This window comes from Kitasatospora sp. NPDC050463, assembly GCF_040655255.1.
GTDB lineage: Bacteria > Actinomycetota > Actinomycetes > Streptomycetales > Streptomycetaceae > Kitasatospora.
The window spans coordinates 171,129-228,799 of sequence record NZ_JBFAJO010000003.1 but is presented as its reverse complement, the minus strand read 5'-3'; the positions used below and the strand labels follow the sequence as shown (position 1 = coordinate 228,799).

Genomic DNA, 57,671 nt, shown 5'->3' with positions numbered 1-57,671 from the left:
ATCCGGAGCCGCTGCTGCTGATCGCCGGCGACGGCCCCGAGGCCGCCGGGCTGCGTGAGCGGGTGGCCGCCGAGAAGGCGGCGGTGCGGCTGCTCGGCTACCGCACCGATGTGCCGGACCTGCTGGCCGCCGCCGACGTGTTGGTGGTCTCCAGCCGCTGGGAGGCCCGTTCGCTGGTGGTCCAGGAGGCGATGCGGGCCGGCGTGCCGGTGGTGGCCACCGCCGTCGGCGGCATCCCCGAGCTGGTCGGTGACGCCGCCGTGCTGGTCCCGCCCGGTGACGCGGCCGCGCTCGGCCGGGCGGTGCGCGAGCTGCTGGGCGACCCGGACCGGCGTCGGCGGCTGGTGGCCGCGGGTCGGCAGCAGGCCGAGACCTGGCCGGACGAGGCCGCGACCGTGGCGCAGGTGCTCAGCACCTACGACGAGCTGGTGCAGCGCACCCCGTAGCCGTCCGGGCCGTGTCGGAGGGTCGGCCCGGACGGCACGGCACCGCACCGCCGCCGACCGGACCTGCCCGGGCCGTGGGCCGCCCGGGCAGGCGCCGCTCAGACGGTGGCCTGCTCGGCCCGGTCGGCGGCCAGGCCGTCCGGCTGGGCGGAGAGGTAGGCGCCGCCGCAGGCGGTCAGCCGCAGCGCGGTGTCGATCAGCGGGACGTGGCTGAAGGCCTGCGGGAAGTTGCCGACCTGGCGCTTCTCCCGGGGGTCCCACTCCTCGGCGAGCAGGCCGATGTCGTTGCGCAGTGACAGCAGCTTGTCGAACAGCTCACGGGCCTCCTGCACCCGGCCGATCATGGCGAGGTCGTCGGCCAGCCAGAAGGAGCAGGCCAGGAAGGCGCCCTCGTGGCCGGAGAGGCCGTCCACGTTGTTGCCGCTCTCGTCGTGCGTGGGGTAGCGCAGCACGAAGCCGTCCTCGGTGGAGAGCTCGCGCTGGATCGCCTCGATGGTGCCGATCACCCGCTTGTCGTCCGGCGGGAGGAACCCGACCTGCGGGATCAGCAGCAGCGAGGCGTCCAGCTCCTTGCCGCCGTAGTACTGGGTGAAGGTGTTGCGCTCCGGGTCGTAGCCCTTCTCGCAGACGTCGCGGTGGATGGTCGCCCGCAGCTCGCGCCAGCGCTCCAGGTGGCTGTCGGAGGGCGCGTCCTCGGGGTTCTGCTCCAGCAGCTTGATCGTCCGGTCGACCGCCACCCAGGCCATCACCTTGGAGTGGACGAAGTGGCGGCGCGGGCCGCGGACCTCCCAGATGCCCTCGTCCGGCTCCTGCCAGTGCTCCTCCAGGTACTCGATGAGGCGCAGCTGGAGGTGGTGGGCGTGGTCGTTGCGGACCAGGCCGGTCATGTGGGCCAGGTGCAGGGCCTCGACGACCTCGCCGTAGACGTCCAGCTGCAGCTGGCCGGCCGCGCCGTTGCCGACCCGCACCGGCTGCGAGCCCTCGTAGCCGGGCAGCCAGTCCAGCGAGGACTCGGTGAGCTCGCGCTCGCCGGCGATGCCGTACATGATCTGCAGGTTCTCCGGGTCCCCGGCGACGGCGCGCAGCAGCCACTCGCGCCAGGCGCGGGCCTCGTCGCGGTAGCCGGTGCGCAGCAGCGAGGAGAGGGTGATGGCGGCGTCGCGCAGCCAGGTGTAGCGGTAGTCCCAGTTCCGCTCGCCGCCGATGTCCTCGGGCAGGGAGGTGGTGGGGGCCGCGACGATGCCGCCGGTGGGGGCGTAGGTGAGGCCCTTGAGGGTGATCAGCGAGCGGATCACGGCCTCCCGGTAGGGGCCCTGGTAGGTGCACTGGCCGGCCCAGTCGTGCCAGAAGTCCGCGGTGGCGTCGAGCATCTCCTCGGCGTCCGGGGCCTTGGGAGCCTCCAGGTGGGAGGCCTGCCAGGTGAGTGCGAAGGCGATCCGCTCGCCGGCCGCGACGGCGAAGTCCGCGTAGGTGGTGAGGTTGCGCCCGTAGGTCTCGGCCTCGCCGTCCAGCCAGACCGAGTCGGGGCCGGCCACGGCCACGGTCCGGTGGCCGCCGTCGGCCTGCTCGACCCGGTGCACCCAGGGCACGACCCGCCCGTAGCTGAACCGCATCCGCACCGCCGAGCGCATCCGGACCGTGCCGGACAGGCCCTCGACGATCCGGATCATCTGCGGGACGGAGTCCCGTCCGGCCAGCGGGCGCGGGGGCATGAAGTCGATCACCCGGACGCTGCCGCCCTGGCAGTCCCACTCCTGCTCCAGGATCAGCGAGTCGCCCCGGTAACGGCGCCGGTCGGCGGGGACGGCCGGTGCGGCGGCGGTGGGCGGGGGGACCCGGAGGTCGCCGGTGTCGGTGAAGCGGGCGCGGGGGGTGTCCGGGGCGGGGGCCGGGGTGGCCGGCGGCTCGGCGGCCATCACCTCGGCCGGGCCGATCCGCCAGAAGCCGTGTTCATCGGTGCCGAGCAGGCCGGCGAACACGGCCGGCGAGTCGAAGCGGGGCAGACACAGCCAGTCGACCGCCCCGTCCCTGCTGACCAGGGCAGCGGTCTGCATGTCCCCGATGAGTGCGTAGTCCTCGATACGGCCGGCCACGTGGATCTCCAGTTCGCAATGTGGTCACGACGCATCGGCGATCCGGGGAGAGCCAGCGGGTCTGCGGGGCCGGGGCCACCCCGGGACGTCCGGCCTGCCGGGGGTGGTGGCAGGCCTTGCTGGAGTGTCCGCACGAGGCTCGGTCGAGCCCCAGGGTGGGTGGGGAGGAGCTTGATGACGGGGAGGTCCGGTCGCGCATCGGGGACCGAGAGGTGTTCTGACCCTCCCACGCCCTCCGCGTGCTCGTGCTGTCGGCGATGCGTCCGTGCAGCTTACGACGGACGAAAGGGGCGAAGCACGCGGACGCTGCCCTGTGTGCCGCCACAATTCGGCGGAAATGCCGTGCATCGTGGGGGAGCCGTGCAGGATGGCTCGGAAGGATCACCTCCGGATGGTCCGTCGGGAGGGGCACTCATGACCCGCCCGAGCGCTGCGGAGTGGCCCGGTCGGGCCGGTGGTGCGACCGGTGTGACTCGTGCGCCGGATGATGCGCCGGTGGTGCGCCGGGGGCGAGCGTCCGGAGCGCCGCGAGCGGGCCGGAACGCGTCCCGGCCGGGTCACTGATACCCTGGTATCCCGTGGACCGGTGGGATCAAACGCCCCGGACCAGCCGAACCGACGACCCTTCGAGTGCCGTGCACCGCATCGCACTCCCGTCGCGCGAGGCGAGCCGAGAGCTTCCCGCCCACGTCACCTTCGACACGCGACCCACGGGAGCCCCCTCTTGGCACAGCCCCATTCCGGCAAGGCATCGAACGGCCGCGCCGTGACGACCAAGCACCTCTTCGTCACCGGGGGTGTCGCCTCTTCGCTCGGCAAGGGCCTCACCGCCTCCAGCCTGGGCGCCCTGCTCAAGGCCCGCGGACTGCGCGTGACGATGCAGAAGCTCGACCCGTACCTCAACGTGGACCCGGGCACCATGAACCCGTTCCAGCACGGCGAGGTCTTCGTCACCGACGACGGTGCCGAGACCGACCTCGACGTCGGCCACTACGAGCGGTTCCTCGACACCAACCTGCACGGCTCGGCGAACGTCACCACCGGCCAGGTGTACTCGACGGTCATCGCCAAGGAGCGCCGCGGCGAGTACCTGGGCGACACCGTCCAGGTCATCCCGCACATCACCAACGAGATCAAGGCCCGGATCCGCCGGATGGCGACCGAGGACGTCGACGTGGTGATCACCGAGGTCGGCGGCACCGTCGGCGACATCGAGTCGCTGCCCTTCCTGGAGGCCGTCCGCCAGGTCCGCCACGAGGTCGGCCGGGACAACGTGTTCTTCGTGCACGTCTCCCTGCTCCCGTACATCGGCCCCTCGGGCGAGCTGAAGACCAAGCCCACCCAGCACTCGGTGGCCGCGCTGCGCAACATCGGCATCCAGCCGGACGCCATCGTGCTGCGCGCCGACCGCGAGGTCCCGCAGGCCATCAAGCGCAAGATCTCGCTGATGTGCGACGTGGACGAGGAGGCCGTGGTCGCGGCCATCGACGCCAAGTCGATCTACGACATCCCCAAGGTCCTGCACAGCGAGGGCCTGGACGCGTACGTCGTGCGCCGCCTGGACCTCCCGTTCCGTGACGTGGACTGGACCACCTGGGATGACCTGCTGCGCCGCGTCCACGAGCCCCAGCACATCGTCAAGGTCGCGCTGGTCGGCAAGTACATCGACCTGCCGGACGCCTACCTGTCGGTGACCGAGGCGCTGCGCGCCGGCGGCTTCGCCAACAACGCCCGGGTCGAGATCAAGTGGGTCACCTCCGACGACTGCGCCACGCCCGAGGGCGCCCAGGAGCACCTCGGCGACGTGGACGCGATCTGCATCCCCGGCGGCTTCGGCGACCGCGGTGTGGACGGCAAGGTCGCGGCGATCACCTACGCCCGCGAGAACCGGATCCCGTTGTTGGGCCTGTGCCTGGGTCTGCAGTGCGTGGTCATCGAGGCCGCCCGCAACCTGGCCGGCCTGCCCGAGGCCAACTCCACCGAGTTCGACGCGGCCGCCAAGTACCCGGTCATCTCCACCATGGCCGAGCAGCTGGCCATCGTCGACGGCAAGGGCGACCTGGGTGGCACCATGCGCCTGGGCCTCTACCCGGCCAAGCTCGCCGAGGGCTCCATCGTCCGTGAGGTCTACGGCGGCGAGCAGTACGTCGAGGAGCGCCACCGCCACCGCTACGAGGTCAACAACGCGTACCGCGCCGACCTGGAGAAGACCGGCCTGCAGTTCTCCGGCCTCTCCCCGAAGGGCGACCTGGTCGAGTACGTCGAGTACCCGCGCGAGGTGCACCCCTACCTGGTGGCCACCCAGGCCCACCCGGAGCTGAAGTCCCGCCCGACCCGCCCGCACCCGCTGTTCGCGGGCCTCGTCAAGGCGGCCATCGAGATCAAGACGGCCGGCCGGTAGTCAGGACCGACCACCAGTCGTCGACACGTCACCGGACGGCGGCCCCGCGATTCCCGCGGGGCCGCCGTCCGGCGTTAGATTGTGTCGTACTGACGAAAAGGGGAGACCGATGGACGACCAGAGCATCGCCGACGTGGCCGAGGAGTGGGAGGTCCGGGGGACCGGGACGCCGTTCCAGGGCAAGGTCACCGGGGTGCGCTCCGAGGAGGTCCGGATGCCCGACGGCAGCTGGGCCCGCCGCGACTACCAGACCCACCCCGGCTCGGTCGCCGTCCTGGCGCTGGACGACCGGCAGCGGGTCCTCGTCCTGCGCCAGTACCGCCACCCCGTCCGCCAGCGGCTCTGGGAGCTGCCGGCCGGTCTGCTCGACGTCCCCGGCGAGAACCCGCTGCACGCCGCCCAGCGCGAGCTGTACGAGGAGGCGCACTGCAAGGCCGACACCTGGCGGGTGCTGGTCGACTTCTACACCTCGCCCGGCGGCACCGACGAGGCGCTGCGCCTCTTCCTCGCCACCGACCTCACCGAGGCCGACGGCGAGCGCTACGAGGCGCACGGCGAGGAACTGGAGATCGAGACCGCCCGGGTACCGGTCCCCGAGCTGATCCGGCTGATCCACGCGGGCGAACTGCACAACCCCACCCTGATCACCGGCACCCTCGCCCTGCACGCCGCCCTCACCGGCCCCGGCGGGCTGGACGCGCTGCGCCCCGCCGACTCGCCGTGGCCGGCCCGGCCCTTCTCGGCGTGACACCGGACGGGTCGGCGCCCCGCCATTGATCCGCAGGGGTGACTTACCGGTTCGTACGACCGGATGTCACCTCGGCGGAGCCCGACGGTCGAACTACGCTTCGCAGACAGGGCGCCCGTCCCGGGCCGCCTCCGCTGAGCACTGGGTGACGTCGGGAGTGGCACGGGTGGCGAGGAAGACGGCGACGATGGACGCGGGGCCCGGCGTACCCGTCGAGGGCGTTCCCGGGCTGGACCGGCTGCCCGCCGGTCCCACGCTGTTCGTCGGCCGGCGCGCGGAGCTCGCCGCCCTGCGGGCCGCCGCCGCCCGCCCGGCCGAGGGCCGCAGCCGCGTCCTGGTGCTGGCCGGCCGGCCGGGCTCCGGGCGGACGGCGCTGGCCGTCCGGTTCGCCCTCACCGTCGCCGCCGACCACCCCGACGGTGTGCTGTTCGCCCGGCTCTCCGCCCCCGACGGCGGCCGGGTGCCACCTGCCCGGGCCGCCCGCCGGCTGCTGGAGCAGCTCGGCGCGGACACCGCGGGCGTCCCGCTGCCCGGCGCCGTCGAGGACGGCCGGGACGAACCGGTCTGCGTCGCGCTGCGGGAGGCGCTGGCCGGGCGGAAGGTCCTGCTGGTGCTGGACGACGTCCGGGACGCCGGACAGCTCTGGCCGCTGCTCGCGGACGAGCCGGGCTGTCTCGTCCTCGCCACCACCGCCGGGCCGCTCACCGGCATCGAGGACATCGACCCGGTCATCCTCGGCGGGCTCGACCGGCAGGCCTCGGGCGAGCTGCTCGGCGACCTGGTCGGCGGGACCCGGATCAGCTGTGACCCGGTCGGCGGTGCCGATCTCGCGGAGGCCTGCGCCTCCCGGCCGGCCGCGCTGCGGCTGATGGCCGGATGGCTGCGCGGCAACCCGGAACTGGCGGTCACCGATGCCGCGCAGGAGCTGGCGCGGGCGGTACGGGAGGCCGACGCGAGGCCGCCGGGCGGCGGGAAGCCGACCGGCGGTGCGAAGCCCCCGGAGGCGAGTGGGGGGAAGCCGGCGGGGGCGGCGGACGCGCCAGGGGTGAAGGGCGCGCTGAACGGGGGCACGGGGGCCGCCGGAGCGGCCGGGGCGGACGGGCGTGCCCCGCGCGGGGCCGAGGACGTTCCGGGGGCCGGGAAGGGCGGTAAGCCGCCGGCGGGCGCCGGCCGGGGCCCGAAGCGGGGTGAGCGGCGCGGCGGGAACCGGGTCGAGAAGCAGGTTTCGGAGCAGGCACCGGAGCAGGCGCCGGGGCAGGTGCTGGGGCAGGGCCAGGGCGGGGCCGGGGGAGGGAAGCCGGGCGCCGCCGGGACGGCTGTGGGCCCGGCCGCCGGCTCGGCGGGCGCGGCAGCGGCCGTCCTGTCGTCGGCCGCCGTGCCGGTGACCGATCCCGCCGCCTGGGTGAAGCCGGCGCCCGAGCCGGCCGAGCCCGTTCCGGTGCCCGACAACGATCCGCTGATCGGTGCGTTCACCCTGCAGTACGACACGCTGCCGGCCGCCCAGGCGCGGATGCTGCGGGCGCTCACCCTCGCCCCGGGGCAGACCGCCGATCCGCGGACCGCCTCGGCACTGGTCGGCTGCCCGGCGTCGGAGGCCGCCACCACGCTGGCCGCGCTCGCCGAGCGGGAGCTGCTCGGCGAGGAGCCGGCCGCCGCCGACGGTACCCCCCGCTACCGGGTGCCCGGACGGCTCTACCCCCGGCTGGTCCGGCTGCGCGAGCGCGAGGACCGGCCCGCCGAGCTCGAACTGGCCCGGGCCCGGCTGCTGGAGCGGCTGGTCCGGCTCACCGAAGCCGCCCGCGCGCTGCTCGACCCGGCCGGCGGCCCCGGCCCGGACCCGCTGCCGGGACCGCTCCGGCTGCGCTCCGCCGCCGAGGCCCGGCAGTGGCTGCTCGGCGAGCGCGACGTCCTGCTCGGCGCGGTCGCCGACGCGATCGGCCAGGGCGATCTGGACGGCTCGGCCGGCCGGCTGGTCACCGCCCTGCTCCGGGCGCTGCCGCTGACGGGGGCCGCCGCCCCCGCCGACCTCTACCAGCTGCACGAGCAGGTGCTGACCGTGGCCGAGCGGCACGGCAAGCCACGCCGGGCCGCCGCCGCGCTGCTCAATCTGGGCGATCTCCAGGCCGCGGCCGGCCGTTGCGAGCAGGCCGCCGCGCACTACCGGGCGGCCCTGGAGCATGCCCGGTCCGCCGATGACGAGGCACTGTGCGCCCGCGCCCTGGAGGGCGCGGCCGGCTGTTACCGGGCGCTCGGCGAGGCGGTCCGCGCCGCCGACTGGTACGGGCGGGCGCTCGCCCTGCGGCAGTCGATGGGCGACCACGCCGCCGAGGCCCGGCTGCTCGCGCGGGTGGCCGAGGCGCACGCCGCGCAGCGCCGGTTCGAGGAGGCCGAGCGGGAGTACCGGGCGTCCCTGTCGGTGCTGCGGCGCCTGGGTGACGAGCGCGGGCTGGCTGTCGTCGGCGCCGCCCTCGCGGAGCTGCGGGAACGCCTCGACGGCGGGTGGTAGGGGGAGGTTCCGGAGTATTGTCGGAGATGCCTGGTTGGCATTGCTTTGGCGGGAAGATCGCTGGGGAAGCCTACGAACCTGCCAATGTGTCCGGCAGATTTATTCACTTTGGAAGGCTGACACGCCGCCTGGGCTTCATTACACTCGAACTCAGTCGCGCAGCGATCCATGCCCCGGTGTCGTCCGGAGGCTTCCCCACGTGCGCGTCGCCCGCCGGTCTTCTCCGGTAGGGACCCCCATGGCAAGAGGACGTGTTTAGCCGTGAAGGTCGGCATCCCCCGCGAGGTCAAGAACCACGAGTACCGCGTGGCCATCACGCCCGCCGGCGTGCATGAGCTCGTCCGCAACGGACACGAGGTCTACATCGAGGACAACGCCGGTGTCGGCTCCTCGATCCCCAACGAGGAGTACGTGGCCGCCGGCGCCACCATCCTCCCCACCGCCGACGAGGTGTGGGCCACCGCCGACCTGCTGCTGAAGGTCAAGGAGCCCATCGCCCAGGAGTACCACCGTCTGCGCAAGGGCCAGACCCTCTTCACGTACCTGCACCTGGCGGCCGACCGCGCCGGCACCGACGCGCTGGTCGCGTCCGGCACCACCGCGATCGCGTACGAGACCGTGCAGCTCGCCAACGGCGCCCTGCCGCTGCTCGCGCCGATGTCCGAGGTCGCGGGTCGGCTGGCCCCGCAGGTCGGCTCGTACCACCTGATGCGCCCGGCCGGCGGCCGCGGCGTGCTGCCCGGCGGCGTGCCCGGCACCCACCCGGCCAAGGCCGTCGTCATCGGCGGTGGCGTCTCCGGCTGGCACGCGGCCACCATCGCCATCGGCATGGGTTACGAGGTGACCCTGCTCGACCGCGACATCAACAAGCTGCGCGAGGCCGACAAGGTCTTCGGCACCAAGATCAAGGCCATCGCCTCCAACGCCTTCGAGCTGGAGAAGGCCGTCCTGGAGGCCGACCTGGTGATCGGCGCCGTGCTGATCCCGGGCGCCAAGGCCCCGAAGCTCGTCACCAACGAGCTGGTCTCCCGCATGAAGCCGGGCTCCGTGCTCGTCGACATCGCCATCGACCAGGGCGGCTGCTTCGAGGACTCGCACGCGACCACGCACGCCGAGCCGACCTTCCAGGTCCACAACTCGGTCTTCTACTGCGTGGCCAACATGCCGGGCGCCGTCCCGAACACCTCCACCTACGCGCTGACCAACGCCACGCTGCCCTACATCGTGGAGCTGGCCAACCGTGGCTGGAAGGACGCGCTGCGTCGCGACCCGGCGCTCGCCAAGGGCCTGAACGTGCACGAGGGTCAGATCACCTTCGGCGCCGTCGCCGAGGCCTTCGGCCTGGAGTCCGTCTCCCTGGAGAGCGTGCTCGCCTGACCTCGCCCTTTCCGGTCCGGGACGGTCCGCGCCAGGCCGGCGCAGGCCACCCGGACCAGGGGGCTGCCCCCGACGGGACGGCCCGTAGGCCCCCGACCCTCTTTCTCCGCCCGTCGACGGGCGGAGAAAGAGGGTCGGGGGCTTCGCCATGCCCGTGAACGGGCGGTGACATGGGCAGGTCGCTCTGTCGTCAATTTCTGTGGGTCGCGTCACCCGACCGCAGAAACGTTAGGGTCAAGGGCCCCCGCATCCCTTGACAGAGGGTTGCCCGATAGTCGACACATCCTGCCCACTACCGTGGATTGTGTTGCTGCGAACGCCTTGAACGGCCTAGAGTCGCAAACCGTCGGCATGCTGCCACGCTGACGAATCGACATAGAGTCCTGGATGCCCAAGGAGGTAAGACGACTTGTGAATGAGTCGACATTTGCTCCCGGGGGTGGTCAGCCAGGACTGGCGGAGCACACCGCCGTCCAGCCGAGTGAGGAGTCCGGGGCCCGGCAGGCCACCGTCGGCTCGGCCGAGGTCGGCTCGGTCGCACTCCGCACGTTCGAAGCACGCCAGCACACAGCACAGGTGACCACGGTGACCGACTACGACGTCGACCTGCCGGCCCACGGCCTGGCCTACGGCGAGTTCGCCTACGGCGCCTACGACGACCCGGACGCCGAGTACGAGCCGGACCCGGAGTACGCCGCCACGCTGGCTCCCGACGCCGCACGCCAGCGCCGCGAGCGGGTCGGCCCGACCGGCCGTCCGCTGCCGTACTTCCCGATCCCCGCGCCGGTGGCCGAGCACGGCCCCGCGCAGATCATCGCGATGTGCAACCAGAAGGGCGGCGTCGGCAAGACCACGTCGACCATCAACCTGGGCGCGGCCCTGGCCGAGTACGGCCGCCGAGTGCTGCTCGTGGACTTCGACCCGCAGGGCGCGCTCTCGGTGGGCCTCGGGGTCAACCCGATGGAGCTCGACGTCACCGTCTACAACCTGCTCATGGAGCGGGGCCTGACGGCCGATGAGGTGCTGCTGAAGACCGCGGTGCCGGGCATGGACCTGCTGCCCTCCAACATCGACCTCTCCGCCGCCGAGGTGCAGCTGGTCAGCGAGGTGGCCCGGGAGTCCGCGCTGGCGCGCGCCCTGAAGCCGCTGCTGCCCGACTACGACTTCGTCATCATCGACTGCCAGCCCTCGCTGGGCCTGCTGACGGTCAATGCCCTGACGGCGGCTCACAGCGTCATCGTCCCGTTGGAGTGCGAGTTCTTCGCGCTGCGCGGCGTCGCGCTGCTCACCGAGACGATCGAGAAGGTCTGCGAGCGGCTCAACCCCGAGCTGCGCCTGGACGGCATCCTGGCCACCATGTACGACTCGCGCACCGTGCACAGCCGCGAGGTGCTGGCCCGGGTCGTCGAGGCGTTCGGCGAACACGTCTTCCACACCGTCATCGGGCGGACCGTGCGGTTCCCGGAGACCACCGTCGCCGGCGAGCCGATCACGACCTATGCCACCAACTCGGTCGGTGCCGCCGCCTACCGCCAGCTCGCCAGGGAGGTGCTCGACCGGTGCCGCCCCGCCGAGTGAGTCTCCCGGGTGCCGACGAGCTGTTCCGGACCACCGGCGGGATGGCGCTGTCGCCGTCCCTCGCGCCGCGTCCGGCCGCCGAGGCGCCCAGACCGGAGACCGCGCGGACCGTCAACGGCGCCGGCCCCGGAGCGGACGGCGCCGAGGGTGTCGACGACGGCTCGTCGGGCGGCGCGACCGGGGGTGCCGGGACCGCCGGCGAGGCCGGTCGGCCGCGCGAGCACCAGCCGGCGTCCGGCTCGGTGCCCGCCCCCGCGCAGCCGGGTGGGGCCCAGGGCATCGGGCAGAACGGTGCTACGGGCAGTACGGCCGGCGGTGCGGCGGGTGTCGCTCAGGCCGGGAAGGCCGTGCAGGGCGGTCGGAGCGCCGCGCCGGCGCCGCGCCAGCACGCGGGTGCCACCGAGGAGCAGGCGGGTGCCACAGGGCGCCCCAGGCCGCGCGGCCGGGCTCCGCGCCGCCCCACCGGGCGGGAGCGGCACGACGAGAAGATCACCGTGTACGTGTCCGCCGAAGAGCTGATGGACCTCGAACACACCCGACTGGTGCTCCGCGGCGAGCACGGTCTGGCGGTGGACCGCGGCCGGATCGTCCGGGAGGCCATCGCGGTGGTGCTGGCCGATCTGGAGCAACGCGGCGAGGCGAGCATCCTGGTGCGGCGGCTGCGCGGGCGCTGAGGCCGGTGATCGGTCGGCTCTTCGGGGTCGGCTCTCCGGTGGGGGGTTTCGGGCGAGGGCTTTCCGGTGGGCTCTGTCCGGCGGGCTCCGTCCGGTGGGGGCTTTCCGATGGGGGCTTTCCGATGGGGCGGCTGTCCTGGGGGCGCCGGGTGGCGATCCGGGTACGGGCGCCGGTGCCGATACGGGTGGCAGTGCCGGTCCGGGGCGATGCGTGCGGCGTGTCGGCGGCCCCGGCGCGGGGAGGACGGCGGCGCCGGGGCGAAGATGGACCGTCATGCCGAGCACCTCCGAATCGCCCGCCGTCGAGGCCACTGAGGCCGCTGAGACCGCTGGGACTGCCGAGACCACTGGGATCGCTGCGGCTGTTGGGGCTGCTGAACCGGTCGAGGCCGACGATCAGTCGCGTGGCGGCTTCCGGGTACGGCTGGAGAACTTCGAAGGCCCCTTCGACCTGCTGCTGAGCCTGATCGCCAAGCACAAGCTGGACGTCACCGAGGTGGCGCTGGCCACGGTCACCGACGATTTCATGGCGCACATCCGGTCCATGGGCCCGGACTGGGACCTGGACGCCGCCACCGAGTTCCTGGTGGTCGCCGCGACGCTCCTCGATCTCAAGGCCGCCCGGCTGCTGCCGGCCGCCGAGGTGGAGGACGAGGAGGACCTCGCCCTGCTGGAGGCGCGCGACCTGCTCTTCGCCCGGTTGTTGCAGTACCGCGCCTACAAGCGGGCGGCGGCCCTGTTCGGCGACCGCTGGGCCGCCGAACTGCTCCGGCACCCCCGGACGGTCGGCCTGGAGCCCCAGCACGCGCGGCTGCTCCCCGAGGTCGTGATCAGCATCGGCACGGAGCGGTTCGCGCAGCTGGCGGCGAAGGCGATGACACCCAGGCCCGAGCCGGTCGTCTACGTCGACCACATCCACACCCCGCCGGTCAGCGTGCGGGAACAGGCCGGGCTGGTGGTCGGGCTGCTCACCGGGCTGGGCGAGGCGTCCTTCCAGCAACTGGTCGCCGACGCCCCGGACACCTTGGTCGTGGTCGCCCGCTTCCTGGCCCTGCTGGAGCTGTACCGGGAGCGGGTGCTCGCCTTCGAGCAGCCCGAGGCGCTGGGCGAGCTGCTGGTGCGCTGGGTGGCCGAGGAGGACCGCGGCACGGTTGAAGTGACGGACGAATTCGACCGGCCGGCGGGTGAGCAGAAGCCGGCCGGGGAGCAGAGGCCGACCGGTGAGCGGAAGGAGGAGCGATGACCTCTGGGGCGAATACCGGAGAGCGGCCGGTGCGGCGTCCGCTCGGCGTGCCGGGGCAGCCGAGGGCGGAGGAGTGGCTGGAGCCGGCACCCGGGGTGGTGGCGGCGGAGCCGGCGCTCGACGCGGTCGATGTCGCGGTCGATGTTGATCTCGCGGTCGATGTGGATGTCGATGTCGCGGTCGATGTTGATCTCGCGGTCGATGTGGATGTCGATGTCGCGGGCGGTGAGGAGACGGCGCTCGATACGGCGGCCTTCGACGTGGCGGCCGGGGAGGCTGCGACCGGCGAGGTGGCGGTGACCGACTCCGTCCCAGGGGTGTCCGAGATGCTGGTCGTGCGCCAGAAGACGGCTCCGTCGACTTCTGGCGCGGGAGAGAGCGAGCGGGCGGCGGTCGGACCGGCGGCGGACGGGCTCGGGCTGAAGGCCGAGCTGGAGGCGATCCTGATGGTCGTCGACGAACCCGCCCGCGAGGCCCACCTGGCGTCCGTCCTGGCGCGACCGCGGGAGGAGGTGGCGTCGGCGCTGCGTGAGCTGTCCGCCGAGTACACCGTGCAGGGGCGCGGTTTCGACCTGCGACTGGTGGCCGGAGGGTGGCGGTTCTACAGCCGGGCCGAGTGCGCGCCGGCCGTCGACCGCTTCGTCCTGGACGGCCAGCAGGCCCGGCTGACCCAGGCCGCGCTGGAGACTCTGGCGGTCGTCGCCTACCGGCAGCCGGTGTCCAGATCACGGGTCTCGGCCGTCCGTGGTGTGAACTGTGACGGCGTGATGCGTACCCTGGTACAGCGAGGACTGGTGGAAGAGGCCGGATCCGAGCCCGAAACAGGTGCGATCCTGTATCGGACGACGAACTACTTCCTGGAACGGATGGGGCTCCGCGGCCTGGACGAGCTGCCGGAGCTTGCTCCCTTCCTGCCCGAGGTCGACGACGTGGAAGCGGAGTCCCTGGAGGGCACGATGATCGCGGAGGCGGTCGCCGCCGCTGCCGCGCAGGCTGCGAACGGCAGTGGCGAGGCCGATCGGCCTTCGCTCGATCGGTAGGGGGGCGGTGAGGTCGGCCGAAACGACCGCACATCCCAGACGGAACGACGTACGGACACTTTGATGCGTAGCAGTGGCAACGGCAGGAACAGCAGTGGCGGCGGCAGCGGTCGCGGCGGACAGGGCGGGGGCCGGGGCGGCGGCTCCTACGGAGGCGGCGCGGGCCGTAGCGGCTCGGGCGCTTCGAGTGGGGGCTCGTCGAGTGGCGGCTCCTACGGCGGCGGTTCGCGTGGCGGTTCGTCGGGTGGCGGCTCCTACGGTGGCGGCTCGGGTTCTTCGCGGGGCGGGTCCGGCTCGTACGGCTCCGGCTCGCGCGGGGGCTCGTCGGGTGGCGGCTCGTACGGTGGCGGTTCGCGTGGCGGTTCGTCGGGCGGCGGCTCCTACGGTGGCGGCTCGGGTTCTTCGCGGGGCGGGTCCGGCTCGTACGGCTCCGGCTCGCGCGGCGGCTCGTCGGGCGGCGGCTCGTACGGCGGCGGCTCGTACGGCGGCGGCTCCAGTTCGTCGCGGGGCGGCTCCGGCTCGTACGGGCGGGACGACCGGCGGGATGACCGCCGGGACGACCGGCGCGACGACCGCCGGTTCCCCGACCGCCCGCTGCGGCCCGAGGAGCGGCGCTACGACCGCCCCGAGTTCGGCGGCGGTCCCAACGCCACTCCCGCGCGCGGTGGCTTCACCGGGCGCCGGCCCAACCCGGCCCCGCGGCCGCGCCGTGAGGGCCAGGGCGCCCCGGGCGACCCGCGGCGCCAGCCGCAGCGCTCGCGCGAGCTGCAGGCCAAGATCGAGGACGCCGTTCTCGCCCGGCACGACAAGCCGGCCGTGAAGCTGTCGAACACCGGTAGCGAGGAGGGCGAGCGCCTGCAGAAGGTGCTGGCCCGGGCCGGCATCGGCAGCCGTCGGGCCTGCGAGGAGCTGATCGAGCAGGGCCGGGTCGAGGTCAACGGCAAGCGCGTGACCGAGCAGGGCAAGCGGGTCGACCCGGAGAAGGACGAGATCAAGGTGGACGGCCTGACCGTCGCCACCCAGTCCTACCTGTTCTTCGCGCTGAACAAGCCGGCCGGCGTGGTCTCCACGATGGAGGACCCGGACGGCCGCCAGTGCCTCGGCGACTACGTGACCAACCGGGAGACCAGGCTCTTCCACGTCGGTCGCCTGGACACCGAGACCGAGGGCATCATCCTGCTCACCAACCACGGCGAGCTGGCCCACCGCCTCACCCACCCGCGGTACGGCGTGACCAAGACCTACCTGGCCGCGATCCAGGGCCCGATCCCGCGGGACCTGGGCAAGCAGCTGGCCAAGGGCATCGAGCTGGAGGACGGCTTCGCCCGGGCCGACAGCTTCAAGGTCATCTCCAACGTCGGCAAGAACTACATGGTCGAGGTGACCCTGCACGAGGGTCGCAAGCACATCGTCCGCCGGATGCTGTCCGAGGCCGGTTTCCCGGTCGAGAAGCTGGTGCGCACGCACTTCGGTCCGATCGCGCTGGGTGACCAGAAGTCCGGCTGGCTGCGCCGCCTGACCAACCCCGAGGTCGGTCAGCTGATGCGTGAGGTCGGCCTGTAGGAATCTGTGGACCGGTCGGTAGAGAAGCGCTCTGTAGACCGGTCGACATATTCTCGGCGCTTTCTATAGACCGGTCTGCATAATCTGCGCCGGCGCTCCGGCTCCGGGGTCGTCTGTAGACCGGTCTGCATATTCGCAGTGTTCAGGAGGGCCTCACCGCCGATCGGCGGTGAGGCCCTCCTGCCGTTCGGCGGGTCCCTGTTGTGAGCCAGGACGCATCGCCTGGTCATCGCCTTGTCAGCGTCATGATCCGTGGCCGAAGATTGCCACCTGACCACGACCCGCCGGGTGGCGGGACTGCGCCACCCGGGGCGCGGGCGGTAGTCGAGACGGGGAGCGGCGTCGTGTCCGATGCACCACTCAGCGCACTGGGACTGGCCGCGCCGGACGGGCGGGTCTATGCCGCGCTGGTGGCCAACCCGCAGTCCACGGCGGAGGACCTCGCGGTCTGCTGCGGCCTGACGCTCCAGCAGAGCGTTCGCGCACTGGACCGGCTGGCACAGCAGGGCATGGCGACCCGGGCGCCGGTGGACCGGCACCGCTTCCTTCCGGTCGCTCCCGATGTCGCGATAGGCACGTTGATCGGCCATCGCGAGTCCGAGCTGCGGCACGCCAGGGCGGAGATGCACCGCCTGATGGACGCCTTCCGGGAGGCCTCGCGCTACACCGACCCGGCGCACTCGGTCGAGGTGCTGACCGGCGGGGAGGCGATCGCCCAGCGGCTGGAGCACATCACCGAGACCAGCCAGTACCAGGTCCGCGGCTTCGACTGCCCCCCTTACATCCAGGACCCGGTGGCCAACATCCCGCTGCAGCGGCAGCGGATGCGGGAAGGGCTGCGGTTCCGGACCATCTACGACCGGGAGGCGGTCGCCTGGCCGGGGCGGTTGGAGAAGAACATCCTGGTCGGTGTCGCGGACGGCGAGGAGGCGCGGGTTCGGCCGGTGCTGCCGATGAAGATGATCATGTCGGACGACCGGATGGCGATCATCCCGATCAGCGTCGGCGACAGCGTCCTCGACGCGGCCTACGTGATCCACCCGTCGGCGCTGCTCCAGGCCCTGGACACGCTGTTCGAGGCGGAGTGGGAGCGGGCGGTCCAGCTCCAGTCCGCGATCGGCGCCGCCGAGGGCGCGCTGGAGCCGGAGGCCGACCACCGCAAGCTGCTCGGCCTGCTGGCGGCCGGCCTCACCGACGAGTCGATCGCCCGCTCGCTCGGCTGGAGCGCGCGGACCACCCAGCGCCGACTGCAGAGCCTGATGCGGGAGCTGGGCGCCACCACCCGCTTCCAGGCCGGCATGGCGGCCCGGGAACGGGGCTGGCTGTAGCGGGCGGTTGCGGCCTGGCTGCGGGGCGGCCCGGCGGAGGCGGTGGTGCGGCGGAGGCGGTGGTGCGGCCCGGTGGCGGCGGGGCGGGCGGCCGTGGCAAGGGCCGGACCGGCTCAGCTCCAGGGGGTGAGGCTCGCCCAGCGGCCGTCCGGTCCGCGCTCGACCTTCTCCAGGCCGACCACGGCGGACCGGTTCAGCCGCCCGTAGATGTGCGGGAACAGCACACCGGGGGTGGCCCCGGGCGGCGGTGCGCCGTGCGGGGCCTCCCACTTCACCATCGGTTCCACCAATGACTCCTCGATCAGCAGCACCATCAGCGGACCGGGGGTGTCGGCGAAGAAGGCGTTGGCCACCGCGAGCGCCGTCTGCTCGTCCGCCGAGCAGTGGATGAACCCGTCGGTGAGCAGCGAGGCGGTGGCGTACGGCCGGCCGGGGTCGGCCAGCCAGTCGTCCAGGGGGGCGAGGTGCAGGATCATGTTCCTGTTGTACCTGAACGGTCGTCACGGCGAGGGTCCGGCCGACCGGGCACGGGCGGTGGTGTCACAGGCCGGCCACCTTCGCGGAGGCGGAGATCTCGTACACCAGCGTCACCGTGCGGCGCGCGCCCGGGCCGAGCGGCAGGTTCCAGCGGACGATGCCCTCGGTGTCGAAGGCGTCCGGGGTCGGGGAGCACTCCTCTTTGCGCAGCCGCACCTCCACCGCCGACACCTCGGAGACCGGTACCCGCTCGCGCACGGTGACCAGCTGTTCGTCCCGCTCCTCCGGGCCCGAGAAGCGGGAGATGTGCAGCCGAACCGTCCGGGTGGTCACCGAGCGCTGGGCGAGTCCGGCGCTGCCCTGCCGCTCCTCGGTCTCACGGACCACCCGGTAGCCGTCCGAGCTGCCGAACGCCAGCTCGGCCTCGGCGCCCGCCGCCGTGAACGGCAGCTCGCCCCGGCCGGTGAAGCCGCTGCCCCGGATCAGTTCCACCGGGCCGGCGAGCAGCGCGTGCCCGGCCGCGTTGCGGAACCGGACCACCTGGGTCACCAGCGGTGACAGTTCCGGGGCGCACGCGTACTCGCCGGTGGCGGGTGCGGTGAACGAGCCCAGCGGCACCCGGTGCGCCCGGCCGTCCGAGGGCACGGTGGCCGGGGCGGGGGCCCGCAGCACCCGGACCTCGCCGCCGTCGTCCACGCCCGGCACCGCCTCGGACGGGCCGAGCGTGCTGATCGCCTCCTCGCGCAGCTCCACCTCGACCGTGCGCCGCTCCTCGGCGCTGCGTTCGCGCAGCGCGAGCACGTCCTCGCTGATCGCGGGCGGAGCGGTGGCCAGCGCGGAGCGGGCGGTCGAGAGGGTGAGCCGGGCCCCCGTCCAGTCCTCGCCGGTGCGCTGCCAGACCACCGCCTCGGACTCCAGGCGCAGCGTTCCGTCGGCGAGGGTGGCCCGGTAGGACGGTCGCCAGACGGCGCACGGCACCAGATGGCTGACGGTCAGCCGGGCGGGGCCGGCGGCCGCCGCCTCGACGGTGAGATCGAGGTGGGCGACCAGTTCGGCCGGCTCCTCCTCTGCCTGGTCGAGCGCGGTCCGGGCCTGTGAGCGCTCGACCTCCAGCTCGCGCAGCCGGGAGTGGACGGCCCGCAGCTGCTCGCCGTACCGCTCGCGTTCGGCGTCCACCCGGTCCAGCTCGCGCGTCCAGCGGGCCCGTTCGACCTCGCCGACGCCGGCGCCCTCGCCGACCTCGCGGAGCAGGTCGGCGGAGAGCTGGGCGAGCAGCGCCAGCCGGGCCTCCAGACGGTGGCGCAGCTGCTCCTCGCGGCGGGCCCGCTGGTCGAGCTCGTGGACGCGGTGGCGCAGCGCGGAGTCGTCCGGACCGGGCGGCAGCGGGGCACGCGGGGTCCAGGCACGCACGATGCGGGCGTCCAGGACGCGGACCCCGGCGGATGCGGTCGCTCCGGGTGCCGTGGCCGCCCCGGCGAGGGCGGTGGCTTCGGCGCGCAGGGTCCGGTCGACGGCGAGCGCGGTGATCGGGCCGAGCCGCAGCCGCTGGACGCCGGTGGCGAGCTCGACGGCGACGGTGCGCTCGATCTGGCTGCGGTCCTCCAGACAGGTGACGGCGGTGACCGGGAGGGGGATGGTGTCGCTGCTCATCGTTCAGTTCCTCCGGTTTCCGCCGACGATGGCCTTTCCGGCCGGGATCTTGATCTGGTACCCGCCGTCGAGCTCCGCCCGTCCGCCCGGTGGCAGTTCGACCCGCCAGAGCCGACTGCTCGGCGGGCACTCCGGGGAGGGGACGGCGGGCGCGTGCCAGTCGGCCCGCTCCTCGATCCGGATCTCCGTATCCGAGGTGACCGGCACGCGCTCGCGGACCTCCACGGTGACGGCGTGCCCGAGCCGGTTCACCAGCTCGACGTGCACCCGGTGGTCGAGCACGGTGCTGGTGTTCAGCATGCCCGTGGTGGACTCGTGCAGCTCGGTGCGGCGCGCGACCTCGACGCTCTCGGTGACACCGATGCCGAGCCGGCGTGTACCGCCCGGGGCGAGGGTGGGCAGGGCGGCGGTGAGCAGGAACTCGTCGTCGACCGTGACCTCGACCGGGCCGGCCAGCACCGCCTGGGCCGTCCGATTGGCCAGCACCAGGGTGCCGTACACCTTCTCCTCGACGGAGGGGACGGTGACGTACTCGGGGTGGACGGTGACCGGGATCTCACCGATCGTGACGGTGTGCCAGGTGCCGTCGGACGGGATGTCGGCGGGGGCGGCCGCGTCGAAGCGGTGGTCGAAGGAGCCGGCCGAGGCGCGCGGCGGCACGGCGTGGCGGGGGAGCGGGAGGCCGGTCAGGGCGACGCCGGTGGCGCCGGTGGCCGACGCCGGCTGGGTCGGGGCCGGCGGGTGCAGGGTGCCTCGCCGTGCGGCGGGCTCGTCGGGCCCGGCCAGCACGAGCGAGGGGTAGTCGAGGAGCGTGGCGTCCGGGGCCGGGGGAGCCGGAGGAGCGGGCGGGGCCGCGGCTCCCCCGTACTCGGCAGCGAACGCGACCTGGGTCGACTCGATGGCGCCGTGCGCGGCGCGGCTCCGGCGGGCGGGCGGCGCCGGGGCCGCAGCCGCGGCCGGCGGAGGCAGCGGGCCACCGGGCTGCGGGGGCGGCCCGCCGTAGCCGGCGAAACCGAGCGGCTCGTCGGCGGACCGGGCGCCACCTGGGCGGCCGCTGCTCGGCCGGGGTGCACCCGGCGCGGCGGGTGCGGCGGGTGGGGCCGGGTGGGCGGGGCGGGGGCGAACTGCGGCCGTGACGGGGACCGGGCCGTGTCGCCGGGGCTCGGGGCGGGGGCCCACCGCGTCGTAGCCGGTGAAGAGGTCGCCCAGCCCGGCGGGGGGCTCACGCCAGCCGGAGGGCGGCGGGGCGGGCTGGCTGCGGCCGATCCGCAGCGAGCGCAGCTTGGGCAGGTCGGTGCGCCGGTCCAGGTCGGCGGTGGAGAGCGCGAGACGGACGCCGGTCCAGTCCTCGCCGGTCCGCTGGGCGACGGAGGCGCGCAGGACGAGCTGGCCGGTGTCCGAGCCCTGCTGGTAGGAGAGCCGGTAGGCGGGCACCCAGCGGGCGGCCGGGACGCCGTACTCGACCTCGATGTCGACCTCGGTGTCGGTGTCGGGAGCGGTGTCGGTGGCCGGGGCGGCGGTGTCGGGGGTGGTGAGGGTGAGCAGGACGGTCGCCGAGGTCTCCACCGGCCGGGTCGGTCCGGCGGTGGACGCACGCTCCACCAGATCGGTCAGCGTCGCGGTCGCGTGCTCGGCCCGTTCGAGCTCCTCGGTCAGCTCCTCGACGCGGAGTTGGAGCCGGGTGAGCCGCTCGTCGAGGAACTCGGCCAGCTCCAGCCAGGCATCGGCGGGCGTGCGGCGGAGTGGTTCGTCCTTGCGGCGCGCCGGCGGAACGGCTCGCAGCGCGGACGTCTCGGCGATGGCGTCGAAGGCCAGGCGCTGCCGCTCGCGGACGGCGGACTCGTGTTCCCGGGCATCCTTCAACCGGCTCAAGAGCTCGGGGAGTTCGTCAGGGGCCCGGAGCTCCGCGACGGGTTCGAGGCGGGCCTCGGTCACGGCGGTGCCGGGTGGGCCGGAGAGCACCCGGGCCCGCAGCGACCGCCCGTCGAGCACCTGCGACAGTCCGGTCAGCCGAAGCCGTCCGCCGGGCGGCAGGGCCACCCGGGCCCGGCGGCGGCAGACCGCGCCGGCGGCGTAGACCACGACCGAGTCGAGCACCGACGGGTGGGCCGGTACCGCCGTTCCGTCGGACCGCTTCCCGTTCTCTGCCCTGTGCTGATCGTCCACCCGGCCTACCCCTTCGTTCGCGCCGCTCGCGCTGGTCGCGTGCTGCCGCCCCCTGGGCGGCCAGTCTGCCTCGCAACGGAGCGGACGTCCTCGGATTTCGCCCCTGCGCGCGCGGCGTGCAGCGGCATGTGCGCGCGAGCGTGTGCGTGTGTGCATGTGTGTGCTTGCGGGGCTGTGTGCTGTGAGTGCGTTGCCTGGTCTCGCGTGAGAGGGGACGGAACCGGCGGCCGGGTGGTTGCGGCCGGCGGGGGTGGACCATGGCCGCGGGGGCGGTGGGGATGCGAGAGGATGGGCGGGCACGTCCAGGTCAGCCCCGTGAGGAGAGCCACCCCGCCATGCGCACTGCCGCCGTCGTCGGTACCGGACTCATCGGCACCTCCGCCGCGCTCGCCCTGACCGGGCGCGGGCTGACCGTTCACCTGGAGGACGCCGACCCGGACGCGGCCCGCACGGCCGCCTCGCTCGGCGCCGGCACGATCGAGCCCGCCGACGGTCCGGTCGACCTGGCGATCATCGCGGTGCCGCCCGCGCTGGTCGGCAAGGTGCTCGCCGACTGTCAGCGGCGCGGCCTGGCGCGCTGGTACACCGACGTGGCCAGCGTCAAGGACGGGCCGCGTGCCGAGGTGGCGGCGTTGGGCTGCGACACCGTCCACTACATCGGCAGCCACCCGATGGCCGGCCGCGAGCGTTCGGGCCCGCTGGCCGCGCGCGCCGACCTGTTCGAGGGCCGGCCCTGGGTGCTCACCCCCACCGCCGACACCGACACCGAGACGCTCAACGCCGTCCTGGAGCTGGTCGCCCTCTGCGGCGCGATGCCCATCGTGATGGACGCCGCCGCGCACGACCGCGCCGTGGCACTGGTCTCGCATGCCCCGCAGCTGCTCTCCTCGCTGGTCGCGGCCCGGCTGGAGAAGGCCGACGAGACGGCGATAAGGCTCTCCGGCCAGGGCGTCCGGGACGTCACCAGGATCGCCGCCTCCAATCCGGGGATGTGGGTGGACATCCTCTCCGCCAACGCCGGTGCGGTCGCCGACATCCTGGAGGAGGTCGCCGTCGACCTCGGCGAGACCGTCACCGCCCTGCGTGCGCTGCAGGCCACCGAGGAGGGTGAGCGCCGCGCGGGGGCGGCCGGGATCGAGACCGTGATGCGCCGGGGCAATGCCGGCCAGGCGCGGATTCCCGGCAAGCACGGCGCGCCGCCCACCCGGTACGAGACGGTGGCGGTCGTGCTCGGCGACCAGCCCGGCGAGCTGGGCCGGCTCTTCGGCGAGGTCGGCGCGGCAGGGGTCAACATCGAGGACGTCGACATCGAGCACTCGACCGGGCAGCAGGTGGGCTTCGTCCAGCTGTCGGTCGCGCCGGCGGCGGTGGCGCCGCTGACGGTGGCGTTGCGGGCGAGTGGGTGGAGCGTCCGGGACTGAGCGCCGGGCCGGGATCAAGTTCCGGGTGCGGGTGCGGGTGCTGATCTGGGGCGGTGATCCGGGCGGCTGAGGGGACGGGTCTGCCGGGGCCTGCTCGTCGAGGAGCCGCCCGACCGGTGCGCGGACCGGTCGGCGGCAGCCCGGTGGGCGCGCGGACCGGGCTCTGGCGCCGGTCCATTAACCTTGAGGGAGACATCCCCCGGTTTCACGCCGAACGGCTCGCGCCGTTCAGGATTCAGGTTTCGGGTTCAGGCCCAGAGAGAGGTTCGCCCCGTGGACACTGCCGACCGAGCGCACGCCCCGGTCGTCGTCGCCATCGACGGACCCTCCGGCTCCGGCAAGTCGACCGTCTCCCGGGCGGTCGCCACCCGGCTGGGGCTGAGCTTCCTGGACACCGGCGCGATGTACCGGGCGCTCACCTGGTGGATGCTGGCCAACGACGTGGACGTCGACGACCCCGAGGCCGTGACCGTCGCCTGCGGCAAGCCGGTGATCCTCTCCGGCACCGACGCGGCCGGTCCGACCATCACGGTGGACGGGCGGGACGTGTCCGGTCCGATCCGGGGTCCCGAGGTGACCGCGCAGGTCAGCGCCGTCGCCGCGGTGCCGGCCGTGCGGACGCGTCTGGTGGAGCTGCAGCGCGGCTGCGCCGAGGTCGCCGAGCGCGGCATCGTCGCCGAGGGCCGGGACATGGGCAGCGTGGTGTTCCCGGACGCCGCCGTCAAGATCTTCCTGACCGCCTCGGAGACGGCCCGGGCCGAGCGGCGGGCGGCCGAGCTGCGCGCCAAGGGCGTCGACGAGGCCACCATCGCCGAGATGGCCGCCGACCTGGCTCGCCGGGACAAGGCCGACTCCTCGCGCGAGACCGCTCCGCTGACCCAGGCCGCCGACGCCGTCCTGGTGGACACCAGCGAGCTCACCCTGGAGCAGGTGATCGGCACGATCACCGCGCTGGTGGAGGAGCGGGCCGGCCTGCCGGCCGTCTGATCCGCCGCGCGTCGTCCGGGGCCCGAAACCCCGGGGCCGGTCGGCCCGCCGTCGGTGGCTCGTCGTCCCGGGCTCACCGCCCGGGGCTCATCGTTCCGGGCTCACCGCCCGGGACTCACCGTCCGTGACCTTCACCGGTCGCGGTTTGCTGTTCGGGAGCGCCCGCGGGGCGTCACCCTGTAGTACTCGCGCTGCCCCGACCGGGGCAGGTACGCACGGCACGCCCCTGGGAAGGGCCGCGCCGGGAAACGGAAAACACGAACATGACCGCAGAGCACTCCGCCACCGGCCACGGTGAGCTGGACGCCGCCGAGTACGCCGAGTTCATGGCGCTCGCCGCCGAGGAGGGGTTCGACCCCGAGGACATCGACGGGCTCGGGGGCGCCGACCACGTGCCGCTGCCCGTGCTGGCCGTCGTCGGCCGCCCGAATGTCGGCAAGTCGACCCTGGTGAACCGCATCATCGGCCGCCGTGAGGCCGTCGTCGAGGACAAGCCGGGCGTCACCCGCGACCGGGTCAGCTACGAGGCCACCTGGAACGGCCGCCGCTTCAAGGTCGTGGACACCGGCGGTTGGGAGGTCGACGTCCTCGGCATCGACGCCATGGTGGCGGCGCAGGCCGAGCTGGGCATCGAGACCGCCGACGCGGTCCTGTTCGTGGTCGACGCCACCGTCGGCGCCACCGACACGGACGAGGCCCTGATCAAGATCATTCGCCGGGCCGGCAAGCCGACCGTGCTCTGCGCGAACAAGGTCGACGGCCAGTCCACCGAGGCGGAGGCCGCCTACCTGTGGTCGCTCGGCCTCGGCGAGCCCTTCCCCGTCTCCGCACTGCACGGCCGCGGCTCCGGTGACCTGCTCGACGCCGTCATGAACGCCCTGCCCGAAGCTCCGCCGCAGACCTTCGGCGTCGCCACCGGCGGCCCGCGCCGCGTCGCGCTGATCGGTCGACCCAACGTCGGCAAGTCCAGTCTGCTCAACAAGGTCGCCGGCGAGGAGCGGGTGGTCGTCAACGAGCTGGCCGGCACCACCCGTGACCCGGTCGACGAGATGATCGAACTCGGCGGCAAGACCTGGAAGTTCGTCGACACCGCCGGTATCCGCCGCCGCGTCCACCTGACCGCCGGCGCGGACTTCTACGCCTCGCTGCGCACCTCCGCCGCGCTGGAGAAGGCCGAGGTCGCGGTCGTTCTGATCGACGCCAGCGAGACGCTGACCGAGCAGGACACCCGGATCATCTCGATGGCCGTCGAGGCCGGGCGCGCCGTCGTCGTCGCCTACAACAAGTGGGACCAGCTGGACGAGGAGCGACGCTACTACCTGGAGCGCGAGATCGAGCGCGATCTCGTCCAGGTGCAGTGGGCGCCCCGGGTCAACGTCTCGGCGAAGACCGGCCGGCACATGGAGCGGCTCGTCCCGGCGATCGAGACCGCCCTGGCGGGGTGGGAGACCCGCATCCCGACCGCGCGTCTGAACGCCTTCCTCGGTGAGCTGGTCGCGGCGCACCCGCACCCGATCCGCGGTGGCAAGCAGCCGCGCATTCTGTTCGGCACCCAGGCGGGCGCTCGCCCGCCGCGTTTCGTGCTGTTCGCCTCGGGCTTCCTGGAGGCCGGGTACCGCCGGTTCGTCGAGCGCCGGCTGCGCGAGGAGTTCGGCTTCGTCGGGACGCCGATCTCGATCTCGGTGCGCGTGCGGGAGAAGCGCAAGCGCAAGTAGGGCGCTGCTGCGGCCGGCTGACAGCCGGCCGCAGTCGGTCGTGTTCGGCCCTGTCCGGCGGCGTCCGGCCGCCTCCGGTTCGAGGGGAGGGTCCCGCCGCTTCGGTGATGCCGACGATGAAGGTGACTGACCGAATGCGGTGAGTGACGCCGTTCTCCGAGACCCATTCGCGGAGAACGGAGTTCTGTCGTTGTGGGGGTGCGGGGCCCGGGTCCGCTCCCACCCCGCAGCACTTCGCCCCACCGGATGAACTCCGGCGGGGCGAAGCGCTCAGGCGCCCGAATGCGCCAACGGCATCACTCCGGTGGCGGGGCCCTCCTGCGGGGCGGGTCCTTCTGCGGGGCGGCGCGGGGGCGTGCGGGTGCGGTCAGCGCTGGTCGCTGCTGCGGCCCGGGGGGAGCGAGAGCAGGTTGCGGTGGCGCCCGCCGGTGGCCGGGCCGGCGGTGGAACCGGCACCGGTGCCCATCACCGGAGCCGGCGCCGGAGCGGGCATCGGGTGCGGGACGGGGCCCAGATAGCCGGCCGCCACCCAGCCCTGACCGTTGGTGAACTGGCCTGTGGGCTGGGCGGGCTGGGCGGACTGGGCGGGCTGGGCGGCCGGCCCGGCGTGGCCGAGGCCGTTGCTGGTGGGGGCGGCGGGAGTGTGGTGGGTGCCGTGCGTGCCGGTCGGGTGCGTGCCCGTGGGGTGGCCGGCGTGAGCGGTCTGATGACCGGTGTGCCCCGGACCTGCGTGCCCCCCGCCGCTCTGCTGGCTCGGCATGAACTGGGGGATGCCGGAAGCCTGGCCCGCGTACGTCTGGAACGCCTGCTGCTGCGGCGGGTACGGGCGCGGCTCGGCGAGTACCGGATCGCCGTCCCGGACGGCGAAGCCGGTGAACTTCAGGTTCTCCTCGCCCGAGCGATCGCCGGGCAGCGCGCGGAACAGCCGCCGGTACTCGGAGTACAGCTCGTCGTAGATCGGCGTGGCCGAGTGCGGGTGCTCAGCGTCGTACGACGGGCGCATGCCCGGGATCACGCGGGGGACGGTGGTGGACCGGCGGTGGGATGCGGAGACGTCGTAGCTGTACACATAGGGGCCAACGAGCGAATCCGCCGGGGGATGCGGGGTGCGTCGGCCCGGCCGGAAGGTTGGCCTATGCCGATCGGGGGAGCCGATCGGGCGGTGGCCGGCCTTCCGGCCGGGCGCGGGGCGGGCAGCGGAGGGGCAGGGGCGGGAGGGAGCGGCGGCTCGGGGCTCGGCGGGCCTGGGGACGACCGGACCTGCATCTGGGCCTGCGCTCGGGATGCCCCCGGGCCTGCGTGCGGGCCTGTGTTCGCGGCCCGCGTGCGGGACTGCCGGCAGGGCTCAGGTACCCGCGAGCGGGAGGGAGGCGCCGACCACCTGGCCCAGGGCGACGGCGCGCTCCAGCGCCTGGCGGAGCAGGTCCTCGCGCGGCTGCCGGCCGACCATGCCGGCCGGGACCGCGTACATGGTCACCTCGGTGAGCTGGTTGGCGGCGAACCGCCAGGCATCGGTGACCTGGAGCGGCTGGTGCGCCTGCCACCAGCCGGTGCTGCCCCCGGCCGCCGCAGGCTGCAGGATCGCGTGCAGCTTGCCCATCGCCACCAGGACGGACCAGCCGGGCAGTTGGTCCGGCGTCTTGTCGAGGTCGGTGACGGGCTGGAACCCCGCGTCCTGGAGGAGGTCCAGGAACTCGTCCGTGCCGGAGGTGTTGCCCGGGCGGCCGACCGGCCCGGTGGGCTCGACGACGACCGCGGCGTGACCGGTGCCGCCGTGCAGGACCAGACCGCAGGTGATGCCGAGGATGGCGGCCTGGCCGGGTGCGGTGGGCTGGCCGGCGGTGGACTGCGCGGGGCTCGGGACGGCGGGGCCCGGGACGGCTCCCGTGAGCAGCGACACGTCCGGCGCGGGCGCGTCGACCTGTGCCTGGTTGATGCTGCGCACCGCGCCCACCAGCTGCTCCTCGGAGACCGGAACCACCTGGGAGGGGATGCAGCGGGCATGGGCGAAGGCGAGGACCGCTGTCTCGTCGCCGACGAACAGCACCGTGCTGGTCGGCTCCTGGAGCGAGTCTCCGGGGGTGCGGCAGGACGTGCACTCGTAGCTGTCGGGTGCGTGGGCGCCGCCGAGCAGGCGGTCGGCCTCGTCATCGCCGATCTCGGATCGGACCTCGTCGCTGACGGCGAGCATGCGCGGCACTGGTACTCCTCGGGTTGTCGGGTCCGCCGGTTGTCAGGGCTTGACGCGGGCGGGGAGCGGGGGGCGATCGGGCTGAGCGGTGGGGGTGAGCGGTGGGGGTGTCGCGTCGGCTGAGTGGTGGAGCCGGAGGTGGGGCAGAGGGGCGTTTCCGGCCGCCTTTACCAACGGACCCCTGTGGCAGGGGTCACGGGTGGGCGTCGAGGCTGACGGGAATTGCCCCTGATCCGACCGCGTGGCGCAGTCGGGTGGTCACAATCTGTCGATGTCGGTGGCAGGACTGCCGGAATGAAACCGTGAGGTGAGTCACGGCCGGTCGGTGTTTGATCTAGGAAACGACGGTCATATCGGACAAATTGGACATGCTCGCATGGTCATTACCGTCGGTAACGCCTTGCTGAGCTGGGCAGACCGCCGGCTGTTTGGTTCCCCGGCGGCCGACTCGTAGCTTCATTGGCGGTGCAACGAGCACCACCCGGGTTCACCCCCGACGCACAGCCCGCCGGCTCATCCCGGCGCAGGCAGTGCCCGCCGACGCGACCGCTCGATCTGGTCGCCGGTGTGTGGCGGGTGGCCGGGGCGGCGCGGCACGTCCGACACGTGCCCGGCCGCCCGATGGACGCGGCGAGCGATTCGGCCCCCTTCGAGGGTCTGGTTCCGCATGCCCGCCCGGGGCTGTCGAGAGGAACCTCATGACCTTCCGTAACGAGACCGCCGCTGCCACCACCTCCACCGTCACCAAGCGCAACCGCGTTCGGATGGCTGTCGTGGCGGGCGCCGCTGTCGCGGCCCTGCCGGTGGCCGGCCTCGTCACGGCCACCTCGGCCTCCGCCGCCTCCGTCTCGACCTGGGACGCGGTCGCCCAGTGCGAGAGTGGCGGCAACTGGGCCATCAACACCGGTAACGGTTTCTACGGCGGTCTGCAGTTCACCTCCAGCACCTGGGCCGCCTTCGGTGGCACCGCCTACGCCTCGCAGGCCAACCTGGCCACCAAGGCGCAGCAGATCGCCGTCGCCGAGAAGGTCCTCGCCTCGCAGGGCCCGGGCGCCTGGCCCGTCTGCTCCGTCAAGGCCGGCCTGACCAAGGGCGGCGCCCCGGCTGCCGTCGACACCTCCGCCGGCTCGACCGCCGCCGCGAAGCCGGCTGCCCCGGCTGCCCCCGCCGCGCCGAAGCCCGCGCAGGCCCCGAAGCCCGCCGAGGCTCCGAAGGCCGCCGCACCGAAGGCCGCTGAGGCCCCCAAGGCCGTCGTCGCGCCGAAGTCCTCCGACGCTGCCGCCTCGTGGAAGTCCGAGAAGCCCGCCAAGCCCGCGGCCCCGGCCTCGAACGACGCCAAGCAGGTCACCGGTGGCAACTACACCGTGAAGGCCGGCGACACCCTCAGCACCATCGCGGCCGCCCAGGGCATCGACTGGCACGCCCTGTACAACAACAACGCCAAGGTCATCGGCGCCAACCCCGACCTGATCTTCCCGGGCCAGACCCTGACCGTCTGATCCGTCTGATCCGTCTGATCCGTCTGATCCGTTGGATTCCCGGATTCTTCCGGGGCCTTCCGGACCCTCGGGCTCCCGGGCTCCCGGGCTCCTTGAGAGTCCGTCGGACCTTCCGGTTTCGATCGGGCCGCCTGTTCGAGGTGGTTGCCGTACCCCGGACGTGTCGTTCGACCGGCCGCTTCTCCGCTGTGCGGGGGAGCGGCCGTCGGCGTGTCCGGTGTGTCGGCGCGGGTGGGGGAGAAGCACACCTAGGGTCGGCTGCTGTGCCTTCCCAGCATTCGTAGGATCAGCCGTGAATCCTTTGTACCGATCGGATTCCCGGTGCGAGCGGCGGCTGCCGTTGCCGCGCCCGCCCGTTTCCTCGCCCTCGTTCTCGCTCCCGCCCTCCTGGCCCTACCGACCGCCGTGCTGCTCCCGGACTGTCGCGCCCGGGCCGCCTCGACGGTCGCGGACATGATCTGGGACGAGCTCGCCGAGTGCGAGAGCGGCGGCGACTGGCGGGCCGCCACCGGCAACGGTTACTTCGGTGGCCTGCAGATCTGGCCGCCGACCTGGGAGGAGGCGGGCGGCCTTCGGTTCGCCGACCGCCCCGACCACGCGAGCCGGCGCCAGCAGACCACCGTGGCCGAGGAGATCCTGCGCAGGCAGGGCTGGGAGGCGTGGCCGGCGTGTGCCCGGGAGATCGGGATGATCGGCGAAGGCCACGACCACGATTGAGCCGGCTGTGCTGCCGCTGCCCGCCTCTGCCGTCGGTGTCGTTCGTCCTGCCCGGGATCCTCCACCCCGCCGGTCGCAGAGCGGGTGCGGGAGGATGGAGGCGTGATTCAGGGCGAACTGTTCGGTGCCGGCTCCGATGGCGGCTCCGATGCCGGTGCCGGATCCGGCACCGGTGGTGGCTTCGGCGGTGCCCCGGGGCGCGGGCGGTCCGAGCCGGCGCCCGGCGCGGTGCTCGTGCCGGACTGGCTCGATGTCGACGCCCAGCTCCGCCTGGTCGCCGCCTGCCGTGAGTGGGCCCGTCCGCCGGCCGGGATGCACACCGTCCGGATGCCGAGCGGCGCCATGATGTCGGTCCGCATGGTCAGTCTGGGGCTGGACTGGTACCCCTACGGCTATCGCCGCGTCGCGGCCGACGGCGCACCGGTCAAGGCGTTCCCGCCGGAGCTCGCCCGGCTCGCCCGTAGCGCGGTCTCCGAGGCGTACGGCGAGGCCGCCGGCGGCATAGCGGGAGCGGTCGGGTACGAACCGGACATCGCGATCGTCAACCACTACCCGCACGGCGCGAAGATGGGCCTGCACCAGGACCGCGACGAGCGGACGGACGCGCCGGTCGTGTCGCTGTCCCTCGGGGACACCTGTCTCTTCCGGCTCGGCAACACCGAGACCCGCACCCGGCCGTGGACCGACCTGGAACTGCGCAGCGGCGACCTACTGGTGTTCGGCGGCCCGGCGCGGTTCGCCTACCACGGAGTGGTGCGCACGCTGCCCGGCACGGCGGATCCGGCGCTCGGGCTGACCGGCCGGCTCAACATCACGGTCCGCCGGTCGGGTCTCTGACGGGGCGCCGCCGCTGGTGCGGTGCTCGAAGCTCCCGATCTGCTTCCGGGCTGCCCGGCGACACCCCCGCGACGCTCTCGGGGCACCGTATCGAGGCCGTGTTCGAGATTGTGTTCGAGACCGTGGGTCCTCGTTCGAGTGAATCGGTGGTGGGGTGTGGAGCGGGGGGAATGCCCTGGCTCGCTGAAGGATTCGACTGGGCGGGAGAATTCGATAGAACGGGCGTCGGCAGCCGGACGGGAAACCTCCGTCCGGGCCGGCCACCCGGAGAGGAAGCGCACGCATGGGTACCCCTGTCGACGAACTCGTCGAACTGCTGGACCTTGAGCAGATCGAACTGAACATCTTCCGCGGGCGCAGCCCCGAGGAGGCGCTCCAGCGGACGTTCGGCGGCCAGGTCGCGGGCCAGGCACTGGTGGCGGCAGGGCGCACGGTGGACAGCGACCGCCCCGTCCACTCGTTGCACGCCTATTTCCTGCGCCCCGGCATGCCCGGCGTGCCGATCGTCTATCAGGTGGACCGGCTCCGGGACGGCCGCTCCTTCACCACCCGCCGGGTGCTCGCCATCCAGGGCGGCCGCCCGATCTTCGCCCTCACCGCCGACTTCCACCTCCCCGAGGAGGGCGGAATCGAGCACCAGTACCCGATGCCCGCCGTCGCCGCCCCCGAGGACCTGCCGAGCGCGCTGGAGGAGGTCGGTTCCCGGCTGGGCGAGCTGCCTCCGTTCATCAGCCGCCGGCAGCCCTTCGACATCCGCTACGTCGACCGGCTGCGCTGGACCAAGGAGGAGTTGGCCGGCGTCGAGGCCCGCAGTGGTGTCTGGCTGCGCACCAACGGCGCGCTGCCCGACAACCCGCTGATCCATGTCTGCGCGCTCACCTACGCGAGCGACATGACGTTGCTCGACGCCGTCCGCGCCCCCGTCGAGCCGCTCTGGGGCACCCGCCACTTCGACATGGCCTCGCTCGACCACGCGATGTGGTTCCACCGGCCGTTCCGGACCGACGACTGGCTGCTCTACCAGCAGGAGTCCCCGATAGCCCACGGCTCCCGCGGTCTCGCGCGCGGGCAGATCTTCGACCGCCACGGGCAACTGGTGGTGTCCGTGGTGCAGGAGGGGCTGTTCCGGCCGCTGAAGGACTGACGCGTCCCGGTGCCCGGGTGCCCCGCCCCGGCGGCCTGGCGGTCTGGCGACCCCGGCGTTCCGGCGACCACGGCGGTCCCGGCGTCCCGGCGGTCCCGTGACCGGTCCCTCGTCCCGTCCCGACTCCGGAACGGTTCGGCTCTCGGCTTCGGTGCGGGCACCGTCAGGGCCATGCCGAGCGGGTTTCGGGGCAGGCTTCCGGGGTGAGGTCCGCGCCGTCGGCCGGAGCATCCGGGAATGATCCACCCCGGTGATCGGCGTTGAGGTGATGACGGACAACGCGCGGGCGGACGACGGAAGGCGGATGTCGATGCACGGCGAACGGCCCGGCGGGCCAGGACGAACCGGGAGGGCACACCGATGACGGCGACAGCCGCAGAGGATTGGAAGCACTGGAGTGACGGTCGCGCGGCGGCGGTGAGCGCGGCCCACGGACAGCTGGCGCTCACCGGTACGCACTGGCTGGAGCCCGAGCCGACCGGGACAGCCGGCCTGCCCGGCCTCTGGTGGGCCGACGCGGAGGGTGTCCGGGTCCGGGCGACGGCGGCCGACGGCATCACCGTCGCGGGCGCGCCGGGGCCGGTCGACGGCGAGGTGTTGCTCCGCCCGGACACCGACCCGGCCGCCGACACCGCCTCCGTCGGGGAGCTGCTGCTCGTCCCGATCGAGCGCGAGGGCGAGCTCGCCCTGCGGGTCTTCGACCCGGCCTCGCCCCGCCGGCAGTCCTTCGCCGGCATCTCCGCCTACCCGTACTCGCCGGAGTGGGCCGTACCCGCGGTCTTCACCCCCTTCGAGGACGGCGACGCCCAGGCGGTCCTCGTCCCCAACGCGGACGGCAAGGACCGCCCGCTGGCCGTCAGCGGCCGGATCACCTTCACGGTGGCGGGTGAGCACCGCACCCTGACGGTCAGCGGCACCGCCCGCGGGCTCAGCGGCGTCATCGCGGACGCCACCAGCGGAGCGGACACCTACCGCTTCCGCTTCATCACCCTCCCCGCACCCGACGCGAACGGCCGAACGGTGCTGGACTTCAACCGCGCCTACCTGCCGCCGTGCGCCTTCGCCGATCACTTCATCTGCCCCTTCCCGCCCCCGGGCAACCGGCTGGACTTCGCGGTCGAGGCGGGCGAGAAGCAGGTCCTGACCCGGTAGCCGCAACCGCCACTGACCCTCATCGGGGGTACGGGCGCCTGTCGCGGCCGCCCGTGTCGCCGGGGGAGGCTGCCCAGCCCAACGGGCTTGCAGCCCCCCGGCCGACACCCCGGTGGGCGGGGCACGCGGGCGCAGGTCGAATATGGGGGGCTGTGTCGACCAATCATCCTGCCAATTCAGGCGCTGCCCCGTCCGCTACCTCATCTGCCGCCACCCCCGTCGAGCCCGCCGGTCCGGCCCCCGCGCCGTCCGACCCTCCCGCTCCTTCCGCGCGGCCCGCGTCCGCCACATCCGCGGCCGCCGAGCTGCCCGCCGCGTCCATCCCCTGGTACCGGCGGGCCTTCGCCGACCTCAGCCCCCTGCGCGACAACGTCGACTACCGGCGGGTCTGGTTCGGCCAGGCGGTCTCGTCGATCGGCCAGCAGATGACGGCCGTCGCCGTCTCCGTCCAGGTCTACGACATGACCGGCTCCAGCTTCGCCACCGGCCTGGTCGGACTCTTCTCCCTCTTCCCGCTGATCGCCTTCGGCCTCTACGGCGGCGCGATCGCCGACACCGTGGACCGGCGCCGGCTCGGCCTGATCGGTTCGGTCGGCCTCGCCGTCGTCTCCGCCGTCCTCGCGGCCCAGGCCTTCGCCGGGCTCGGCCTCGTCGCCGTCCTCTACGCCGCCGTCGCCGTCCAGGCCGGCTTCTTCGCGCTCAGCTCGCCCGCCCGGTCGGCGATGATCCCGCGCCTCGTCCCGAGCCACCAACTACCCGCCGCCAACGCCCTGAACACCGTCAGCATGAACCTCGGCCTCACCGTCGGCCCCATGCTCGGCGGCGTCCTCATCGGCGCCTACGGCACCCAGGCCGCCTACCTGGTCGACACCGTCGCCTTCGCCGCCACCCTGTACGCGATGTGGCGCCTGCCGGCCATGCGCCCGCTCGGCGACCGCCGCGGCCGCGCCTCCGTCCTCGACGGCCTGCGCTTCCTGCGCGAGCAGCCGAACCTGCGCACCAGCTTCCTCGCCGACCTGGCCGCGATGATCTTCGGCATGCCGCGCGCCCTCTTCCCCGCCATCGCGGTCACCTTCTACGCCGGTGACGCCCGGACCGTCGGCCTGCTGGTAGCCGCCCCGGCGGTGGGCGCCCTCACCGGCGCGCTGTTCTCCGGCTGGGTCAGCCGGGTCAACCGCCAGGGCGTGGCCGTCCTCGCCTCCGTCGCCGCCTGGGGCCTCGCCATCGCCGCCTTCGGCGTGGTCCACAACCTCTGGCTCGGCCTCGCCCTGCTCGCCGTGGCCGGCTGCGCCGACACCGTCAGCATGATCTTCCGCAACACGATGATGCAGGTCGCCGCCCCCGACGAGATGCGCGGCCGCCTCCAGGGCATCTTCATCGTGGTCGTCGCCGGCGGCCCCCGCCTGGGCGACTTCGAGTCCGGCACCGTCGCCTCCCTCACCAGCCCCGCCACCTCCGTCATCAGCGGCGGCCTCGCCTGCGTGGCCGCCATCGTCCTTCTCGCCGCCCGCCGCCCCGCCTTCCTCCGCTACGACGCCCGCCACCCCACCCCCTGACCCCGCCGGCCCGCGATACCTGGCAGCGAGCACCCCCCGACGTGCTGTATTGTTTTCCACGTCGCCAGCACACCGGCGACAAGGTCGAGAAGCCCCACCGCAGAGCCCCCCAGGCTCCGCCGAAGGCGCCGAGACCACGGGACGTGGCGCAGCTTGGTAGCGCACTTGACTGGGGGTCAAGGGGTCGCAGGTTCAAATCCTGTCGTCCCGACGTGAGTCGGAAAGGCCGTTGGCCGGGAGAAATCCCAGGTCAGCGGCCTTTCGCATGATGCCCCGTCAGGGAAACGAGCCACCTGCGAACACCCCTAAACGATCTTGCTGGGGACCAGCTGGGGACCAGCATCCTCCGGAGGGGCCGCGAGGAATTGCTCCTGGGGACCAGCCGGCCGAAGACCCACCTGTCCCCTCCCAGTCAGAATAGCCGCGGGGAAAGCCGCACGGGCACCCTCCCGCAAAACTCCCGCAGAGATTCTGCCCGCCCGCACTGCGAATCGCCGAGTGAGCGCGGGAAACGGGCTCCCGTTCGGGCCGCAGGGGAAGTCCGACCCGACATCAGGAACCCGCGCTCGCCTTTCCCGCGTCCCGGGACGTTTGCACTTCAACCGAGTTCGGCCCCACCGGTACGCCTCTGCACCGTTGTCCACCCTCTACAAGCACACGGCCGGCCGGGCCGGGTTGTCGTGGGGCGGCCGTAGGCTTCGCCCATGAGTACGGTGCACGCGCGGGTTTGGCGCTTCACGGTCGAGAAGGGGCCCGCGGGGGCGGAGGCGGTCCAGGCGGTGGAGGTCGGCCAAGGGCCGCTCCCGGTGTCGCTGGCCGCGCTGGCCAACATCAACGCCCTGGCCTGCGACCTGCGCCGCACGGTCGACCAGCGCGTACGTGACCACGAGATCAGCCTGCTGCTCAGCTACCTGGACGGGGATGCCGGAGCTGGGCCGCTCGGGGTCGATTGCGGCGCACTCGACTCCAGCTCCGGACACATCCGACGCTTCGTCAGCGAGTGCACCGGGCTCGGCGTCATGACGGCCGCCAGCGAGACCCTGTTCGACTGGAAGTCCGGCACCGACGGGCTGAGCAGCTTCGACGTCCTGCCCGACAAGCTGGTGGGCGCCTACGCCAAGACCGGCGTCCGCCCGGACCTGCTCTACGACCTCGCCGCCGGCCCGCTCGCCGGCGAGGCGCGCGGCCGGCGCAGGGACGCCAAGCAGATGCTCCCGGCGGTCAAGGGCACCGCAGACCAGCGCAAGCGCCTGGAGAAGCTCGCAGCGTGGTCCGCGGACCACAGCGACCACGACTACTTCATGAGCTGGGTCTGGCTCGGCACCGGCGGCGTCTACGTCGACATCTTCCTGCCCGAGGACTCCCCGGCCACGGCCGGCTTGAAGACCGGATGGATCGAGCAGCCCGGAAGTCAGCAGCCCTGGCGCTTCCGCGTTCCGAGGCCCGACCCCCGCCGGCGGGTGGAGACGGATCCGGAAGACTACCTGGACCCGCCCCTCCTCATGACGAAGGATGTACCCGACGGGATTGTCATTGACGAGGCGTCGGCCGGCAGCGCCCAGGAGGTGGTGGACGCGGCGATGGACCGGGCCTTCGGCCGGGATGAGCGCTACCTGGGCGAGCTCGGCGGCGTGCCGGTGCGCGGGACCTGGCTCAGGGCGGACGCCGTCGGCCCCGCACGCCACGAGGTGCTCGTCGGCGTGCTCGGCGAGCATGTCCCCGCGGACCTCCGGGCCCAGCGCCGCCGCCTGGAGGCCGAGCAGGGTCATCGGCTCGACCTGTTCCTCGAAGGCCGCCTGCTGACGCTCGTGCACCCGGTCGGCGAACCGCGGCCCAGCTGGGGCCGGATCGCCGAGGAGGCTCTCGGCTAATCCGGGTCGGCCTGAATCGGGCAGATCAGCCCTGAACGTCCGTTCTGTTCATTCCTGCGGTAAATGCGTGCCGGAGCGGGCTGTTGTCCGCGATGATGGCGTGGTGCGAGTTACCCGCCTGCTGATCTCGAACTTCCGGGGCTGGAAGTCCCTCGACCTGCGTCCGCGTGACCACGTCGTGCTGGCGGGAGTTCCTCGCGCCGGCCGTAGCGACATCGTCGAGGCGCTGGCCCGCGTGCTCGACCCGGACGCCGCGCAGAGCCCCCGCCTCTCCGACCTCCACCAGGAGCTTCCCGCCGAACAGGCGGACGCCCCGCAGGACGACGAACTGGAGCTCGGGGACGACAGCGGCTCCGGCCTAGCGCCGTGCGAGACCGAGCCGCTCGCCCGGGCCGACTTCGCGGAGGTCGAGGTCACGCTGACCGACCTCGACCCGGCCATCGAGCAGCTGGTCGACGGCCATCTCCAGCCGCTGGACCCGTCCGGAGCCGCGGTCGAGAGCGACGAGGCCGACCCTACCGCGCCCCAGTGCGTCCGCATCGCCTACCGGCTCAGCTACGACTCCGAGGCCGAAACGTTGGAGAGCGCGGTCTACTACCCGGACCGCAGCAACCCGGAGACCGGACAGTACATCCGGGTGCCCGCCGCCGTGCGCCGTGAACTTCCCGTCATCACCCTCAACGCCAGCGTCCCGCTTCAGCTGCGCGCCGGTGGAAGCCTGCGGCGGTACATCGAGGAGCGCGACGCGAAGGCCGCCACCGCAGCGTTCGAGGTCCTCCGTGACGCAGTGAGCGACGCGGTGACCGCCCTGTCCGCGGACCCTGCCATCACCGAAGCAGTCGACGCCGTGCTGGCGGTCGGCGGCACCGGCACCCGCCTCGGCGACGCCCCGATCAGCGCCACGGACGTCGGCTTCCTCGCCGAGGACGGCTCGGTCGCGGCTCTCCTGCGCACCCTCCGAGCCTCCCTGCGGCTGGACACCGCCGGACCGCTGGCGCTGGCCAACCACGGCAGCACCGTCACCGCGATCCTCTCCATGGCCGAAGCCATGCTCCTCGCCAACGTCCCCGGCGCGATCGTGCTCGCCGACGACTTCGGCGACCAGCTCGACGCCGCGACCGCCGAACACCTCGCCTCGCTCATCCGCAACCGCTCCGGCCAGACCTGGCTGTCCACCCGCCGGCCCGACGTGGCACGCGCGTTCGAACCCACTGAGGTCGTCCGCCTCGTGCGCCACAACGGCGCCCGCACCCACCATCAGCTCCCGCAGGTCCGTGACCGCAAGGAGTTGGTCGCCCACCGCCAGCTCCACACGCAGTTGCTCCCCGCAATCACCGCGCCAGCCGTCGCAGTCACCGAAGGCCCACACGACGTCGCGGTGCTCGCAGCCGCCAACCGCCGGTACCCGCCAGCCAAGCTGCCCCTCTCTGCCTTCGGTGTCCGCCTCGTCGCGGCGGGCACGGGAGGAGACGGCGGGATCGACCAGGTCCCTCGGATCGCCGACCTCGCCAAGCAGCTCGGATTCCACGTCGTCGGGGTGATCGACCGAGACAAGCCGGGGCCGCAGACCAGCGCCCAGGTCGCCAAGGTTCAGCAGGCGTGTGACGTGGTGATCAGGTTGCCGGAGAAGACCGCCATCGAACGCGCGATGACGGCCGGTGTCGCCTACTCCCAGCTGGCCACGGCCAGTTCGGTCCTCACGGCCTTCGGTGAAACCGACCCCCTGGCCGGCGGAGCCACTGAGGAGACCGTTACAAGGCTCGGCGACCGCCTTCACAAGAAGGGCCTCCACGAGCCGTTCCTGGACGCCCTCTACCAGGAGCTGCAGCCACCATTGGTCGACCAGGGCGAGGACGCCAGCGAGGCCGAGGAAGAACAGCCGGTGGTCCATCCGCCGCTCCTGGAGGCGATCCTGGACGCCATTGCCCTCGCGGCGAACCCCGCCTACAGCGGCCCCGCCATGATCGACCTGCCGGACGTCGCCCGGCCGACCGGGGACGCGGCGTGACCTACGAAGCGCAGGGGGCGCAGCAGGACGTCATCGACAGCACCGCGCCGGTGCTCGTGGTCCTCGGTGGAGCGGGAACAGGGAAGACCACCACGGCCGTTGCCGCAGCCCGGCGCCACCTCGATAGAGCGGACGAGAAGCTGGCGCTCCGGCGCCAAGCCGCGCAGCGGTCCGGTCGACGGACGAGGCTGCCCGCCCCCGAGCGGGTCCTCTTCCTCTCCTTCTCCCGTACAGCGGTCGCCCAGATCCTGGACCGCTCCTCCGGGGTGATCGGCCCCCTGGCGCCGCGCTTGGAGATCGCAACCTTCCACGGCTTTGCCTGGCGCATCATCACCAGCTTCGGCCAGCACCACGGCTACCCGGCGCCCCAGACGGTGCTGAGCGAGGCGCAACGACTCTTCGAAGCCTCCACAACCGGCTCCGGCCTCACCTATGACGATTTGCTCCCAGTCGCGAACCGCCTGCTGGCGCTGGAAAAGGTCCGGGACCACTACAGCAGCCGGTACGGGCTCGTGATCTGCGACGAGTTTCAGGACACCGACGATCAGGAGTGGCAGTTCCTCCAGCGCATCGCGCCGGCCGCCCGGCGCATCCTCCTGGGCGACGCCAACCAGTGCATCTACGCCGGGTTCAAGAAGATCGACGCTGATGCCCGGATCGCCACCGCCATGCTCCTGTCCGGCGCCGAGAAGATCCCGCTGCCGCCTATCAGCTGGCGCGACCCCAGCGGCACCCTGCCGGCCGCCGCCGAAGCCGCCCTGCGGAGGGACTTCGCGCACCCCGCCATCCGTACCGCCGCCGATGGCGGCCGGATCTCCGTCACCGACTACACGTCCGGCCATGGACACGCCGAGGTCATCGACCTCGTCCGGGCGGCCCGGAAGAACGGCCACACGGTCGCGATCTTCACCCACACCAACCAGGCCACGTTCAGCCTCTCCGACGCGCTTCGCGTCGAGGGCATGGTGCACGAACTGGTCGGTCTCACCGAGGCATACGGCGAAGCGCTCGCCGCGCAGCTGGCGCTGCTCAAGTTCGCCCTAGACCTGCCAGGCTCCAACGTTCTGCGCGCGCTAGCCATCTACGTCCAGGCGACCGAACAGAAGAAGAGGACAGCCCGCGTCCCGCTCGCCAACCAGATGCTTGCCCCGGCCACCAACTCCGTCCTACGGAACGCTCTGAAGCGACTGGCCCGTGACCTGCGGGACGCTGTTGAAGGTGGGGAACATTCCGACCTCACACGGCTTGCCGAGGTGATCACGAACGCCTACAGCACGGTCGGAGCTTCCCGCGGTCAGGAGACCTGGCTCCAAGCCGCTCGCCAAACCCGTTTCGCCCTGACCAAGTTGGCCGATGGCGCGAGCATCGCGGCAGTTGAGCAGGAGATGCTCCGGGCCCGCGACGATGCCCTGGTCGGCACGGTCACGGCCCGGCGCGCTCCCATCCAGGTCATGAACCTCCACCAGACCAAGGGGCGCGAGGCGGACGTCACGATCCTGCTGCTCGGCAGCGACGAGTACCACGGCTCCGAACGCGAGCCCTTCCCCACCGGCTCCAAGCTGCTGTACGTCGTGATGACTCGGGCGAGGAAGACCGCGCACCTCGTGGTGCCCGACCTAGCCCACCCGCTCTGGAGGCCGCTGGTGGCGGCCCTCCGGTGAACAACCGGGCGTTCCGGCGCGGCACCTGTCCGCCTGGGGCCGCCGACCGCCAATGGGAGTGACACAGTGGAGGGGCCTTGTCCTTGGAGGCGTAAGTGAGCGTTGAACAGCCTGCTCTTTATCTGCCGCCCGTGCACCGGGCCTTCCTGCGGGCCACCGCCGCAGCCGAGGAGGAAATGGGCTTCCTGCTCGCCCAGAACGTGATGTTCGAAGAGGAGTACATCACCACGCTGCTGTGCAGCCGCCTGGTGCCCGAGGTCACCTACGTGAAGTTCTCGAAGCAGCAGGAGAGCCGGGTCGGAGGGGACTACCTCTGGTGGTGGGTCGACCGGAGTGGAGAGGCATTCGGCTGCCTCGTCCAGGCCAAGGTCATTCACCATAAGGGCCGGGGGTGGAGGATCGGCTTTCACCATGAGACCCGGACCGGCCTGCAGATGGACCAACTCCTCGCGGCCTCCGACTTCTTCGAGGTTCTGGCTGCCTACGCCTTCTACGCCGGCGATGCCGCATACCGCAGCACAATGCGGTGCTCTCAGCGGCACCATGGCGTGCTGTGCCACCAGCGCCAGGGCGCTGGCGTGACTATCCTGCCCGCGCTCAACGCGCAGCGTACGGTCGAGAACGCGAGGCTCCGGGCGACAGCCCCGCCGAGCAAGCTGCCCTTCCTCGGCGGCTTCGATCCGATCGAGGACGTCTTCCACCACGCGGAGCCCCTCAGCAGGCTCACCGAGCCGGGCCGCGCCAACGACGACCCCGCCTCCATCCGCTACTACCGGATGCGACTGGGCCCGGGCATGAACGGTCTGCGCGAGCTGCTGACCCCTGGGCAGATCGGGGCACGCAAGGTAGCCCAGTTCATGACCGACAAGCTCGCCCAGCAGGCGGCTGGCACTTTCGAGACGGCGGTCCTGCCCGACGTCCACACCGACCAGGTGGAAGTCGGCGGTCGGGTCTTCGACACGCTGCCCGGTGCGCGGGGCCACTTCGGCCGCCCGTTCTTCGAGCATGCACTGCGCGGTCTGCGCACGGGGCTCCCCGACTACGTCGAGGCAGCACTGCGAAGCCCGTCCGACGGTGTTCCGGCGGAGCTGGCCGAGCATGCCGATGGCCTGGTGGTTGTGTACCTATGACCAGCCGCTGCGGCGCTGAGGGGTTCAGCGGCGCGCAAGGGTGTAGCCGCTGTTCTCCAGGGCCTTCGTCCAGACGTCCCGGTTGAACCACTTCGTGATGTCCGGGGCCGCCGCGCTAAGGGTGGCCATGCGGGCCTGCCAGTCGTGGCCGGTGTCGCCGCGGAAGTCGCAGCCGCTGCAGCCGTCTTCACCGTGCACGTGGCCGGCCATCCAGGCGTTGACCGCGACGTTGAGGATGACGGAGTAGAGGTCGCCTCCGCTCTCCACGAGGGCATCCGGTACGCCGGCGAGGATCATCGCGAGCTCGGGGTTGTCCACGGGCGGGAACGGGCCCTCACCCGCAACGAGGCCGTCGTGTTCGCGCTGTCGGGCCACGGAGGCGACGGCTTCGGCGAGCGAGGCGGGGTCGATATGGGTCAACGCTTCGCGCTTCCTGATGCCGCGCGCCGCCGCGATGGCGGTTGCCTGCTGCTCGATGGCGTCCGCTACTCCGTTGGGCCCCAGCGTGACGCCGCGGCGGGCCAGTTCGGTGAGCGTCTGCCCGAGGACCTTCTGGAACGGCGCGCTGTCATGGTTCAAGGTCTGCTCTGGGGGCTTGGCGGCGTGCCTGGTGGCTTCGGGGATCGTATGTGTGGAACGGCCGTCGGGGTGTGCACCCACCGGTGGGGCGAAGGGGAGTCCGGTGGCACCCCGGTCCGCCTGCCGGAGCCGCTCCGGGCGCCGGAGGCCGGCCGCCCGGGCCCTGCGCACGGCCGGCGCCGGCCCGGTGCGCTCCTTCGCCCTCGACTTCGCCGCACCCACCGGTGGGTGCACACCCCGACAGCCGTTAGCGGACGACGCGGAGGTGGCGGAGGGGGGCGGTGGGCTCAGGATCCGCCGGCGCGGTCACTCGGCCCGCGTTGAGGTGGATGCTGAGCTTGTTGCCGGCCTCGATGTAGTCGTCGTGCGAGGGGTGCAGGTAGCGCTGGGTCGTGGTGATCTGCCCGTGGCCGGCGATTCGCTGGAGGACGTGCAGACGCACTCCCGCGTCGGCGAACCAGGTGAGACCGGTGTGCCGCAGGCCGTGGCGGCGAAGCCAGGCGTAGCCGAGTGCAGTGACGACCTCATCCCAGTGGGTGGCGTCACGGAGCACGGCGGTGCTGATGCGGCCACCGCGGGGGCCGGTGAACAGCCGTGCCATCGGGTCGTGTCCGACGACGGTGAGCCGCCAGGTCACGATGTCGCGGATCTCTTCGATGATCGGGACGGTGCGTCGGCGCTTGCCCTTAGTGCCCTTGTCGGCCAGCCCGCCGGGGCCGGGCGTGGTCTGTCGGCTCAGGTCCCAGGTCCAGTCAAAGCGGTTGATGTCCTGGACCCGGACGCCGGAGACCTCGCCGATGCGGGCGCCGGTGCAGGCGGCGAAGCGGACGACGTCGCCCCAGATCCGGTAGTTGCCGTGGGAGCGGGCGACGAGCGCCTCGGCGAGGGCGTCGAGGGTGTCCCAGTCGGGCAGCGCGAGGGCGCGCGGGTTGTCCAGCTCGTCCTCGTACTGCTTGTACAGGGACTGCCAGCCGGTCATCCGGCACGGGTTGAGGTCGATGATGCCGTCGCGGCGGGCCTGCTCCATGACCCGGACGAGGGGGGCAAGGGTGTTCTTGACGGAGGACTTGCCGACCTCGTCGGATATCCAGGCATGCAGGGCCCGGTCGGTGATGCCGTTCGTCATCGACACCACCGGGACATGTCCCATGGTCGGGACGACCCGTAGCTTCCACCCGGCCCGGTAGGGGTCGAGGGTCTTCGGCTCCAGGCCGCGCATGGCCAGGTCCCAGTTCTGGTCCCCGTAGTCCGCCAACGTCACGTTCGAGAGCGACGGAACGATTCCGCGCTTGGCTGCCTTGCGCAGGCGGTCGATCCAATCCTTCGCCTCGTCTTCCGAGGCAACGGAGTTGGACAGGGACTTCCGTCCGCCGCCCTCGGGATCCCACCAGCGCACACGAGCGCGGTACCGGAATTCGGGGCGGCGGTCCGGCCGGAACTCGATGTCGTCGGTCAGGTCGATTGCGATCGGGACGATCAGGGGGGTGTCAGCCAAGCTATGCGGCCTCCGGTTTCGTGGGAACTGTTCGTTGGGATTCGAGCCACGCCTGGGTGTCAGGAATGGAGTAGACGACGGTCCGGTTGGCGAGACGGACGAAAGGCGGACCCTGCGGGGGCTTGGCGGTGCGCCAGCGGCGGAGGGTCGACGGATCGACTTTCAGAAGGGGCGCAAGCTCGTCCGCGGTGTACCAGCCGCTGTGGAGCAGATCAACGGCGGAAGGACGTGCCGTCCCGTCCCGGTGTTCTGCAGCGGTTCCACCGACAGGCTGCAGGCCGCTCACGCCGTACGCCCCGTGATAGGGACCGGGCACGGGGCGAGAGCCGGAGGTTGTTCGGAAGATCGGGGCATGTCGGTGATCCTCGGGGCTGGCGGAAGTAGATGCGAAGGGTTAGCTGTCGGCCGATGCAGGTCTTGCCGAGTCGACGAAGTCGAGTGCGGAGGGCAGGGGCGGCGGCTGGAGTCCGTTGGCCCGCATTTGGTCTCGGACGGCCTTGAGTCGAGTGCAGTCCTCGTGGGCCATGCGGTCGAGTTCGTCCGCCTGGCGGGCCAGCTGCTCGTAGCGGGCTGATCCGAGGGCCTGGCGTGCCTGGAGGCGGCGGCTGTGGGCTTCGCGGGTGGAGATCAGTGCGGTGCGGACGTCGACGTCGTGTTCGCGGAACACGGCGAGTACGGCTCGTGCCGAACCCGGCGGTGGTGCTTCGCCGAGGTTGTCCTCGCCGGTGACCCACGCTGCTGCCTCCCAGACGGACAGGGTCACCTCTGGCAGGAGGTCGACGTCGGCCTGGCCCTCCAGCGGGATGAGGAGCGCCACGAGCGGCAGATCGAGGGCGTGGGCGAGAACGAGGGCTTCCTCCACCTTGAGCGAGTCCCGCAGCCCCTTCTCGATCTTGGTGATGGTGTTCGCGGCGATCGGCACGCCTCGTGCCACGCACGCTGCCGAGAGATCGCTGGTCGTCATGCCGCGCTGGACGCGGTGCGTCTTGACTGCTTGGGCGATCCGCGCGGTGAGCGCAGCCGGCCAGTGCTCCTTGGATTCTGTCACAGAGGAAGAATACATGGGCCATGTTCTTCGCCCAAGGCGGATGTGATAGATATTTCTCGCACAGAGAACATCGCATGGGAGGGAAGTTGCCGTGAACGCAGTCCGAACTGCCCGGCCGGGAAGGTACTCGCCGGAAGCTCTCGCCGCCCTCCCGCCGGCGATTCCGCTGTCGATGGCCAACGAGCTGCTCTCGCTCGGCCGGACGGTCGGGTACCGCATGGTCCGGGAGGGCCGCTACCCGGTCACCGTCGTGGAGGTGGGTGGCAGCTATCGCGTGATCACCGCTGACCTCCTCCACTTCCTGCGCCCGCGCAGCTCGCGGAACGCGGCGTAGGCAACTCGCTGCCGGGCATACCGGCTTCGACGTGGGACGATCCCTCATGCAGGCAGTGGTGTCCGCTCCCGCGCCCACGGATCTCGGGCAAGCGAGCTGTCGAGAGGAACTGCATGTCGGATCTTGATTAGGCCAACGCGACGTCGGAGGAACGCCTGCCAGTGATGCTGGCGGCTAGATGGGTGCTCAGCGGCAGGACGCCGCGCCAGCATCAGGACCGGTACACAGCGTTCCTCGACGTGATCGACGACGAATTTTCGGCCGCCGAGATCACTGTCGGCTACGACAGTCGCGCCTACGCCAACAAGGACCTGCTCCCCGTGTGGCTGGAGGAGGTCGCCACCGGCCACGAACCCTCCGCGGCGACCGGGCACCTGCTCCGCCGGGAACTGGAGCGCGTCGGCCACCGCGCGCCCGACCTGGCGCGAAGGCTCAAGAGCACGCTCGAACAGGCTTGCCGCGCATGGGCGTACATGCTCCAGGGGATCGTGCTGGCCAACGCCGGCGACATCGTTGCGATCTTTCACGAGTATCAGCTGCAGCTCGGCTGGGACCTGCGCGACCTCTTCCGCACGACGCTTCCGTGTGCACGGCTGCACACGAGCGAGGTCTCCTGGCTCGTCGGGCGCGTTCCGGCCGTCCTCGGCCTGTTCCTTAGCGAGCGCGAGAGCGGTCTGATCGGATTGGTTCTGGAGCGGGAGCACACCCAGAAGTTCGACGCCGACACGTGCGCCCTGTTCCTGCGCAACGCGGTGACCCTCCTGGGCCGACCGGAACTCGCCTCGCACGTGGAAGCCGATCTCAGTACCTCCGCCTCGGAGCTGGTGGTCCGCGAGGAGTCGTTGCCGGCGCTCGGGCTTCCGCATTCGGGGTTCGGCACCGGCTTCCAGGACTTCGGCCTGACACGAGCCGATCTGCTGCCTGCCCTGCAGGCCGCCTGGCACGGGAGGGAAGTACCAGTACCGAAGCGCGCCCGGAGCCGGAAGGAGTAGTTGCCGGGAGGGCGACACTGCGACCGCTACCACGTTCCCAAGCTCGGAGCCAGACCGATGCGGCCGGGTCGGCGGTGGCAGGGTGGCTGCGTGGCGGATACGAGTAATGAGCCGGCCGAGCTGTTCGACGGTACCGCGCCGTACTACGCGGCCTACCGGCCGGGCTACGACGAGCGGATGTTCACCCATGTCGCCGAGCGCCTCGGCCTCGACGGCACCGGGTCGGCACTGGACCTGGGCACCGGCACTGGAGCGGTGGCCCTCCCGCTGGCCCGCATGGTGAACTCAGTGATCGCCATCGATCCGCAGCCGGGCATGCTCGCCGAGGCTCGAGCGCTCGCCGCCGCCGACAGCGTGACCAACATCGAATGGCGCTTGGGCGAGGCGGCACAACTGGCCAGCATGGACCTGCCGCCGCTCCGGCTGGTGACCGCAGGAGCCGCCTTCCACTGGATGGACCGCGCCGTTGTCGCCCAGGACCTGGATGCCCTCATCGACGACGGAGGCGCGATCGTGCTGGCCTCCGGCGGGACTCCGGGCGACATCGCCCCGCCGCCCTGGTCGGACGCGATCAGGGAAGTCCGGGTCCGGTACCTCGGGCCGGAGCGCCGGGCCGGGCGCGGTACCTACACCCACCCGGCCGAGCGCCACCAGGACGTGCTGGTCCGTTCCCCGTTCTCCCGGATCGAGACCGCGCACTGGGACCGGACGATCGCCCGAACCGCAGGCGAGGTGGCCGGCCTGCAGCTCTCCTACAGCTACAGCAGCCCGCGCCAACTCGGCCCGGACGCGAAGGCGTTCGTGAACGACGTCCGCGATGCCCTGCTGGCCTTCGACTCGGTGGGCACCTTTGAGCAGACGATCCGCACGGAGGTGATCATCGCCCGCCGTCCGTGACGGAGCCTCCCCTCCGACCCGGCAGCGCGAACTCCAACAGCGGGTCCGTCACAACCTCGCGCCAGCGTTCGCGGTGGCCGACCGCGCGCAGCCGGAAGTACACGGTCTCGCGGCGTTCGTCGGCGGCGGTACCGAAGTGGCCGCCGATGTTGTGGGCGAGCAGGTAGTGGACGAGGACCAGGCTTCCGGCTGTGCCGGTCACCTGGAGCGGGGTGGGCAGGTCCACGGGCGGGTAGGGCGTGGCGTCGCGCAGGGCGTCCGCGCCGTGGCGGCGCAGCCACGCTGCTGCGCTCAGGTGCGTGCCTGGCCAGACCCAGAGGTTGCCGCGGTCGTGCTGGCGCTGGTCAGTGAGGAGGAGGCCGGCCAGGACGGTGAACGTGCCGGGGCGGCCGTCGTCCTCGGTGGGGGTGAGGCCGTCGATGTGAGGGGCGCCGGGGTGGTGCAGGTGCGGCGGCAGGGTGAGCGCCAGCTGTGCGACCTCCGGGGTCGGCAAGGTGAGGTCGGAGCGCAGAAACGCGCGGACGGCGTCGCCGATGCCGCTTTCCTCGTAGAGGGCCCGCAGGTCGGGGTGGTCGGCGAGGGGCGGCCACAGGAAGTACGGGCCAGTTCGGCCGGGCTCGGGCGGCTGGGCCGCAACGTGCCGCGCGAGCGCCGAACGCCAGTGGCTCACCTGCTCGGCGGTGAGGACATCGGGCACAACGCAGTAGCCGTCACGGTGAAAGCTGCTGACAGCCAAGGGAGTTGTCGTCTCCATGTGGCCATGGAATCGTTAGCCGGCCCGGGCGGGCAACGGAATTTCCGCTGCCCCCGAGGGACCAACGAGACGGCCTCCGCCGGGTTGGGGAGAGATCCTGCCGCCGGAGGCATCCGGCCAACCCTGAGCCCACCGACTACTTGCCGTTCCGCTTCTTCTTCGGCTGGCGCTTGGGTTGGACCCGCTTGCCGACCGGGCGCACCATGGGCGCCTTCGGCTTTTCGACCGTGGCCACGGCGGCCTGCAGGATGGTCACGAGCTTGACCTTGAGCGCCTGGGCTTGTTCGGGGGTGGTGGCGTCGGCGGGGGTCTCCAGCAGGTGTGCCTTGAGGATGGCCAGCATGTCCCACTCCCAGGGGCCCCGGTCACGGGGCCGGGGATCAGCCGGACGTAGTCCTCGTCGTACAGGTCGGTGAGCAGGGCGAGCGCGTCCGCGTCGCTGACGTCGTTGACCTGCTCGCGCTCTGGTGCACCGGTGGCTACGCTCTCCGCGCGGCGTACCTCCTTCAACAGGGCCAGCCGCAGGTTCTGCTGCATCGCTACGCGCCCGCCCGCGCCGCGAGCGATCCACGCCGCCGCTGCCGCGGCGATGACGTAGTCCACGGGGCCGACTTCCTCTCCGCCGGAGAGGTCCATCGGCTCCGTGCCGGGAGGGAAGAAGAACTCCGGTCTGATCTGGACAGGTTCGGACGAATGTCAGTGCTGCGCGTCGGTAGGGTCAGCGGGCCGGCAGTCCGAGGCCGTCAACGGCCAAGGCCAGGTGGGGATTGCCAGCCGTGCAGGGCCTCGGTGATCAGGGCGCGGGCGTCTTGTCCGTAGACGGCGGATTCCTGGAGCAGCCGGAAGGCTCGGTGGAAGAGGCCGACGCGCTTGGGGTCGGAGATGGTCTCGCAGCCGCGGTAGCCCTCCACCTCCACGCGGGTGCCGTCGTGGATGCCGAAGCCGTCGCCGGGGTAGACGTGCAGGCGGGCTCGGGCCGGGATGATTCCCAGCCGCAGTCCCGGCGTGTCCAGGGCGGCCAGCAGGTGTTCCAGCTGGGCGCGCATCACCTCGGGGCCGCCGATGCCGGTCAGCAGGGCCTGTTCTCCGAGCATGACGTGGTAGGTCCGGCCGTCCTGCCCGAGGTAGCGGGCGCGGGCGGTTCGTTCGGCCGCGCCGGCGTGCGAGTCGTCGGGGAGCTGGTGCAGACGGGCGACCATGCGCAGGACCTCCTGCGCGTACGCGGGAGTCTGCAGGTTGCCCCAGATGAGGTCGGGGCTGTGTCCGGCGTAGTCGCTGGTGGCGGCGGTGAGTTCGTGGAAGGCGCGCTGGATGTGCTCGGTGCCGCGGGCCAGCAGGTCGTCCCACGAGGTGGCGTCGGACGGCTGCGGCGTTTCAGCTGAGTTCGGTGCGCTCACTGGCTTCTCCCTGCTGGTCGAATCGGCTCGGATCGGGGACTACCGAGTGAGCGTGACAGGCACTGGCGGTGGTCTGGTGGGGCAGCCGGTCGCCGAGGTCGTACTGGGCGGCCTGGAGGAGATACGACTCGCGGTAGCGCGTGGCCGGTTCCTGGGCCATGAGCTCGGAGTGGCTCCCCTGTTCTACGAGGCGGCCGTGGTCGAGGACGAAGATGCGGTCGGCCTTGGCGGTGGCGCCGAGGCGGTGGGTGATGAGGACGACGGTGACGCCGAGGGCGGTGAGCTGGCGGATCTGCTCGAACGCCTCGACCTCGGTTTCCGGGTCCATCGCGGACGTCGGCTCGTCGACCACCACGAGGGCGGGGAGCCGGCCGTGGGCATCCGGCGTGGTCAGGCGCAGGTGAGTTCGAGCGAGGGCGACCTTTTGCCACTGGCCGCCCGAGAGGCCGACGCCGCCCTCGAAGCCCTTGGCGACGAGGGTGTCCCAGCCGCGCGGCAGCTCCTCGACCACCGGGTGAAGGTCGGCATAGTCGGCGGCGGTCTCCAGCTGTCGCTGCTCGCAGGCGACTTCGGGGCGGCCGAGGAGCAGGTTGGCGCGCAGGGTGAAGGACCAGCGCTGGAAACTCTGGGCGAGCAGGGCGACGCTGCTGAAGAGCTGGTCGCGGTCGGCGGTCGCGGTGTCGATGCCGTCCCACCGGACGCAGCCCTGGTGTGGCTGGTAGACCCCGCACAGGATGTTGGCCAGGGTGGACTTGCCCGAACCGTTGGCTCCCACCAGGGCGATGACCTTGCCCCGGGGGATCGTCATGGTGACCTTGTCCAGCGCCGGGGTCTCGCGGCCGTCGTAGGTGAAGGACACGTCCTCGACGGTGATTGTCTCGGGGCGCTCGGGCAGCGGTGTGCCGCCGGTGGGGATGGCCCGGCGGTGGCCCTCGCGGCGCAGCTGGTCGAGGTCGCGGACGAACAGCGACTCCTCGTACAGCTGGTTGATCTGGGAGACGAGGCCGCCGATGCTCGCCGAGCCGGTGCGGATGGCCACCACGGCGGTCCCGGCGGCGGCCAGTGGGATCGCCCCGCTCATGACGAGCGAGCCCAGGAGGGCGAAGGCGCCGACGGCGGCGGCGCCGGCCAGCGCCGCGGAGAGCAGGTCCGTGCGGGCCCGAGCGCCGGCGAGGCGGGCCTGCTCCTGTTCGGCGGCGCGGGCCATCTGCTCGTAGTGGTGGAGGATGAACGGCCCGCATGCGTGCACCCGCAGCTCGGCCGCGGAGTACGGCCGGATCAGCATGTCCGCCAGAGCGCTGCTGGCCCGGGAGTGCTGGAGCCAGGCCCGCCTGGAAGCGTAGTGGCGGCGGGCGGTGCGGACAGCTCCCCAGCCGCGCGGGGCGGTGATCAGCAGCAGCATGGGCAGCAGGGCGGGGTGGAGGACGGACAGGACGCCGGCGGCGGAGACGAGACTGAAGGTGGCGGTGAGGACGGAGGTGGCCTGGCCGATGATGCGCTGCAGTGACATCGCGCCCCAGCGGGCGCTGTCCACCTCGGCGAGGAACTCGGAGTCTTCGATCGCCTCCAGCTCGGAGCGGCCGACGATGCCCAGGAACTCCATCGTGGCCTGGCGGAAGACCGCTGGTTCCAGCCTGCCTCCGGCCCAGGCAGAGGCGGCGGACAGCACCGAGGACAGGCCCGCTATCAATCCGACCATCACGATCGCCGGCGAGGCGGCTCGCAGCACGTCGGTGACATGGCCGGGGGCGAGTAGTGCGGCCAGGGCGTGGTTGGTGGCGATCAGCGCGAAAGCGGCGGCCAGGCCGCGCATCATCTCGGCGCCGACCAGGGTCAGCAGCGCCGCGCGGTCGGCCTGCCACGCCATACCTCCAGCTAGGCGCAGGAAGCGCGGCATCTGCCGGGCGACCGCCCAGAACGTCACCTCGCCGCTGGCCATCTCGTGCTTGGCCCAGCCGTAGTCGTAGCGCATCGGCCCGCCGAACAGCAGCTGCTCGCTGTCCGGCACGGAGTCCGTCGAGGTCTTGGGCGTGCTGGTCACATACTCCCTTTCGCAGAGGGGAACGCGGTGGTCGGGCGCCAGTGCCGTCAGGGTCCGGCGTAGCCGTGGGGCGACCGGTACGGACCGGGCAGGGTTGGACCGGACTGCACCGTGCCGGGCGGGCGCACTCGCCCGGCACGGTGCAGACGGGCGCCGGTCACGTCTCGACGAGCTCCCGCTGTCCGGAGGCGGGGTCGAATCCGTGGGTGGAGAACGCGGGCCCACCGGCCAGATACGCCTCCACCGCGGCCTTGGAGGTCGGGAACATCGGGCTGGGCAGGACGCCTGCGGCGGGGTGCCAGCGCACCTCCAGGTGCTTGTCCGGCTCGACGTTGACCAGCTCGCCCGTGAACTCGCTGGTGGCGAAGACGAACAGCATGAACCCGCCGCGCCCGTCCCAGCCCTCCTTGGCCTGGATGGTGTGCACCAGGCGCAGGTCGGATGGCTTGGCGATGAGCCCCGCTTCCTCACGTAGCTCCCGGGCGGCAGCATCGGGGATCTCTTCCCCGGGGTCGACCTTTCCACCCGGGATCGTCCACGCGGGCCCGGGGGTCCAACTGCGCTGCCCGTACAGGAGGGTGGCGATCCGATCGGTGTTCAGGTCGTGGGCGATGACGCAGACCGATAGCCTGCTCGTCTCGTGCATCAGGTGCTCCTGGTTGAAGGTTGAGGGGGCGATGGAGGGGAGGCGACGGTCGAGTAACTGCGCTTCTACGTGTCGCGCGGGGGCAACTGGGAGAGCGCGGTCTCGCGCATGATGCGGTCGACCGTGTCGTGGAGGGTGCTGTCGCTGCCGATGACGGTCTCGATGCCGCCGGGAAGGACGTCGTGCTCGCAGTACCAGTCGCGCAGTTCACGCTCGGTGACGGCCGTCAGGTACTCGCGATCGGCCTTCGAGGCGTGCCGGACCAGCGTCTCGTCTATCGGGATGTCGAGGTAGTAGCAGCGGGTGACGCCGCGGTGGTCGCCCACCAGGCGGGTGAGCATCTCGCCGTAGTGATCGGCGTACAGGATGCCTTCGATGACGACGTGGTAGCCGGCGCCCAGCGCGTACCGTGCCACCGTGTCGATCAGGCCGATGTTCGTGCCGCCGGGCCGGTCCCGTTCGCGCAGCACGATGCGTCGGAGGTTGTCCTGGGCGACCACGGCCAGGCCACGGCCGAATCGGTCCCGGATGCCCGCCGCCACCGACGACTTGCCCGACGCCGAGTTTCCCCGGACGACTACGAGCCGAGTCTCCGCGCTCCCCGCGGGTGCCCCGACCGACGGGAGTCCTGGGTGGCTCGTGGTGCTCATGCCGGCCATCCGACGACGGACAGTGGGCGGCCGGCGGTGATCTGCGTGAGCGCGTCGGCGGTGTAGCCGACGATCGGCTCCGGAAGGTCGTCCAGCGGCCAGAAGCGGAGGGCGGTGCACTTGTCCGGTTCGCGGTTGGTGATCTTGCCGAGGTACGCGCGAGGGGCGAAGAACAGCTGGAGGCGTCCGGCACCGTCGTCGGCGTCGAGGTGGTGGAGGGTGTGCACCAGGTCGAGGTCCTCCTCCCGGATGGTGATGCCGAGTTCCTCGTCGGCCTCGCGGGCCATGCCGGCCAGGACAGACTCTCCCGCTTCGAGGTGGCCGGCCGGGGCGTGCCAGTGCTGGTTGGCGAAGGTGGTGTTGGCGCGCTGTCCGAGCAGCACCCGGCCGTTCTCGATCAGGACCAGGTGGACTCCCACAACCAGCGTGTGCGGCACGGGACGTCTCCTTCCCAGGGTGTGAGGGAACCGGCGCGGGGAGCGCGTCCGGTTCAGGGCATGGCGAAGCTGCGATCAAACTGGTGATCGTTCGTCGTACGTGAGTGCGTGGGCGGCTGTCCCACCGTAGGCGGCCCGGCGGGGCCGTGTCGGCGTGTCGCGGCAGAAGCCACACGATCCGGTGAACAGCCCCAACTCGTAATACGGGTAGGGCGGTTACGGGTCGAACAGGGCAGTGTGCCACGGGGGACTGACAAGCGCGCCATGCTCGGCGGGAGGCGGGCGTTCACACGTCCGCCGGGGCGGCGACCCGGCTCGGGAGGCGCTCGGTGTCGCAGGCGCTTCCGAGGAGTTGTCGCGGAGACGGCCCCGGGTGAAGGTGTACACCGGTGATGCTGGCGGCCTGGACAACGACGTTCACCTTCGACCCTCGGACGGCGTTGCGCACATCGCTTTTGCCCACTACGCCACCACAGCGGCGGGAAGCGCCTCGCCGACGGCGGCGCGCGGCCCGGGCAGCGCCGGGCACTGGGTTTGCAGCCTGGCGGCCAGGCGGACGGCCGCGTCCGCCAGGCTCCAGTGGGAGAACCCCTGCGGGTAGTTCCCGAGCTGCCGCCGGGCGAGGGGGTCGTACTCCTCGGCGAGGAGCCCGAGATCGCTGCGCAGGCCAAGCAGCCGGTCGAACAGCTCGCGGGCTTCGGCGAGCCGGCCGATGGCGGCAAGGCTCTCGGCCAGCCAGAACGTGCAGGCCAGGAAGGCGCCCTCGTGGCCGGCGAGCCCGTCCACGTTGCCGCCGGTCTCCCCGTGGGTGGCGTAGCGCAGCACCAGCCCGTGCTCGGTGAGTTCGCGCTGGACAGCTTCGACGGTGCGGATGACGCGCTTGTCGTCCGGCGGCAGGAAGCCGACCAGGGGCAGGAGCAGCAGTGAGGCATCGAGGGCACGGCTGCCGTAGGACTGGGTGAACGTGCCGGTCTCGGGGTTGAAGCCGCGCGTGCAGACGTCGGTGTGGATTTCCTCGCGCAGGCGGGCGAGCCGGGCGAGGACGGCAGGGGCCGTGGTGGTTCGGCGTTCCAGCAGCCGCAAGGTCCGGTCCACAGCCACCCAGCACATGACCTTGGAGTGGGTGAAGTGCCGGGCCGGCCCGCGGATTTCCCAGATTCCCTCGTCGGGCTCGTGCCAGCGCTGCTCCAGCTGTTCGGCGAGCGCCAGGAGCAGAGCGTCGCACTGCGGGGACGGGGGGAGGCCGGCGTCCTCGGCGAGCAGCAGGGTGTCGGCGAGTTCGCCGTAGACGTCGAGCTGGAGCTGGTCGGCGGCGCCGTTGCCGATGCGCACGGGCCGGGAGCCGTCGTAGCCGGGCAGGTGGTCCAGGGTCTGTTCGTCGAGGTCGGCGTCGCCGTTGACGCGGTAGATCGGCTGGAGGCGCTCGGGGTTGACGGTGTCGACCAGCCAGGTGCGCCACTGGCGGGCATCGTCGAGGAAGCCGAGTCGCAGCAGCGCGGCGATGGTCAGCGCGCTGTCGCGCAGCCAGACGTAGCGGTAGTCCCAGTTCCGTTCGCCGCCGAGCTGCTCGGGCAGGGAGGTGGTGGGCGCGGCGACGACACCGCCGCCCGGGTGGCAGAGCGCCTTGAGAGTAAGGGCGGAGCGCACCACCGCCTCGCGGTCCGGGCCGCGGTAGGTGCAGCTGGCTGCCCACTGCTCCCAGAACTCCGCGGTCGCGTCGAGCTCGGAGAAGGCGTCCGGCGGGACGGGCGCCGGACGGTGAGAGGGAGCCCAGGCGAGGGTGAGCACGACGATCTGGCCGGCGCGGACGGTGAAGTCGGCCCGGCACACGCCCCGCCCGTTGGCGGTGTGCTGGGGGCCGTCGAGCCAGTACGAGTCCGGGTGGGCGACCACCCACAGCCGATGGACTCCACGGGCGACCCGCTCGACGCGCGGCCGGGTGGCGCCGTAGCCGGGACGAGGGCGGAAGACGCTGGCGACGCGGACCTCGCCGCTGATGCCTTCGACAATCCGGATGATCCTCGGCTCCGCGTGGTCGCTGACCGTTGGCGCCGGCATGAAGTCTGTGACCGCGACGGTACCGGCGAGGGTGTCCCACTCCTGGCGGAGGACCAGGGAGTTGCCCACGTAGTGGCGGCGGTCGGCCGCCGGGGGCGGCGCGCCGTCGTAGACTGCCGGGCCGACCCGCCACAGGCCATGGTCGGCGGTGCCGAGCAGCGAGGCGAACACCGCCGGCGAGTCGAAGCCGGGCAGGCAGGCCCAGTTGATGGAGCCGTCCGGGCGGACCAGGGCGGCGGCGACGGTGTTACCGAGGAGCGCGTGGTCCTCGATCCGGGCAGGGGCGGTGACGGTGTGCATGGGGTCCTGACGTGGGCGGGTGGGTGGGTGGTCAGCGGTGAGCGGAGGCGCGGGCTGCGAGCGTGGCGAGGGCGGCGGCGACGGTGTCGGCGAGCGTGTCGGCCACCGGCAACCACGGCATGAGGTTCGCGAGCAGCACACGGTTGGCGCGCTGGACGGGGTCGGCCGGGTCGCAGCCGACGACCACCGTCCCGCCGTACGGGGAGAACAGGCCAGCCTCGTAGCAGTCGTGCACGCGCACGTGGCCGATCGGGTTCCAGAACAGGACGACGTCGGTGCGCCGGATGTTGCGGTCCTGCCAGCCGAACGGCAGCCACGCAAGGTAGGGGTTGGTGGCCGGGTTGCGCGATGGCCGGGGGTTGAGCACCGTGCCGTCGAAGCCCGCGATCGCGAACAGGTCGACCGCTTCGCTCTGCCAGTCCGGGCAGTCAACGGTTGCCCCGGCGAGGAACACCGCTGGGCGGCCGTCCGGGGCGTACGGCTCCGGCGCCTCGAGGTACCGCAGCTGCGTGTTCACGACGTACCCGGGTCGCTGGCGGAGGCCTGCGCGGGGCGGCCCAGCAGGAGCATGGTGACGGCGTGGGTGCGGTTGGCTGCGCCCAGGTGCGACACGGCCTGTCTGATCAGCCGGCCGACCTGGGCTTCGTCGAGCCCCAGGGTGCGGCCGGCGGAGCGCGCGTCGTGGGTGGCGAGGAGGGTGAGCACGCGGTGTTCGGCCGGATCGAGGGCCGGGAGCTCGGCGGATATGGCCGCGCGCAGCGGCCCGGCGTCGATCAGCTTGGCGGCGATGAGATGGGCGATGGTTCGAGTGCGGTCGCTGAAACCCATGCGCCGGTTGAGGTTCCAGGCCGCGCTCGCGGTGGTCGCGGGGCGGCGGCCGAGGGCGGTGGCGGCCGAATCAGTGCTGTGGCCGAGCGCGAGCAGGTGCGCCAGCTGGCGCTCGGCGTCGGTGAGGTGCTCCGCCGGTGCGGCGGGTGCCAAGGAGCCGCCGGTGCTGACCAGCGTCGTGCGGGCACCGCTGGTGACGGCGTCGTTGGGCGACGAGGCGGTAGTGACGGCCAGGCAGCGGCCGATCGGCTGATCGAGCAGGTCGGCGGCGACCCGGTAGGGGTTGGTGCCGTTCGCGGTGTGCTCGGTGGAGCAGACAGCGGCGGACCACAGGTGCGCGACGCGCAGGTTGGCTAACTGCCGGGTCAGGTCCCCACCGAGGGAGGGGGCGATCAGGGCGCACGGCATCGCGATCGAGCGGGCGCGCAGCAGCAGCCGCAGCAGTGGCGCCGGGGGGGTGAGCTGCCCCGGGGCGCCGCTGACCAGCAGGGCGGGGTCACTGCCGGACAGTGCGGTTCGGGGCAGGTCGGTGAGCGAGGTGAGGTCGACGAGGACGGCGGCGCGGTTGCGCAGGTGCCCGTCGAGGTCTCGGCTAGCGACGGTGCCAGCTGCGCGGTGGTCGGGTGGGGTGTTCATCGGCTCTCTGTGGTCGAAAGGGGTGCGGCCCTGGCCCGGACGGCCGCCATGGGTGTGAGCAGCGTGGTGCGCGTTGTCACCCGGCCGGAGGGCACCGGGGCTCGGCGGCGGCGTTCTTCGGTGGGGTGCGGCGGTTGACCAGCCGGTCGACGGCGGCCAGCGTGGAGAACGAGACGGCGGTGAAGATCCCGAGGTACACGGGTTGGCCGGACTGGGTGCGGTGCTCCAGGAGGTAGAGCGTGGCGCCGCCGACGAGGACGCCGAGCAGGAAACACACCGTGGCCAGCGCTGCGGCGCGGGCGGCGGAACGGCGGATGCTCACCGCGCCGCTCCGCTGCCGACGGCCGAGGCGAGCGGTTCGGCGGGCCACGATGGGTCGATGTCGCTGAGCCGGACGAGGCCGGCGAGGACCCCGACGACGCCGGCCTGCGGCTGGCTGTCGACGCCGAGGTAGGTGAACAGGGTCTTGATGTAGCTGCGCATCGTCGCCGGGGAGATACCGAAGTCGGCGGTCAGCTCCGGGGTGGTTCGCCCACCGGACCAGCCGCGCAGGATCTGGGCCAGCCGCGGTGGGAGCTGAGGCTTGACGCTCAGAGCGCCGGTGGGGCGGACCGGCTCGGTGACGATCCGGTGCGCGGCGGCCCAGGCGGCGAGGTGCGGCACGGTGCGGGTGCCGGTCTTGGCGAACAGCGCCTGGATCGCCTCGCGGGCGGCTTCCGTGTCCTTGCTCGACCCGGGGGCAGCGGCGATCTGCGAGGCGCTGTTGCCCTGGGCGACGAGGGTGATCAGCTGGCGTTCCGCTTCGGAGAGTTCGGGCAGTGGGCCGGCGGTCACGGCGTCCTCCTACGTGGTGGTTCGGGCGGGTCACAGCTGGTGGGGGATCGGTGCGTTGGGCGCGGCGAGATGGAACAGCAGCCGGGGACCGAGCCAGGTGGCCTCGTTGGTGCCGATGACCAGGACGAGGTCGCCGGGGGCGGCCATGTCGGCGATCTGCTGCTCGACGCCAGGCTCGCTCGGGCCGGAGCGGATGCGGTGGACCGTGCCCGCCCCGAGGCGCTGGAGGGCGGCCTGCTCGATGGCGTCCAGCGGGTCCTCGACGGCGTGCATGGTGGTCAGCTGGGTGCTGACCGGCAGCAGCACGGCCAGGTCGGCTTCGCCGAGCGCGGTGCCGAGGTCGTCGGCGTGCGCGCGGGTGCGGGCGATTCCGTCCGGTTCCAGGACGGCGATGACCGAGCCCTCGGTCAGCATGCGGGCGGCCATGAGGTCCTCGGTGACCTCGCGGGGGTGGCGGGCGCGGGAGTCGACCACGGTGATCTTGGCTTGGGTGCCGAGCGTGGCCAGCGAGCGTTCGGCCCCGGGAAAGGCATGGATGCGCTCGGCGACGGCTTGGGGGTCCTCGC

At 72.4% G+C, this 57,671-nt stretch carries 49 protein-coding genes and 1 tRNA gene (2 of these 50 cut by a window edge); 28 read left to right on the top strand and 22 right to left on the bottom strand.

Going from position 1 to position 57,671, the window contains the following annotated elements:
- Positions 1–446: the end of a glycosyltransferase family 4 protein gene (locus tag AB0J08_RS03855; RefSeq protein ID WP_360626348.1), read on the top strand. The gene continues 736 nt to the left of window position 1, outside the view; only the last 446 of its 1,182 coding nucleotides appear in the window; its start codon lies beyond the left edge, outside the window; its stop codon occupies positions 444–446.
- A gap of 98 nt (positions 447–544) precedes the next feature.
- Here AB0J08_RS03855 and AB0J08_RS03850 read toward each other — a convergent pair whose 3' ends face one another.
- Positions 545–2,539, bottom strand: coding sequence for a glycoside hydrolase family 15 protein (locus AB0J08_RS03850; RefSeq protein WP_360626345.1), 1,995 nt, complete (start codon positions 2,537–2,539; stop codon positions 545–547).
- Between the two features lie 724 nt (positions 2,540–3,263).
- Between AB0J08_RS03850 and AB0J08_RS03845 the strand changes: the two genes are divergently transcribed.
- From AB0J08_RS03845 to AB0J08_RS03800, 10 genes are all read left to right on the top strand, one after another.
- Positions 3,264–4,940, top strand: a complete 1,677-nt coding sequence (locus AB0J08_RS03845) for a CTP synthase (protein WP_360626342.1) — start codon at positions 3,264–3,266, stop codon at positions 4,938–4,940.
- Positions 4,941–5,049: 109 nt separating this feature from the next.
- Entirely contained in the window at positions 5,050–5,688 is a 639-nt protein-coding gene (locus AB0J08_RS03840; protein WP_360626339.1) for an NUDIX hydrolase, read from the top strand.
- A 166-nt stretch (positions 5,689–5,854) separates the two neighbouring features.
- A complete protein-coding gene (locus AB0J08_RS03835; RefSeq protein ID WP_360626336.1) occupies positions 5,855–8,194 on the top strand; it encodes a tetratricopeptide repeat protein in 2,340 nt (779 codons plus the stop codon).
- A 261-nt stretch (positions 8,195–8,455) separates the two neighbouring features.
- On the top strand, positions 8,456–9,571 hold the full coding sequence (gene ald / locus AB0J08_RS03830) for an alanine dehydrogenase (RefSeq protein WP_360626333.1): 1,116 nt from the start codon (positions 8,456–8,458) through the stop codon (positions 9,569–9,571).
- Between the two features lie 411 nt (positions 9,572–9,982).
- On the top strand, positions 9,983–11,149 hold the full coding sequence (locus tag AB0J08_RS03825; RefSeq protein WP_360626330.1) for a ParA family protein: 1,167 nt from the start codon (positions 9,983–9,985) through the stop codon (positions 11,147–11,149).
- Positions 11,146–11,823, top strand: coding sequence for a hypothetical protein (locus AB0J08_RS03820; protein ID WP_360626327.1), 678 nt, complete (start codon positions 11,146–11,148; stop codon positions 11,821–11,823). The genes AB0J08_RS03825 and AB0J08_RS03820 overlap by 4 nt, the downstream gene beginning before the upstream one ends.
- Before the next feature lie 274 nt (positions 11,824–12,097).
- Positions 12,098–13,066: a segregation/condensation protein A gene (locus AB0J08_RS03815; RefSeq protein ID WP_360626324.1), complete on the top strand. Its 969-nt coding sequence runs from the start codon at positions 12,098–12,100 to the stop codon at positions 13,064–13,066.
- A gap of 326 nt (positions 13,067–13,392) precedes the next feature.
- Entirely contained in the window at positions 13,393–14,106 is a 714-nt protein-coding gene (gene scpB / locus AB0J08_RS03810) for an SMC-Scp complex subunit ScpB (protein ID WP_360626397.1), read from the top strand.
- Positions 14,107–14,169: 63 nt separating this feature from the next.
- Positions 14,170–15,669: a pseudouridine synthase gene (locus tag AB0J08_RS03805; RefSeq protein WP_360626321.1), complete on the top strand. Its 1,500-nt coding sequence runs from the start codon at positions 14,170–14,172 to the stop codon at positions 15,667–15,669.
- 344 nt (positions 15,670–16,013) lie between these two features.
- A complete protein-coding gene (locus AB0J08_RS03800; RefSeq protein ID WP_360626318.1) occupies positions 16,014–16,997 on the top strand; it encodes a helix-turn-helix domain-containing protein in 984 nt (327 codons plus the stop codon).
- A 113-nt stretch (positions 16,998–17,110) separates the two neighbouring features.
- Here AB0J08_RS03800 and AB0J08_RS03795 read toward each other — a convergent pair whose 3' ends face one another.
- The 3 genes from AB0J08_RS03795 to AB0J08_RS03785 form a co-directional block, all read right to left on the bottom strand.
- Entirely contained in the window at positions 17,111–17,473 is a 363-nt protein-coding gene (locus AB0J08_RS03795; RefSeq protein WP_360626315.1) for a DUF952 domain-containing protein, read from the bottom strand.
- Positions 17,474–17,537: 64 nt separating this feature from the next.
- A complete protein-coding gene (locus tag AB0J08_RS03790; protein ID WP_360626312.1) occupies positions 17,538–19,124 on the bottom strand; it encodes a mucoidy inhibitor MuiA family protein in 1,587 nt (528 codons plus the stop codon).
- 3 nt (positions 19,125–19,127) lie between these two features.
- On the bottom strand, positions 19,128–21,290 hold the full coding sequence (locus AB0J08_RS03785; RefSeq protein WP_360626309.1) for a DUF4139 domain-containing protein: 2,163 nt from the start codon (positions 21,288–21,290) through the stop codon (positions 19,128–19,130).
- Positions 21,291–21,625: 335 nt separating this feature from the next.
- On the opposite strand from AB0J08_RS03785, the gene AB0J08_RS03780 reads away from it, so the two are divergent.
- The 3 genes from AB0J08_RS03780 (at position 21,626) to der (ending at position 25,413) form a co-directional block, all read left to right on the top strand.
- Entirely contained in the window at positions 21,626–22,711 is a 1,086-nt protein-coding gene (locus AB0J08_RS03780) for a prephenate dehydrogenase (protein ID WP_360626306.1), read from the top strand.
- A gap of 273 nt (positions 22,712–22,984) precedes the next feature.
- The gene (cmk, locus tag AB0J08_RS03775) at positions 22,985–23,698 is read left to right on the top strand and encodes a (d)CMP kinase (protein WP_360626303.1); all 714 of its coding nucleotides are present in this window, start codon (positions 22,985–22,987) and stop codon (positions 23,696–23,698) included.
- Between the two features lie 263 nt (positions 23,699–23,961).
- Entirely contained in the window at positions 23,962–25,413 is a 1,452-nt protein-coding gene (gene der, locus AB0J08_RS03770) for a ribosome biogenesis GTPase Der (RefSeq protein ID WP_360626300.1), read from the top strand.
- 367 nt (positions 25,414–25,780) lie between these two features.
- On the opposite strand, the gene AB0J08_RS03765 is transcribed toward der, so the two are convergent.
- Together AB0J08_RS03765 and AB0J08_RS03760 are read right to left on the bottom strand one after the other, a co-directional pair.
- A complete protein-coding gene (locus AB0J08_RS03765; protein WP_360626297.1) occupies positions 25,781–26,482 on the bottom strand; it encodes a hypothetical protein in 702 nt (233 codons plus the stop codon).
- Positions 26,483–26,758: 276 nt separating this feature from the next.
- Positions 26,759–27,613 (bottom strand): hypothetical protein, encoded by an 855-nt coding sequence (locus AB0J08_RS03760; RefSeq protein WP_360626294.1) that lies wholly within the window; start codon positions 27,611–27,613, stop codon positions 26,759–26,761.
- Between the two features lie 689 nt (positions 27,614–28,302).
- Here AB0J08_RS03760 and AB0J08_RS03755 point away from each other — a divergent pair.
- The 11 genes from AB0J08_RS03755 to AB0J08_RS03705 all read left to right on the top strand — a co-directional run bounded on the left by AB0J08_RS03755 (position 28,303) and on the right by AB0J08_RS03705 (position 41,179).
- Positions 28,303–29,103, top strand: a complete 801-nt coding sequence (locus AB0J08_RS03755; protein WP_360626292.1) for a transglycosylase family protein — start codon at positions 28,303–28,305, stop codon at positions 29,101–29,103.
- A 321-nt stretch (positions 29,104–29,424) separates the two neighbouring features.
- Positions 29,425–29,820 carry a transglycosylase family protein gene (locus tag AB0J08_RS03750; RefSeq protein WP_360626289.1) on the top strand — a complete coding sequence of 132 codons (396 nt, stop codon included), beginning with the start codon at positions 29,425–29,427 and terminating at the stop codon, positions 29,818–29,820.
- 228 nt (positions 29,821–30,048) lie between these two features.
- On the top strand, positions 30,049–30,657 hold the full coding sequence (locus AB0J08_RS03745; protein WP_360626394.1) for an alpha-ketoglutarate-dependent dioxygenase AlkB: 609 nt from the start codon (positions 30,049–30,051) through the stop codon (positions 30,655–30,657).
- A gap of 283 nt (positions 30,658–30,940) precedes the next feature.
- A complete protein-coding gene (locus AB0J08_RS03740) occupies positions 30,941–31,801 on the top strand; it encodes an acyl-CoA thioesterase II (protein WP_360626286.1) in 861 nt (286 codons plus the stop codon).
- Between the two features lie 360 nt (positions 31,802–32,161).
- Positions 32,162–32,953: a DUF1684 domain-containing protein gene (locus AB0J08_RS03735; protein WP_360626283.1), complete on the top strand. Its 792-nt coding sequence runs from the start codon at positions 32,162–32,164 to the stop codon at positions 32,951–32,953.
- A gap of 305 nt (positions 32,954–33,258) precedes the next feature.
- Positions 33,259–34,509, top strand: a complete 1,251-nt coding sequence (locus tag AB0J08_RS03730) for an MFS transporter (protein ID WP_360626391.1) — start codon at positions 33,259–33,261, stop codon at positions 34,507–34,509.
- A 137-nt stretch (positions 34,510–34,646) separates the two neighbouring features.
- Positions 34,647–34,720: transfer RNA gene (locus tag AB0J08_RS03725), tRNA-Pro, on the top strand.
- A 493-nt stretch (positions 34,721–35,213) separates the two neighbouring features.
- Positions 35,214–36,380, top strand: a complete 1,167-nt coding sequence (locus tag AB0J08_RS03720; RefSeq protein ID WP_360626280.1) for a hypothetical protein — start codon at positions 35,214–35,216, stop codon at positions 36,378–36,380.
- Between the two features lie 103 nt (positions 36,381–36,483).
- A complete protein-coding gene (locus tag AB0J08_RS03715; RefSeq protein WP_360626277.1) occupies positions 36,484–38,388 on the top strand; it encodes a hypothetical protein in 1,905 nt (634 codons plus the stop codon).
- Positions 38,385–40,049 carry a UvrD-helicase domain-containing protein gene (locus tag AB0J08_RS03710; protein WP_360626274.1) on the top strand — a complete coding sequence of 555 codons (1,665 nt, stop codon included), beginning with the start codon at positions 38,385–38,387 and terminating at the stop codon, positions 40,047–40,049. The genes AB0J08_RS03715 and AB0J08_RS03710 overlap by 4 nt, the downstream gene beginning before the upstream one ends.
- Before the next feature lie 95 nt (positions 40,050–40,144).
- A complete protein-coding gene (locus tag AB0J08_RS03705; protein WP_360626271.1) occupies positions 40,145–41,179 on the top strand; it encodes a hypothetical protein in 1,035 nt (344 codons plus the stop codon).
- Between the two features lie 24 nt (positions 41,180–41,203).
- On the opposite strand, the gene AB0J08_RS03700 is transcribed toward AB0J08_RS03705, so the two are convergent.
- The 3 genes from AB0J08_RS03700 to AB0J08_RS03690 form a co-directional block, all read right to left on the bottom strand.
- Positions 41,204–41,758, bottom strand: a complete 555-nt coding sequence (locus AB0J08_RS03700) for a hypothetical protein (protein ID WP_360626268.1) — start codon at positions 41,756–41,758, stop codon at positions 41,204–41,206.
- A 247-nt stretch (positions 41,759–42,005) separates the two neighbouring features.
- Positions 42,006–43,253, bottom strand: coding sequence for a site-specific integrase (locus tag AB0J08_RS03695; RefSeq protein ID WP_360626265.1), 1,248 nt, complete (start codon positions 43,251–43,253; stop codon positions 42,006–42,008).
- A 394-nt stretch (positions 43,254–43,647) separates the two neighbouring features.
- Positions 43,648–44,301: a helix-turn-helix transcriptional regulator gene (locus AB0J08_RS03690; protein WP_360626262.1), complete on the bottom strand. Its 654-nt coding sequence runs from the start codon at positions 44,299–44,301 to the stop codon at positions 43,648–43,650.
- A 91-nt stretch (positions 44,302–44,392) separates the two neighbouring features.
- Between AB0J08_RS03690 and AB0J08_RS03685 the strand changes: the two genes are divergently transcribed.
- From AB0J08_RS03685 to AB0J08_RS03675, 3 genes are all read left to right on the top strand, one after another.
- Positions 44,393–44,635, top strand: coding sequence for a hypothetical protein (locus tag AB0J08_RS03685; protein ID WP_360626259.1), 243 nt, complete (start codon positions 44,393–44,395; stop codon positions 44,633–44,635).
- A gap of 239 nt (positions 44,636–44,874) precedes the next feature.
- Positions 44,875–45,627 carry a hypothetical protein gene (locus tag AB0J08_RS03680; protein WP_360626256.1) on the top strand — a complete coding sequence of 251 codons (753 nt, stop codon included), beginning with the start codon at positions 44,875–44,877 and terminating at the stop codon, positions 45,625–45,627.
- Positions 45,628–45,717: 90 nt separating this feature from the next.
- On the top strand, positions 45,718–46,524 hold the full coding sequence (locus AB0J08_RS03675) for a class I SAM-dependent methyltransferase (RefSeq protein ID WP_360626253.1): 807 nt from the start codon (positions 45,718–45,720) through the stop codon (positions 46,522–46,524).
- On the opposite strand, the gene AB0J08_RS03670 is transcribed toward AB0J08_RS03675, so the two are convergent.
- The 13 genes from AB0J08_RS03670 to AB0J08_RS03610 all read right to left on the bottom strand — a co-directional run.
- Positions 46,505–47,260 (bottom strand): phytanoyl-CoA dioxygenase family protein, encoded by a 756-nt coding sequence (locus AB0J08_RS03670; protein WP_360626250.1) that lies wholly within the window; start codon positions 47,258–47,260, stop codon positions 46,505–46,507. The two genes, AB0J08_RS03675 and AB0J08_RS03670, sit on opposite strands and share 20 nt — an antisense overlap.
- A gap of 154 nt (positions 47,261–47,414) precedes the next feature.
- On the bottom strand, positions 47,415–47,621 hold the full coding sequence (locus AB0J08_RS03665) for a hypothetical protein (RefSeq protein WP_360626247.1): 207 nt from the start codon (positions 47,619–47,621) through the stop codon (positions 47,415–47,417).
- A 400-nt stretch (positions 47,622–48,021) separates the two neighbouring features.
- Positions 48,022–48,675 (bottom strand): DUF5753 domain-containing protein, encoded by a 654-nt coding sequence (locus AB0J08_RS03660; protein WP_360626244.1) that lies wholly within the window; start codon positions 48,673–48,675, stop codon positions 48,022–48,024.
- Positions 48,653–50,716, bottom strand: a complete 2,064-nt coding sequence (locus AB0J08_RS03655) for an ABC transporter ATP-binding protein (protein ID WP_360626241.1) — start codon at positions 50,714–50,716, stop codon at positions 48,653–48,655. Before AB0J08_RS03655 ends, AB0J08_RS03660 begins: the two co-directional genes overlap by 23 nt.
- Positions 50,717–50,873: 157 nt before the next feature.
- Positions 50,874–51,362, bottom strand: coding sequence for an NUDIX domain-containing protein (locus AB0J08_RS03650; RefSeq protein ID WP_360626238.1), 489 nt, complete (start codon positions 51,360–51,362; stop codon positions 50,874–50,876).
- Between the two features lie 65 nt (positions 51,363–51,427).
- Positions 51,428–52,012, bottom strand: coding sequence for an AAA family ATPase (locus tag AB0J08_RS03645; protein WP_360626235.1), 585 nt, complete (start codon positions 52,010–52,012; stop codon positions 51,428–51,430).
- On the bottom strand, positions 52,009–52,449 hold the full coding sequence (locus AB0J08_RS03640; RefSeq protein WP_360626232.1) for an NUDIX domain-containing protein: 441 nt from the start codon (positions 52,447–52,449) through the stop codon (positions 52,009–52,011). Before AB0J08_RS03640 ends, AB0J08_RS03645 begins: the two co-directional genes overlap by 4 nt.
- 462 nt (positions 52,450–52,911) lie before the next feature.
- Positions 52,912–54,807, bottom strand: coding sequence for a glycoside hydrolase family 15 protein (locus tag AB0J08_RS03635; RefSeq protein WP_360626230.1), 1,896 nt, complete (start codon positions 54,805–54,807; stop codon positions 52,912–52,914).
- Between the two features lie 31 nt (positions 54,808–54,838).
- Positions 54,839–55,324 carry a hypothetical protein gene (locus AB0J08_RS03630; RefSeq protein WP_360626227.1) on the bottom strand — a complete coding sequence of 162 codons (486 nt, stop codon included), beginning with the start codon at positions 55,322–55,324 and terminating at the stop codon, positions 54,839–54,841.
- Complete coding sequence (locus AB0J08_RS03625; RefSeq protein ID WP_360626224.1) at positions 55,321–56,271, bottom strand: hypothetical protein; 951 nt, start codon at positions 56,269–56,271, stop codon at positions 55,321–55,323. The genes AB0J08_RS03630 and AB0J08_RS03625 overlap by 4 nt, the downstream gene beginning before the upstream one ends.
- A gap of 76 nt (positions 56,272–56,347) precedes the next feature.
- A complete protein-coding gene (locus tag AB0J08_RS03620; RefSeq protein ID WP_266269150.1) occupies positions 56,348–56,593 on the bottom strand; it encodes a hypothetical protein in 246 nt (81 codons plus the stop codon).
- The gene (locus AB0J08_RS03615) at positions 56,590–57,105 is read right to left on the bottom strand and encodes a hypothetical protein (protein ID WP_360626221.1); all 516 of its coding nucleotides are present in this window, start codon (positions 57,103–57,105) and stop codon (positions 56,590–56,592) included. The genes AB0J08_RS03620 and AB0J08_RS03615 overlap by 4 nt, the downstream gene beginning before the upstream one ends.
- A 30-nt stretch (positions 57,106–57,135) precedes the next feature.
- Positions 57,136–57,671, bottom strand: the end of a protein-coding gene (locus tag AB0J08_RS03610; protein WP_360626218.1) for a Mur ligase domain-containing protein. It continues 994 nt past the right edge of the window; the window shows 536 of its 1,530 coding nt (coding positions 995–1,530); its start codon lies off the right edge, out of view — the gene reads right to left on this strand; the stop codon is at positions 57,136–57,138.

Coding starts and splice junctions, on each gene's coding strand:
- AB0J08_RS03840 (WP_360626339.1), top strand. CDS start 5,050: ATGGACGACCAGAGCATCGCCGACGTGGCCGAGGAGTGGGAGGTCCGG.
- AB0J08_RS03815 (WP_360626324.1), top strand. CDS start 12,098: ATGCCGAGCACCTCCGAATCGCCCGCCGTCGAGGCCACTGAGGCCGCT.
- scpB (WP_360626397.1), top strand. CDS start 13,393: ATGCTGGTCGTGCGCCAGAAGACGGCTCCGTCGACTTCTGGCGCGGGA.
- AB0J08_RS03805 (WP_360626321.1), top strand. CDS start 14,170: ATGCGTAGCAGTGGCAACGGCAGGAACAGCAGTGGCGGCGGCAGCGGT.
- AB0J08_RS03795 (WP_360626315.1), bottom strand. CDS start 17,473: ATGATCCTGCACCTCGCCCCCCTGGACGACTGGCTGGCCGACCCCGGC.
- AB0J08_RS03790 (WP_360626312.1), bottom strand. CDS start 19,124: ATGAGCAGCGACACCATCCCCCTCCCGGTCACCGCCGTCACCTGTCTG.
- AB0J08_RS03780 (WP_360626306.1), top strand. CDS start 21,626: ATGCGCACTGCCGCCGTCGTCGGTACCGGACTCATCGGCACCTCCGCC.
- der (WP_360626300.1), top strand. CDS start 23,962: ATGACCGCAGAGCACTCCGCCACCGGCCACGGTGAGCTGGACGCCGCC.
- AB0J08_RS03755 (WP_360626292.1), top strand. CDS start 28,303: ATGACCTTCCGTAACGAGACCGCCGCTGCCACCACCTCCACCGTCACC.
- AB0J08_RS03740 (WP_360626286.1), top strand. CDS start 30,941: ATGGGTACCCCTGTCGACGAACTCGTCGAACTGCTGGACCTTGAGCAG.
- AB0J08_RS03735 (WP_360626283.1), top strand. CDS start 32,162: ATGACGGCGACAGCCGCAGAGGATTGGAAGCACTGGAGTGACGGTCGC.
- AB0J08_RS03720 (WP_360626280.1), top strand. CDS start 35,214: ATGAGTACGGTGCACGCGCGGGTTTGGCGCTTCACGGTCGAGAAGGGG.
- AB0J08_RS03665 (WP_360626247.1), bottom strand. CDS start 47,621: ATGCTGGCCATCCTCAAGGCACACCTGCTGGAGACCCCCGCCGACGCC.
- AB0J08_RS03650 (WP_360626238.1), bottom strand. CDS start 51,362: ATGCACGAGACGAGCAGGCTATCGGTCTGCGTCATCGCCCACGACCTG.
- AB0J08_RS03645 (WP_360626235.1), bottom strand. CDS start 52,012: ATGAGCACCACGAGCCACCCAGGACTCCCGTCGGTCGGGGCACCCGCG.
- AB0J08_RS03635 (WP_360626230.1), bottom strand. CDS start 54,807: ATGCACACCGTCACCGCCCCTGCCCGGATCGAGGACCACGCGCTCCTC.
- AB0J08_RS03625 (WP_360626224.1), bottom strand. CDS start 56,271: ATGAACACCCCACCCGACCACCGCGCAGCTGGCACCGTCGCTAGCCGA.